This is a genomic window from Phycicoccus sp. M110.8 (assembly GCF_032464895.1).
Classification (GTDB): Bacteria; Actinomycetota; Actinomycetes; order Actinomycetales; family Dermatophilaceae; genus Pedococcus.
Genome location: NZ_JAWDIC010000001.1, coordinates 1,137,556 through 1,194,249 on the forward strand (window position 1 = coordinate 1,137,556; position 56,694 = coordinate 1,194,249).

The window sequence follows — 56,694 nt, forward strand, 5'->3', positions numbered from 1 at the left end:
ATCCTGAGCAGGGACGGCGGGTACCACGGCCTGCACGGCTACGGCACGAGCATCGCCGGCCTGGACTTCAACCGTGAGGGCTACGGCACCGAGTCCCTCGTCCCCGACACCCGACGCCTGCCTCGCGACGACCTGCAGAGGACCGCGGACCTGATCGACGAGATCGGTCCGGAGAACGTCGCCGCCGTCGTCGTGGAACCGGTCATCGGTACGGGCGGGGTGTTCCCGCCCCCGCCCGGCTACCTCCGCGGGCTGCGGGAGCTGACCGCCCGCCACGGCATCCTGTTGGTGGCCGACGAGGTGATCACCGGCTTCGGGCGCACCGGCTCGTGGTTCGCGTGCGAGCGGTGGGGCATCGAGCCCGACATCATCACCATGGCCAAGGGCATCACGTCGGGGTATCTCCCCCTCGGGGCGGTCGCCTTCGCCCCCCGGCTCGCAGAGCCGTTCTTCGTGGGAGCCGATGCGCCGACGTTCCGCCACGGACTCACCTACTCCGGTCACGCGACGGCCTGCGCGGTGGCGATGGCCAACCTCGACATCATCGAGGAGGAGCACCTGGTGGAGCGGGTCGAGCAGCTCGAGCCGGTCCTCGCGGACGCGGTGGCGGGCGTGGCCACGTCCCCCTTGGTCAAGGACGCGCGATCCGTCGGCCTGATGGCCGGGATCCAGCTGGACCCGACCGTCGACGGGGACGCACTCGTCCGCGCAGTCCGGGACGACGGCGTCCTCACCCGACTGATCACCGACAACACCCTGCACGTGTCGCCGCCGTTCGTGGTGACCGAGCAGGAGCTGCGCGACGCACTGGGGGCGGTCACGAACCGCCTGGCCGAGCTCGAGAGGAGTGCCTGACATGACCGAGCTGAGCGAACGTCCTAGGGTGTCGCCGCGTCTCGTGGGGAGTCTCCCCACGGGGTTCCTCGCAGCGACGTGGCAGCAACCGGCGGAGGGTCGGACCTTCGGCGTCACGGACCCGGCCACGGGCGAGGTCGTCGCGCAGGTCGCCGACTGCGACCCACAGGACGCGATGACGGCCCTCGACGCGGCCTGCGCGGTCGCGCCCTCCTGGACGAGGACATCTCCTCGACACCGGGCCGACGTCCTGCACCGCGTCTACTCGCTCATGCACGAGCGTCGTGAACACCTCGCAGGGCTGATCACCCTGGAGGTCGGCAAGACGCTGACCGAGGCGCGCGGCGAGGTCGACTACGCCGCGGACTACGTGCGCTGGTACGCCGAGGAGGCCGTGCGCCCGGCTGGTCGCTCCACCACCGCCCCCAACGGCGAGTACCAGATCCTCACCGTCGCCGAGCCCGTCGGGCCGTGCCTGCTGATCACACCCTGGAACGTCCCCCTCGCCATGGCCACGCGCAAGGCCGCGCCCGCCCTGGCCGCGGGGTGCACGGCCGTGTTGAAGCCGTCCGAGCTCACTCCCCTGTCCTCCATCGCCTTCGCCCAGCTCGTGCTGGACGCGGGTGCGCCTCCCGGGGCGCTCACCCTCGTCACCACGGTGTCGGCAGGGCCGTTGTGCGCCCAGGTCATGGCTGACGAGCGGCTGCGCAAGGTCTCCTTCACGGGCTCCACAGCCGTGGGCCGGACATTGCTGTCCCACGCGGGGGCGCGCGTGCTGCGGACCTCGATGGAGCTGGGAGGCAACGCCCCCTTCATCGTCTTCGACGACGCGGACCTCGAGGTCGCGGTGGAGCAGGCGGTCATCGCCAAGATGCGCCTGGGGGGACAGTCCTGCGTCGCGGCAAACCGCTTCCTCGTCCAGGACGGCATCGCTGGGCGGTTCGCCACCGCGCTCGGCGAGCGCCTGGCGGCATACCGGCTCGGACCCGGCGACGCCGACGGCGTGGGCTTGGGCCCTCTGGTGGACGACCGGGCCGTCGACAAGGCGACCAGGCTCCGGGATGACGCACTGGCCCGGGGCGCCACGCTCGTCGCGCAGGCGCAGATGCCTGAGCCCCAGGTGGCCTCCCGGGGCAGCTACTTCGCTCCCGTCGTCCTCGACCTGGTGCCCCCTGACGCTGCCATCACGCACGAGGAGGTGTTCGCCCCCGTCGCGGCGATCACCCGGTTCCGGACCGAAGATGAAGCCGTCGCCCTGGCCAACGACACGGAGCACGGCCTCGTCTCCTACCTGTTCACGCAGGACCTGACGCGCGCGAGCCGGGTGACCGGCCTGCTGCAGAGCGGCATGGTCGGCATCAACCGCGGTCTGGTCTCGGACGTCGCCGCGCCGTTCGGTGGCATCAAGCAGTCGGGTCTCGGCCGTGAAGGCGGACCCGAGGGGATCACCGAGTACCAGCAGCTCAAGTACGTGGCCGCTCCGGGACTGCGCACCTGAGGTCCCTGGCCCCTCCCCGCCGGCCCCCCTCGGGGAAAGGCATCTCTTCGCCGCGCTCGCGGGCCCGGGTTCCACCGCCCCTTCCACCACCATCGCCACGGCGCACGTCCGTGGCGCCCACCACCAGGAGAGCTCGATGACATCTGTCGCCGCGGAACGTCCGCACCACGTCGACCACCACCGCGACGTCACCGGAGGGTGGCTGCGCGCGGGTGTGTTCGGGGCCATGGACGGCCTCATCTCGAACTTCGCCCTCATCTCCGGCGTCGTGGGGGGCGGCGCACCATCCAAGGTGGTCGTGCTGACCGGCGTCGCCGGCCTGTCCGCCGGGGCCCTCTCCATGGCGGTCGGCGAGTTCATCTCCGTGGCGTCGCAGAGCGAGGCGACCATGGCCGAGATCGAGAAGGAGCGGCGGGAGCTGCACCGCCACCCCGGCCAGGAAGCAGCAGAGCTGGCCCAGGTGTACGAGTCGTACGGCGTGGAACCGGAACTGGCCCAGGCCGTCGCCACCCAGATCGCCAAGGACCCCGAGGTGGCCCTGCGCGTCCACGTGCGCGAGGAGATGGGCGTGGACGCGGACGACCTCCCGTCGCCCTGGACCGCCGCGCTCGCGTCCTTCATCTGCTTCTCGGTGGGCGCCCTCATCCCCCTCATCCCGTTCCTGTTGGGCGCAAGCACGATCGTCGTCGCGGCGATCCTGAGCGCGGTCGGCCTGTTCACATCCGGGGCCGTCGTCTCCCGCCTGACCGTGCGCTCCCCGTTCTACGGGGGCGTGCGGCAGCTGTTGCTCGGCATCTTCGCGGCCGCCGCGACCTACGGCATCGGAAGCCTCGTCGGCACCTCCTTGTGAGGGTCGTGGTCCCAGCACGACTGACCGGCGGCAGACGTAGGCGTCTGCCGCCGGTCAGTCATGTCGAGCGCTCCTCAGGGCCGACACAGCCGGCGGCGGCGCACCAGGCCAGCAGCCCACCGGGTCAGCTGCCCGCCACCTCCTGCGGCGGGCCGGGTCAGCGGGCCGGGGCGACAGCGGTCCTGGCGTCCTGTGGGAGCATGAAGGCGGCATCGCGGCGCGTCCGGCCGTCGATGACGTAGTCGGCGACGATGTCGCCCATCACCGGCGCGAACTTGAACCCAGAACCCGAGAAGCCGCACGCCGCATACACCCCGTCGTGACCGGGCACCGGGCCCACCAGCGGTGTCGAGTCGTGGGTGTAACCCTCGATGTGGATGGACAGGTTGACCGGCTCCGGGTGCAGGCCGGGAAGGAACCTCCTGACCTGCTCTCGGAGCTCGAGTGCCTTGGCGACGTCGACCACGTGGTCGACGGCCTCGACGTCGCCCACGACCGGGTGCTCCCCGGTCCAGAACCCGAGCTTCACGGTGGCGCCGTCGACCGTGGGGAACCCGTAGGCGCGCACGTCCCCGACGCGCTCGAACACCGGAAAGCGCTCCGCACGGTACAGGGCGATGTCCTGCGGCACGTACCACGCCTGGACCAGCCGACGCGGGACGACGTCCGCGCCGGCACCGGGGACCAGCTGGCTCGCCCAGGCGCCAGGCGCCACCACGACCGCGTCGTGGTGTGCCTCTCCCTCATCGGTCCGGACGACGACATGGTTCCCGCGGCCCTCGATGCCCAGAACCCTCGTGTACTGGGACACGGTTGCCCCTGCACCCATGGCGGCTTCGACGGCGGCGACGACGCTGAGCTCCGGCCGGATGTAGCCGGTCAGCTCGTCCGTGACGCCCGCATCCCCGATCCGGACGTGGTGTTGGGGGAACCTGGCCTTCAGGTCCTCGGACCCCAGCACCTCGTGCGCCAGGTCATTGGTGCGCGCCGACTCGATGGCGCTGGTCAGGGCGGGGGCGTCCTCGGGACCGAAGATCAGGCCGCCCGTGAGAGTCAGCACCTCGTGCTCGGTGGTCCGACGCAGCTCACGCCACAGCTCGAGCGCCTCCAGGGCCAGCGGCGTGTTCTGCTGGATGCGCTGGCTGAGCGTGGAGAAGCGCCGCGTCTGGCCTCCTGCGGCCCCACGGTGGTGGCCGACGCCGAAGCGTTCGTAGCCGTGGACCCGCACACCTCGTTCAGCGAGGCGCCACAACGCCATGCTGCCCATGGTTCCCAGCCCCACGACCCCCACGTTCACGCTGCTCGTCACCTGCGGACTCCTTTCGTATCCAGCGCGGCGACGACCGCATCGGTCACCTCGCCCGTGCTTGCCGTCCCACCGACGTCCGGTGTGCGCGTGGCGGGGTCGCGAAGGGACGACTCCACCGCTCCCATGAGCACCGCGCTCGCCTCCTTCATGCCGAGGTGGTCCAACATCATGACCACCGACCACAGCATGCCCACGGGGTTGGCCAGTCCCTGGCCGGCGATGTCCGGCGCCGAGCCGTGCACAGGCTCGAACATGGATGGGTTGGTACCAGTGGGGTCGAGGTTGGCGGACGGCGCGATGCCGATGCTCCCGCAGACCCCCGCTGCCAGGTCGCTGAGGATGTCCCCGAACAGGTTCGAGCCCAGCACCACGTCGAAGGAGCTGGGCACCATGACCAGCTTCGCGGCCAAGGCGTCGATGTGCTCCAGGCGCAGCTGGACCGGGAGCCCGGAGAGGGTCTCTGCGACCACCTCGTCCCAGAACGGCATGGTGTGCACGATGCCGTTGGACTTCGTCGCTGCCGTGACCAGTCCGCGTCGAGACATCGCCTCCTGCGCGGCGAAGCGCGCGATGCGTTCGACGCCCGTCCTCGTGAAGATCGCCTGTTGCACAGCCTGCTCGTGAGGGGTCCCTGCGCCGAACCGTCCGCCGACCTCGCTGTACTCGCCCTCACTGTTCTCGCGCACGATGAGCAGGTCGACGCCGGCGGCGAGGTCGGGGCGCAGCGGTCCGGTCACGCCGTCGAGGGCGCGGACCGGCCGCAGGTTGACGTACTGGCCGAAGGCGCGCCGGATGGGGATGAGCAGCCCCCACAGCGACACGTGGTCGGGGACACCCGGCCAGCCGACAGCGCCGAGCAGGATCGCGTCGTGACCTCGAAGAACCTCGAGGCCGTCCTCGGGCATCATCGAGCCGCGTTCGAGGTAGCGCTGGCACGACCAGTCGAGCTCGGTGAACTCGAACCGTTCACCCGCCACGCGTTCCAGGGACCGGAGCACGCTGCGTGCTGCAGCCATCACCTCCACCCCGATGCCGTCGCCCGGGATGAGCGCCACAGACGTCGTCATCCGACGCACCGATGCCGAGCGGTCCCAGCTGCGAACGACACCGTACCTCCAGGGAAGATCGAGAGCCACAATTGTCGACAACCGGGACCCGCATGTCAATCACCCTTTCGGAGTGCGAACGCGTCTGCGTTGAAGCGCAATCTCTTTCGTCGTCATCACAGCGCGTGCAAGACTGCGCCCATCCTGTCGACAATTGGGGAGAACGATGACGGATCTGGTCGCGCTGAGGCGGGCACTGCACGCCCGGCCGGAGCTCGCGTTCACCGAGATCGAGACCGCCGCCAAGGTCGTGACGGAGCTGACAGGCAGAGCCGACAGCATCCAGGCAGGTACCGCGGTGTGCGACCTCGACTGCGTGACCGGGCTCCCCGACCCCGATCAGCTCGAGGCCAGTCGGCGGCGCGCCCTTGCCTCCGGAGTACCCCAAGAGCTCGTGCGCACCCTCGGCGAGGGCGCCACGGGTGTCGTCGTCACGGTCCGAGGCCGGCGCCCGGGGCCGACGATCGGGATCCGCTTCGACATGGACGCGATCGCTGTCGGTGAGAGCACGAGCCCGGCCCACGCCCCGACGCGTGGGGGGTTCGCCTCGACGCGTCCCGGGATCATGCACGCGTGCGGACACGACGGGCACGTGGCCGTGGGCATCGAGCTCGGCCGGCGGCTGTGCGCGGACCGCGACTTCGCCGGCAGAGTCCTGCTCGTCTTCCAGCCCGGCGAGGAGGGGGTACGAGGTGCGCAGGCCATGGTCGCAGCCGGAGTGGTGGACGACGTGAGCGTCATGCTCGGACTCCACCTCGGCATCGACCTGCCTGTCGGCACCGTCGCGGCGGGCACGCAGGGCCTGCTCGCCACCCAGAAGCTGCGCGTCGAGTTCGAGGGCGAAGCCGCCCACGCCGCGCTGGCCCCGCACCAGGGTAGGAACGCGTTGCTCGGGGCGGCATCCGCGAGCCTGGCACTCCACACCCTCCCGCCGCACGGCGACCACACCACGCGAGTCAATGTCGGTCGACTCGTCGCAGGCACCGCCGCAGGCATCGTTCCCGAGCGAGCGGTGATGGACTGCGAGCTGCGGGCAGACGACGAGACCGTCCTGGAGTGGCTTCGCGGTCGCGCCGGCGACATCGTCCGCGGCGCGGCAAGAAGCTACGGCCTCGCCGCCTCCGTCACGCAGATGGGCGCCGCCACCGTGGCGCGGTGCGACGCGCGGCTGGTCCAGGACCTCATGACGGCAGCGTCCACCTTGGCCGCGGTCCAGACCTCGCTCGCGTCCGCGCCCATGCGGGCCAGCGACGACATGACCCTGTTCATGTCCCACGTGCAGGAGCGCGGGGGCGTGGCCACCTTCGCCCTCGTCGGGGCGTCGAGCCCTGCCCCACACCACCACCCGCTGTTCGACATCGATGAGCGCGCCCTCCCCATCGCGGCGGACTGGCTGGAGCGCCTGATTCGCGCCGGCTTGTGACCGAGTGGCGGACGAGGGTTGTCCGGGTCCACCGATCGTGCAACTATCTGCGCATGAACGCAGATAGCCAGACATTCGCGGGTGAGCGATCTCCCACCCCCGACGAGGTGGATCTCGCCACGGAGGTCTTCCGGATGCTGGCGGACAGCACCCGCTTCCGACTCCTCCTCGCACTCGTCGATCGCGAGCTGTCGGTCAACGACCTCGCCCAAGCCCTCGAGAAGCCGTCCACCGGCGTCTCGCAGCACCTCGCGAAGCTGCGGCTGGCCCGTCTCGTCGCCACCCGCCGACAGGGCACGCACGTCTACTACCGCCTGGAGAACGAGCATGTCCGGCAGCTCGTGGTGGATGTCCTCGACCACGCGGAACACCTCGGCCCATCCGTTCCGAGGCACCACCAACAGCAGTCGCACCCGATCACCCGACGAGCAGCAGGAGACCGATGATGAGCACGCCGATCCCGCCGTCCCACGGGAGGGCAACCGCAGAGACGGGCCACGCGCACCCCCACCCGCACCCGGCAACGGAGCACGGTCACGACCACGGGGAGCACGGTCACGGGGACCACGGTCACGACCACGGGGAGCACGGTCACGGGGACCACGGTCACGGGGACCACGGTCACGCCCACGCCGAGCACGACCACGGGGACCACGGCCACGGCCACGGCCACGGCCACGGCGACCACGACCACGACCACGAGCACCCGGGCGGCATCAAGGGCTTCTTCCTCGACATCTTCAAGCCGCACAGCCACGACTCTGCGGACTCCGTGGACCAGGCGCTGGAATCCAGCACCGAGGGCATCCGTGCGGTGAAGATCAGCCTCGTCGCCCTGGGCGTCACGGCCCTCCTGCAGGCACTCGTCGTGGTCATCACGGGCTCGGTGGCCCTCCTCGCCGACACGATCCACAACTTCTCGGACGCCCTCACCGCGGTTCCCCTCTGGATCGCCTTCGTCCTGGGCCGCCGGGCGGCCAACCGTCGGTTCACCTATGGCTACGGCCGCGCCGAGGACATCGCCGGAGTGTTCATCGTCCTCATGATCACCCTGTCCGCGGTCCTGGCCGGCTACGAGTCGGTGGTGCGCATCATCGATCCGCACCCCATCGAGAACGTCGGCGTCGTCCTCGCCGCAGGGTTCCTCGGCTTTGTCGGCAACGAGCTCGTCGCCCAGTACCGCATCCGCGTGGGCAACCGGATCGGCTCGGCGGCCCTCGTCGCCGACGGCCTGCACGCCCGAACCGACGGATTCACCTCCTTGGCGGTCGCGGTCGGGGCCGTCGGGGTCATGCTGGGATTCCCCCTTGCCGACCCCATCATCGGACTGCTCATCACCGTCGCCATTCTCGTGGTCCTGAAGGGCGCGATCGTCGACATCGGCCGCCGGCTGATGGATGCCGTTGACCCGGAGCTCGTCGACCGGGCCGAGGGCGTACTGCTCTCCGTCCCCGGCGTGCAGGCCGTCGACTCCCTCAAGGTCCGCTGGGTGGGCCACCGCCTGCGCGCGGAGACCGGCGTGGAGATCGCCGGCTCCCTCGACGTCTTCCAGGCCCACGACATCGCGCACGAAGCGGAGCGCCGGCTGGTTGCCGGAGTCCCCAAGCTGGTCGAGGCAACCGTCCACGTGAGCCCGGCGCCCGTCCCGGCGACGACCGAGATCCCGACGGGCGCCGCGGCCTTCCACTAGCTGGGGGCAGGATCCCCCTGACTGGCGTCGACGCCCCGCGGCCGTTCGTGAAGGCCGCGGGGCGTCGACGTGCGAGCCCCCGGGCGAGGAGCGGGTGGCCCGCAGAACCCCGCTACGTGTCGAGCGCGCTCGTGAAATGACGCGCCAGCTCCCACCCGAAGGCCTCCACGTCGTCCTCGAGCACCGCCTCTGCCAGGGGCTCGTGCTCAGCGGCGACGTCCTGCAGGGTCGGGTACGTGCCGTGGTCCACGGAGAGATAGAGACGGAGCCTGCTCTCCCAGCCGTCCCAGAGCTCCTGGAGGAGCCCGTGTCCGGACATGGCGTAGAACAACCGGTGGAACTGCAGGTGCGCGTCGATGCTGGCCGGCGCGTCCTGGGAGGCGGTCGCCGACCTCAGCGCCTCGAGGGCGGTCGCCACCGCCTCCCGGACGCTCACCCGCGCCCTTGCGAGGGCAAGCTGACCGGCATACGGCTCCACGAGCAGCCGGATCGACGCGATCTCAGCGATCTCCGCTTCACCCACCTCCACGACGAAGGCGCCCCGGAACGGGACCCTCGTGAGCAGACCCTCCTCTTCGAGCCTGCTCATGGCTTCGCGCAGCGGGGTCCTGCTCGTGCCCAGGTCCCGGGCGAGGTCCACCTCCCGCAGCGCCTCACCCTGTCGGATCCTGCCCGCGAGGATCGCCGATCGGAGCACCGCATGGATGCCCTCCCCGGTGGTGCTTCGCTGCAGGCCGACGAATCTGCGGTCCAACGGCGTTCTCCTTCAAGAGAGCGTGCCCTCAGGCCCTGTCAGGCCCCAAGGACCACGGGCAGGTCCGCAATGTCGGTGATCCGCTCGTAGCCCAGCCAGTTCTCGTCGTGCTCGAAGCCGCGATCCATGTAGACCTTGTGCGTGATCCCCATCGCCGCCGCCGGTCGAAGGTCGTAGGTGGGGCTCGCCGACACGTGGACGACCTCGTGCGGCGCCGCCCCGAGCCGTTCCAGCATGTACTCGAAGGCCCGGAGTCGAGGCTTGTAGACGCCCATCTCCTCCGCCGTGATCACGGTGTCGAAGGGAGCACGGAGGTTGTCGACCAGCTGGGCCGCGTGGGCGTTGTCGCTGTTCGTGACGATCACCAGGGGGTAGGACGCCGCCAGGCGATTGAGGGCGTCGGTGACGCCCGGATAGGGGCCCCACGTCGGGATCTGGTCGTAGACGGCCTTGGCGTCGCCCTCGTGCGCCTCGATCCCGAACCGGTGCGTGGCACGGGCGAGTGAGCTCCCGACGACGTCGAGGAAGGACTGGTACTCCCCCAGGCACTCATCGACGCGGTAGACCTTGCAGGCCCGGAGGAAGTCGTCCGCCACCTCGTCGGGGAGTCGACTGCCCAACGTCGCTCGAATGGCGTCGTTGATTCGGAAGCGGATCAACGTCCCGTTCATGTCGAACGTGACGAATCGGGGCTCGATGTCGAACTGCACGGGCTCTCCTCAACTCGTCCACCCCGGGACCTCCGTGGTGTCGATTGTCGACAATACGCTGTCGCTGATCATTGTCAACAATAGAAGGACGAGGATGCCATGACGCTGATCGTGCACGGCTCGCTCTGGATTGCTTGGCACGTCACGCTTTGCGGCACACACGAAACAGGTCGACCTGCTCGCGCCCTCGACCGTCGTGGGGTTCCGCGTACCTGTTGACAATGTGCCTGCCGCCTTCCTACCGTGGGTCGGGCCCCGGTTCGGACGGTCGTCACGCCGCCACGTGACCGCGGATCGCGACCCATGCGGGAGCTGCCCGCACCCACACCCCAGGAGCCGAACCATGGCGAAGTACGTCCACATCCCCGCCGACACGGTGCAGGGTTCGCTGGCCGCGCAGGGGCAGCGGCCGGGGGCGGACGCCGGCGACCCCCAGGTCTCCCTGGCACGCCTCGACGGCCCCGTCGACGTGCGCGCGGGCATCTGGCAGTGCACTCCTGGCGGATGGCCCGTGGAACCCCGCACTGACACCGAGACCTGCTACATCCTCAGCGGAAGCGCCAGGGTGACCGACGGCACGACCGGCACGGTGTACGAGGTGGGCGCCGGCGACGTCATCATCCAGCCGAAGGGGTGGTCCGGTCGCTGGGACGTCACCGAGACGATCCGCAAGGTCTACAGCATCGGCGTTCCCGGCGTGCCCGCGTGACCCCCCTGCGGCGGCCTTGCGGCGGCGTATGAGCGTTCGCCCGTGGCCTCGACGGCTGGCGGGCCCGCACGACAGGCAGTTGCTCTCACTCGCCGCACCAGCGTTGGGCGCCCTCTTCGCCGAACCCCTGTTCCTCGCCGTCGACAGCGCCACCGTCGGCCATCTGGGCACGGCCCAGATGGCCGGCCTGGGCGTGGCTTCCGCGGTTCTGCTCAACGTGGTGCTGCTCTGCGTCTTCCTCGCCTACGGCACCACAACCGTCGTCGCACGGGACATCGGGGCCGGACGGCCTCGCGCCGGCCTCGAGGGCGGCATCGACGGAATGTGGCTGGGCCTCCTGATGGGGGGCGCCTTCGCGTGCGTGGCCCTCCCCATGGCGCCCGAGCTCGTCCAGGTCTTCGGGTCCTCAGCCCGCGCCGCTCCGTATGCGACGACGTACCTGCAGATCAGCGCGACCGGCCTGCCCTCGATGCTGCTCGTCCTGGCGGCGACCGGCGTGATGCGGGGGCTCCAGCACGTCAACACCATCCTGACCGTGACCGTGACCGCGCTCGCGGCGAACGTCGCGCTGAACTTCGTGCTGGTCTACCCCGCCGGGATGGGCATAGCAGGGTCGGCACTCGGCACCGTCATCGCGCAGACGGGTGCTGCTGCCGTCCTGGCCGGTGCGGTGCTCCGCGAGGCACGCAGGCGGGGAGCCCGCACCCGCCCTACCGCCAAGGGGGTCCTGGCCGCGGCGATCACAGGAGTCCCCTTGTTGTTGCGAACTGCCCTGATGCGCGTCGCGGTCGTGGTCATGGCCTTCGTCGCGACCGCACAGGGGGACCGCGGACTCGCGGCCCACCAGATCGCCTTCACCCTGTGGTTCCTGCTGGCGATCCCCCCGGAAGCCTTCGGTATCGCGGCGCAGTCGATGGTGGCCCAGGCCGTGGGGGCCACAGCAGCCGGTCACCCGCGGGCGATCGGCCACCGGGCCGTCGCCTGGGGGTTGGCTTCTGGAGTCTGCCTGGCGCTCCTGGTCGTCGTCCTCCGACCAGCGTTCGTGCCGCTGTTCACCCGCGATCCCGCGGTTCGTGAGATCGCCTTGACCCTGGTCCTCGTGGTGGCTGCAACCCAGCCCGTCGGCGCTGTGCTGTACGTCATCGAGGACGTGCTGATCGGCGCAGGGGACGGGGGGTTTCTTGCCTGGTCGAGCCTCGTGGCTCTCGCTGGCTTCCTGCCGCTGGCGTGGCTGGTCCTGGCCAGGAGGGAAGGCGTTGTCGCCCTGTGGGGCGCCCTGTGTGCATGGCTCGTCGTCCGGTTCGCCTGTGCCGCCTGGCGGTTCGCGTCCGACGGGTGGATCGAGCGTGACCCTCGGGTGCGGGCTGGACGGGCAGGATGAGGCGGCCGACGTGGTGCCCAGCAGCGCGCGGCCCCGCGCAAAGCACCTGGGAGAGGAAGGCGTCGGACCGGGAGGTCAGCCCCCCTGCGCGGGCTGCGACGTCGGCCTGTCCGGAGCACTCAGCCGCAGGTGCTCAGCGTGGTAGACCGCCTGGTCGAGGAGCTCCGCGACGTGGTTGTCGTACAGCGAGTACACGATCGTGCGGCCCTTGCGCTCACCGTCGACCAGGCCCAGGTGACGCAGGAGGCGCAGCTGGTGCGAGACCGCCGACTGCTCCATCTGGACAGCCTGGGCCAGCTCGCCCACCGTGGCCGGGCCTTGGTGGAGCCGGCCGAGGATCATCAGGCGGCTCGGGGCCGCCAGCGCCTGGAGTGTCGCGGCGACCGCCTTGGCGGAGGACAGGTCGAGTCGGCTGGTTGGCGATGCCTGCTCGTCGAGCCCGTGTCCCACTCCTCGAGCATAACATCGACCCATGCTTGCATGAACGTATGTTCATCCTTTAATTTCTAGAGTACCCCTCCCCAGCCACCGGAGTCCCTCATGTCATCCAGCCTCACTGCCCCGCCGCGCGACGTCGCCGCCCACACGCTTTCCCAGCCCAGGCGGTCCGCCCAGGTCTGGTCGGTCCTGGCGATGGCGGAAGTCCGTTGGGCCGCCCTGGCCACGGCGCTCTTCCTCGGGGGGATGGTCGCCCAGGCCGCTGGTGCGCCGTCGGCGGTGTGGTGGACGTTGTACCTGGCGTGCTACGTGACCGGGGGCTGGGAGCCGGCGCTCTCGGGCCTCCAGGCACTGCGCGAGAGGACCTTGGACGTCGACATCCTCATGATCGTGGCAGCCATCCTGGCTGTGACGATCGGGCAGGTCTTCGACGGCGCCCTCCTCGTCGTCATCTTCTCGACCTCTGGGGCACTCGAGGCATTCGTCACCCGGCGCACGGCAGACTCGGTCCGGGCCCTGCTCGACCTCGCCCCCGAACGTGCCTGCAGGGTGGGCACCGACGGAGACGAGGAGGTTGTCGAGACCGCGGCGCTCGCTGTCGGGGACATCGTGGTCGTTCGCCCCGGCGAGCGAGTGGGTGCAGACGGCGAGGTGGTGGAAGGCCTCAGCGACGTCGACCAGGCCTCCATCACGGGTGAACCGCTCCCCGTCACCAAGGGCGTCGGCGACGAGGTCTTCGCAGGGAGCCTCAACGGCACCGGGGCGCTCAGGATCGCAGTCAACCGCGAGGCGACAGACTCGGTGGTGGCGCGCATCGTCGCCATGGTCGAGGAGGCTTCCGAGACCAAGGCCAAGACCCAGCTCTTCATCGAGAAGGTCGAACAGCGCTACTCCATCGGAGTGGTGGTGGCGACGCTCGCCCTGTTCTTCATCCCGCTTGCGCTCGGCCACGCGTTTGAACCCACGCTCCTGCGCGCCATGACGTTCATGATCGTCGCCTCCCCCTGCGCCGTGGTGCTGGCCACCATGCCGCCGCTGCTGTCGACGATTGCGAATGCCGGCCGTCATGGCGTCCTGGTCAAGTCCGCCGTGGCCCTGGAGCGCTTCCGGGAGGTCGACCTGGTCGCCTTCGACAAGACCGGCACGCTGACCCTGGGGACGCCCCGGGTCGCCGAGGTCGAGGTGCTCGACCTCGGCGCCATCAGCACCGAGACGCTCCTGTCCTTCGCCGCTGCGGCGGAACGGCCGAGCGAGCACCCCCTTGCCTCGGCAGTCGTCGCCGCCGCCCAGGAACGGGGTGTCGCCATCCCCCATGCGACCGACTTCTCCTCGACGCCGGGTCGTGGCGTCACAGCTACCGTCGAGGGTCGCCACGTGTGGGTGGGGTCCCCCGCCATCCTCGACGAGGTGGCAGGGAGGAGGGATGTCGGGGACGCCCGCCTTCTCGTGTCCGAGCTCGAGGAGGTCGGACGTACAGCAGTCGTCGTCGTCGTCGACCACAGCCCGGCAGGCGTCCTGGGACTGGCAGACCAGGTGCGACCGGGCGCCCGTGAGGCCGTTGCCGCGTTCACCGAGCTGACCGGCCGGACCCCGGTCCTGCTGACCGGCGACAACGAGCGGGCCGCGCGTCGGCTCGCCGAGGAGGTGGGCATCACCGACGTCCGAGCCGGGCTCCTGCCGGACGAGAAGGTCGAAGCCGTGCGCACGCTGCAGGAGCAGGGCCGGCGCGTCATGCTCGTGGGCGACGGAGTCAACGACGCGCCCGCCATGGCCGCGGCAGAGCTCGGCGTTGCCATGGGGCGGCACGGATCGGATCTGGCACTGGAGACCGCGGACGCCGTGGTCGTCAGGGACGAGCTCGGCACACTGCCCAAGGTCATCGGGCTCTCCCGGCGAGCACACGGGCTGGTGAAGGCAAACCTGGCCTTCGCCGCGACCGTCATCACGGTGCTGGTGCTGTGGGACATCCTCTGGGTCCTGCCCCTGCCGCTCGGAGTGGCGGGCCACGAGGGGTCCACCATGGTGGTCGGCCTCAACGGGCTGCGACTGCTGCGGCGAGCCGCCTGGGCCCGGGCCGACCGTGGCCTGCGGACATGACGCCCCCCGCGACCCGCTCCACGCCGAGGCTCCGCAACGTCGTCATAGTCGGGGCGTCGCTGGCCGGCCATCACGTGGCCGCCACCCTTCGGCGCCTGGGCTACCAGGGGACGGTCACGGTGGTGGGTGAGGAGGTGGAGGCGCCCTACGACCGGTACCCGCTGTCCAAGGCGTTTCTCGTCGGAACTGCCACCCGAGCGCAGCTCAGCCTGGACGACACGGTGCCCGACGTCGAGTGGCACCTGGGCCGCAGGGCCACCGGCCTGGACCTCACTCGACGACGGGTGACCGTCGACGAGGTGGGCGAGCTCCCCTTCGACGGTCTCGTCATCGCGTCGGGTGCACGCCCCCGCGACCGGGAGGCCGTTGCCGGGATCGACGGGGCGTTCGTGCTCCGCACCCTGGGTGACGCTGTCGCTCTCCGGAAAACCCTGCAGGGGCAACGACTACGAGTGGTCGTCGTGGGCGGCGGTCTCATCGGGGCCGAGATCGTCTCGGAGGCCGCGCGCGGCGGTCACCACACGACCTGGGCCCACAGCGGCTCACTTCCCACGTCGACGAGCCTCGGGACACTCGTGGCGAAGCACCTCGTGGAGCTGCATCGGGCTGCGGAGGTCCGGATCGAGGGCCGCCAGCGGGTGGAGAGCCTCGGGGTGGCAGGTGGTCGCGTCACGCACGTGAACCTCCACGACGGCCGACGGGTCGACGCCGACGTCGTCGTCATGGCGACCGGGACACTGCCCAACGTCGAGTGGCTCGGCGCCGTGGTGCCGACCGCGAACGGTGTCCTCTGCGGACCCACGATGCACGTGCGTGGCACCGACCGCGTCGTCGCCGTCGGAGACGTCGCTCGCGCACCCCACGCCGCCCTCGCCGGCCAGGCGGTACGTGTCGAGCACTGGGCCAGCGCCCGTCACCAGGCCGAGCTCGCGGCCCGCAACCTGGTGTCGCCGCCCACCGCCCGCCGAGGGTGGACAGAGCTCCCGACCTTCGGCACGACCATCCAGGGAACACGCATCCGGTGCGTCGGCTTTCCCGGACTGGCCGACAGGAGCGACCTGTCGTGGGGCTCCCTCGACAGCGGGTCCGCCGGTGTCTGCCTCAGCCGTCGGGGACAGGTCGTGGCCGCGATCGGGGTCAATGCGGAGGACTCGGTCGACCGCCTCCACCGCCTGGTGCGGGGACGTCCGACGGTCGACCACCTCGGGAACAGCCTTAGGCCCGCCGCGCCGCCCGGCGCGCCTCTTCACGGACAGGATGTCTGCACATGACCAGACGCAGGGACGGCAAACCCGACAAGGGGCGGGCAGCGACCGAGCCCACGAGCTCCGCCGTCACGGTCACCGTGTGCCGCGGTTGCTGCTGCGGCAGCCGGCGCAAGCACCCGGCGTTCGACCACGAGGGCCAGCTGGAGCTCATACGAGCCGGTGGTGGGGACGACGTGCGCGTGCGGGTCGCGGACTGTCTCGACGCGTGCGAGCGGTCCAACGTCATGGTGGTGACGCCATCGGCCGCGGGGCGCGCGGCCGGTGCCCGACCAGTCTGGCTCGGTGACCTCCTGGACGACGACGTGGCGACCGATGTCATCGAGTGGGCCGCGTCCGGTGGACCTGGCATCGCCGAGGTCCCGGCCGTCCTCGACCTGTACGAGTTCCGCCCGTCGCGCCGTGCCCGGGGCGGACTGGTCGGCTGATCCCGGCGGCGGCAGGACTCAGTAGGCGGGTGCGGACCCCGCCGGGTCCGCGGACCGGTGTCGAGTCGACAGCACCGATTCCCGCAGCTCCTCGCGAACCGTCGCGAGGCACGCATACACCGCGCCGCGCGCCACGGAGAGGCCCAGGACCTGCGTGGGCGTCGACACCTCTGGCGCCTTCGGGAGCCTCTCGCCCAGCCTTCGCCGAACCATGGGGAGCACCTCCTCGACGAGGGGTTGCAGCCGTCCCACAAAGTACACGCGGTCCGGCTCGAGCGTCACGGCGACGGCACTGACCGCGGTCACCAGGGCAGTGGTCAACGCATCCAGCACCTCGGGACGCGACGCCTGCGAGCCCGCGTCGAGCCACAGGTCCTCGACGCGCTGGACGTCCGGGTCCCGCAGACGAGCGAAGCGGAGCAGACCGCCCGTGCTCATCAAGCCCTCGAGGGACTCTCCCGGCACGCCGGACCACAGCACCCCCAGGTCGCCGAAGGTCGGCGTGCGGCCCCGGTCGAGTACGTGGTCAGCGCAGCTCGCGAAGTTCAGGATGCTGCTCAGGCTGAAGAGAGCAGCGTTGCCGATCGCCCGGCCCTCGGTGAGGATCCCCAGCAGGGAGGCGTTCGCGTCGCTGTCGAACTCCACGCGGGCACCGAGCCGAGCTGCAAGTGTCCGCTGCAGGTCCGGGCCGACGAGTGCCTTCATGGCCTCCGCCGGGCCCAGGATCTCCGCGCCGGACCGCACCCGCCCGGGCACCGCGACCACGACCTCACGGAGAGGGCCCTTCGCCCCCTTGGTGACGTCGCCGACCATGTCGACCAGCCACCGCGCCGCGGCGGCGGCGTCGTGGTGCTCCACGGTCGGGCGGAGGACGCGCCCGATGTCCCGGCCCCGGAGGTCGGCGGCGAGGACGCAGGTGTCCTGGGCGCCGAAGCTCACCCCGACGACGTGACCGGCGGTGTCAGGCACGTCCAGGTAGGTCGACCGCCGTCCACGACCGGTGGCGTCGTCGAGCCCTCCGTCGACGACGAACCCGTCCGCCCGGAGCTCCTCCACGGCTCGCGACACCGTGGCCTTGCTCAAGCCCGTCTGCTCCATGACCTCTGTGCGCGTCAGCGGCGCCCGCGAAAGGACCACGTCGAGGACAGCGGCCTTGTTGTGGTCGCGCGAGGTCGGGTTGCCGGTCACCGGGCGACCCTAGCGACGGCGGGTGCGTCACGTCTGGTCACCGAGGTGCCGTCCGCAGCTGGGAGAGGACCTCGTCCATGGGCACGGCGATGGAACGCTGCAATCTGACCCAGTCGTCCTTGGCGTGGGCGAGGACGTAGTCCCTGCGGCCCGGGACGCGGCTCGCGCGCCAGTTGGTGACCAGCGCCCGCAGGGTGAGACGTGCGAGGGCGGCAACCGGGAGCACTGCGAGCTCCCGGTCCACCATGGGGGAGACCTGTTCGTACCCGGCCACGAAGGCGCCGGCATCGCGCCAGGGCTCTTGCTCCCCCCGTCCGATCAGGTTCGCCAGCGCCACGGCGGGATCGAACACCTTCGCACTGCGCATGGTGTCCCCGAAGTCGATCACGCCGGTGACGTATGCGTCGCTCAGCTCGTCGACGACCACGTTGTAAGGGCTGTAGTCCCCGTGGATCACCTGCGTCTCGAGCTGCCCGAGGCCTGGCACGACGGTTGTCTCGAACAGTCGGAAGACAGCCTCTGCCAGTCTTCGGTGCTCCGTGCTGGACGTGTGCTCCAGGAGCTCGGTCATCTCGCGGAAGTGCCGGAGATCCCAGACCAGCGCTCGCGTGTCCGCCGGGTGGGCGAACGACTTCAGGGCTGCGTCGACCCGCGCGAGCATCCGCCCGAGCTTGGCCAGCTGGTCGACGTTCGGGACCGTCCCGGCCCAGAGCGTTCCCTCGACGAACCCGAGCACGCGCAGGACGCGCGTCCCACCCACGGCCGTGTCGATGGCCACGCTGTCCAGACCACCGCCGGTGAGTCGCACCCGCTGGGCGGGGACATCCGGCGCAGCCCGGTGCAGGAAGCGCATTGCAGCTGTCTGTAGATCCACGACTGTCCGCGGCTCGTCGCTCTGCGAGACCTTGACGAGCCAGCTGCCGGTCGACCCCGTGAGCAACCTGAAGGTGTCGTCCTTCTCCGTCGACACGGCTTGGAGACGTCCGGTGAGGCCGTAGTGGCGACGCAGCAGACTTCGCAACTGACGCACGTCGATGGGTTCGTGTGTCGCTGCGAGACCGCTGTCGGCAAAGAGTCCCTGTACGCGCGTCACGGGAGGTGATGCGTCCACCGTGTTCCTTCCATCCTCGGCGCTAGAGGTGCTTCCTGGAGATCTCGGCGAAAGTGTCCAGGAACCGGGTGACGTCAGCAGAGCTGAACGCCAAGGGAGGGCGGACCTTCAGCACGTTCGCCGCCCTGCCGGTTCCGCTGATGAGAACACGACGATCCCGCATCGCGTTGATGACGTCCTCGGCGCGAGCGCGGTCGGGGACACGGGCCTCCCGGTCGCGGACGACCTCGACGGCAACGTACAGGCCGCTGCCGCGGACCTCGCTGACGTGGGGCGACTCCCGCGTGAGCTCCTCCAGACCGGCACGCAGAGCATCGCCGTTACCGAGCACACGGGCCGGCACGCCCTCCTCCTCGAACACGTCCAGCACCGCGGTCGCCGCCGCGACCGGGATCGAGCTGCCGGCGAAGGTGTTGAAGTAGCGGACGCTGCGCCCGAACTCCTCACAGACCTCGGGTCGGAAGACCACGCCTGAGATGGGCAGGCCGTTGCCCATCGGCTTGCCCATCGTGACGATGTCAGGGAGGACCTGATGACGGCTGAAGCCCCACATCGACTCTCCCAGCCGGGCGAAACCTGCCTGCACCTCGTCCGCGATGTACACGCCGCCCGCGGAGTGGACCGCGTCGACGACGTCCGGCAGATACCCCACGGGATGGGTGAAGATGCCGTCGCTGCTGTACGCGGAGTCACTGATGAACGCCGCGAGGCGATGACCGTGACGCTCGAGGTCCACGATCGCCGCACGGACCTCGGCAACCATGTGGTCGGCCAGAGTGACGCCCGGGGGAATCGCCCGTGGGTCGGGTGCATCGACGACCCTGACGGCGGGGCCCAGTGGCGAGCCGTCGCCGAGGGAGGGTGAGAAGCTGGCGACCTCGCGCGTGATGCCGTGGTACGCCCAGCGGGTGACGATGACGCCCTCGTTGCCGGTGTGGAACTTCGCCACGCGCATGGCGAGGTCGTTGGCCTCGGAGCCACTGCAGGCGAAGCTCACTCGCGACAGCTCCGCGGGGAACGTGGCGAGAAGCCGCTCCGCATAGTCGACCAGGGCCTCTTCGACGTACCTGGTGTTGGTGTTCACCATCGCGATCTGCTGGGACACCGCCTCGACCACGCGAGGATGCGCGTGCCCGACGCAGGGAACGTTGTTGTACGCGTCGAGGTAGTCGTTTCCGTCGCGGTCGAACAGGTGCGCCCCGCGGCCGGAGACGAACTCCACCGGCTCTCGATAGATCAGCGTGTAGCCCGGACCCAGGACATCGCTGCGCCGTCGGATGGTCCTCTGGAGCCGGTCGGGCAACGCATCGAGGGCAGCAGGGTCGAAGCGGTTGGGGTAGTTGTCGATCGCGCGACTGAGCGTTGAGGTCATCGCGAGGTCCTCCGTGCGGGTGTCGTCGAGTGCGCCGCGCCAACCAGAGGGCCGGCCCCCGGGCGGGCGCCGTGGCCGGCGCCCATCACAGTCCGAGCATGGTGTTGAGCTCGTCGAGCGACTTCACCACGGTGAGGCCGTAGCCCGGCGGCACGGGGTCGTAGCCGCGGTCGAGCAGCACCAGGTTGCGGAACCCCATGTCGTGCATGGGAAGCGGGTCGTAGCGGGTGTGTGAGGAGACGTGCACGAAGTCGTCGGGTACCGCATCGAGCTGCTCGAGCATGTACTCGAAGGCGGCATACCGCGGCTTGTAGTACCCAGCCTGGTCAGCCGTGAACACGGCGTGGAAGTTCGCGCCCAGCCGCGGCACGCTCTCCTCCAGGAAGGAGCCCTCGGCGTTGGAGAGGATCACCAGCTTGTAGTGCTCGCCCATCGTCTTCAGCGGTGCCGGGACGTCGGGGTGGGGTCCCCAGCTGCGCACCCCGTCGGCGAACCGCTTGCCTGCGGTGGGGTCGGACCTGATGCCCCACTTTCGGCACACCCTGTCGAACGAGTCCTGTAGGACCTGCTCGTAGGGGTAGTACTCCCCGCACACCTGGTCGTACCGGTAGCCCCGGAACTCCGCCACGAAGCGGTCCCAGTCCGCGGGTGGCACCTGGTCACCCACGAGCTCCTTGGTGATGGGCGTCATCGGCCAGCTGATCAGTGTGCCGTAGCAGTCGAACGAGACGTACTTCGGACGGAACGAAGGGGTGCTCATCAGGGTGCCTCTCCAATCGCAGGGTTGCGGAGGTGTCGACGCATCCAACGGCGGTTAGGCGCAGGCTCGGCACCATCGATCGAACCGTCCGGAGCCTCCTGGCTGGGCGGCGCCACCGACATCACAACGGTACCATTATTATTCTCTGTTTGAAACAGAAACTTATATCTACACGGCCGCGCCCCGGATCGTCGATCATCAAGGAAGATGACGCCATGAGGCTTCTCGGGGTACTCGGCGGCATGAGCTGGACGAGCACCGCGGAGTACTACCGGCTGCTCAACCACGGTGTCGCTTCCCGGCTCGGCGGGCTGCACTCCGCCCGAATCGTGCTGCACAGCGTCGACTTCGAACCGGTCGCCGCCATGCAGCACGACGGGAACTGGAACGGCACCGCCCACGTGCTGGTGGAGGCCGCCCGCGGGCTCGAACGCGCTGGCGCCGAAGGGCTCGTCCTCGCGACCAACACCATGCACAAGGTCGCCGACCAGATCCAGGCAGCGACGGACATCCCCCTCCTGCACATCGCCGACGCCACGGCGGCGCGCATCCGCGCCGACGGTGTCAGCTCGGTCGCCCTGCTCGCGACGGCCTTCACCATGGAGGAAGACTTCTACATCGGCCGGCTGCGTGCTCGAGGTCTCGAGGTCATCACCCCCGGCGCAGCTGAGCGTGCCGACGTCCACCGCATCATCTACGAGGAGCTGTGCCAGGACGTCGTCCTCGACTCCTCCCGTGCTCGATTTCGCACGGTGATGGATCGCCTGGTCCGACACGGCGCGCAAGGCATCATCCTGGGCTGCACGGAGATCGGCCTCCTGGTGAAGTCGGGCGATGCCTCCGTCCCGCTGTACGACACCGCCGCGATCCACGCCGAGGAGGCCGTCAGCTGGATGCTCGCCCCCTAGTCGGGTGACGGAGGGCTCTCCGTGCGACCCGAGAGGACGAACAGCCGGGTCAGCCGGCTCGGCGCGCGCGGAGCACTCGGTCGTCGGCGTGGTGGGATGCGCTCGCCGATCCTGCCGGGCGCGGGCGCTTGTCGTTGACCTCGATGGTCCAGCCCGGCGCGGCGGTGAGCGCGGCGGCGAAGTCGTCGAGGTGGAGGTAAGCCTCGGGGTCGAACGGGCGATGCTGGTGCTCGGGGTGACGCATCGCCTCGAGGTCGTGGCTGAGGACGACGAGGGTGCCACCGGGGGCGACCGCGTCGAGGATGTTGTGCACGCCGCGCAGGTCGGGCGTGCGCGGGATCGACGCGTATGCCGCCGTGACCAGGTCGAAGGCACCCCGCGGGAAGGGCTCCCGCGCATTGGCGTCGGCCAGGAGGCACGTGACCGCCAGGCCGCGCCGTTCTGCCTCGGCCCGGATGGTCTCGAGCGCGCGCGAGGACACGTCGCTGGCCGTCACTTCCCAGTCCTTCTCGGCCAACCAGATCGCGTCGCCACCCTCACCGGCGCCGACGTCCAGCGCGCGGCCGGTGGGCAGGTCGGCCACTTCCGCGACAAGCGAGCCGTTCGGGTTGCCGCTCCACACCGGGGCGCCGGAGTAGCGGTGGTCCCAGTCGGCGACCGAGGCGGACGGGCGGGCAGAGAGTCCCATGTCCTCGGCAGCGAGGCTGACGGCGACCGCTCCCCCGACGCGGCTGCCGTGTGCGGCGGCCGAGAGCACCTGCTGGCTCGGGTCCGTGACGTTGCCGGCGGCGAAGACCCCGGCGACGGACGTCGCACCGGTCGCGTCGACCTCGACGACCTCCCCCAGGCCGGTGGGGTGGGGTGCACGCGCCACTCCGAGCCCGGCGCAGGGCTCCACCCGCGGACGGAATCGCGGTCCGATGAGCACGGCGTCGGCGTCGATTCGCGAGCCGTCGGCCAGCTCCACACCGGTCAACCGAGCCTCCCCATCCGCGAGCACCCGTGTTGCCGTCGCCGCGACTCGGACGTCGACACCTGCAGCGGCCATGGTCGCGAGCTCGGCATCGTCGACCTCCACCCCGGCGGCGACCAGCACCGTCAGGCGGTCGGTGAGCTGGCGCAGCATCGCGACGACGTGCAGCCCCATCGGGTGGGTGACCAACTGGACCAACCGCTGGTCCCGCACCTCGTACCCGTGGCAGAACGGGCAGTGGATCACATCACGACCCCAGTGGGCGGCCAGTCCCTCGACGTCGGGCAGGTCGTCGACCAGTCCTGTCGCGATGACGACCCGGCGCGCAGCGACGCTGTCCCCGGTGGCGAGCTGGACGACGAACCGCCCTTCCTCCCGGGTGACGGCCAGCGCCTCGCCGGCCAGTACCTCACCGCCGTAGCTGCGCACCTCGGCTCGCCCCGCCTCCAGCAGCTCCGCCGGGTCGGTGCCGTCACGGCCGAGGAAGCTGTGCATGTGCGCGGCCGGCGCGTTGCGCGGCTCGCCGGAGTCCACGACGATCACCGACCTCCGCTGACGGCCCAGCTGCAGGGCGGCGGCGAGACCCGCGGCCGACCCGCCGATGACCGCGACGTCACAGTGGCGGACGAGCGCAGGGATGGCGGAGCCATGGGCTTCCTCGTGGGAGTTCTCGTCGATCATGCTGCAACCGTACGAGGCGCCTGGCGGCATACGCTAGAGTCCTTGCACTATCTGCAAGGAGGAACGGTGGCCGCCCTCTCCGACATCGAGCACGTCGTCCGGACGCGCCTGCGCAGTCTGCGCTCCACGCTTGGGCTGTCCCTCGACGAGCTGGCGGCGCGCACGAACCTCAGCCCGTCGACGATCAGCCGGGTGGAGACCGGCAAGCGCAGTCTCAGTCTCGACGTCCTGTTGCCGCTGGCCGCCGGCCTCCAGGTCGGCCTGGAGGCGCTTCTCGACGTGAGCAGCGACGAGGACGTGGTCATCCGCCCCACGCCGAGCCGGTCCGACGGCCGCACGACCTGGGCGTTGAGCCGGCCTGACAGCAGCACGGTCGCGGTGAAGACGCGGGTCGAGCCCAGCAGGGCACGACCGCAACAGCGCGTCCACCCCGGCCACGACTGGCTCTTCGTACTCAGCGGTCGCCTTCTCCTGCTCCTCGGCGACCGCGAGATCACCGTCGAGGCAGGCGAGGCGGCCGAGTTCGCGACCATGACCCCGCACGCGTTCGTCGCGGTCGACGGACCGGCCGAGCTGTTGATGATCTTCGACCGCGATGGCCAGCGCGCCCATGTGCACCGCGGCGGGGAGTGAGCAGTCGCCGCTCGCCCCCGGCAACGGGGCGCTACTCGCCGCGGGCACCCCGCTGGACGGGCTCCGCCTCGAGGGTGGCCTTCAGGTTGGCGAGGTTCTTCCGGTACCCGGACCGGACGAACGCCGGCATCACGGGCTGGAACAGCCGGAAGACGCCCTTCAGCCGGATCTCGTCGGTGAGCACCACCAGGGTTCCGCCCTGCTGGCTCTCGAACGTGTAGAGGTTGTTCGTCCTCAGGGGTCCCCTCGTGGGCCGGTACCCGAACGCCGATCCGGGCTGCAGCACGGTCACCTCGACGTCGATGGGGACCGTCCGTCCGAGGACGAGGGCGAGTCCTCGCGCCTGTGACCCCACCCTCATGGGGCCCTCGGTGAGCAGCTCGCCCCCCACGACGTCACTGCGCCACTGCGGCCAGCGGTCCAGGTCGACGGTGTAGGCGTACACCTCCTCGACCGGGCGGTCGATCCAGACCCGGACCTCCACCGTCCTCATGTCGCCTCCATCTCGTGTCGCCCGTGGCCGGGTCGCGACTGGCCGGCCGGCCGCCGTATGCCGCGTGCCCGCGTCCGATCACGCGGGTCCACGGCCCCTCGCGACCACTCGCCGCTCGTGGCGCCGAGGTTTGCGCGAACTCACGCTCCATGGTGACCGGCAACGGGTAGGTGGTCGTCACTCGATCGAGCGATGTCACGGGATTCGCGGCCCTCCCACACTGGTGCCACAGACGCCACGAGAAGGAGACACACGGTGACTGAGCACCCAGACGCGGCGGTGGTTCGCTCCGCCTACGAGGCACTGGCACGCGGTGACATGGCCGGCTTCGCCGACCTCCTGCACGAGGACATCGTGTGGCACGAGTCCGCCGCCGGAATGGAGGGGGACTACCGCGGGCGCGAGGAGACCCTGGCGTTCCTGGCACGGGTCTTCCAGGAGTCGGGTCTCGAGATGACGTCGATGGAGATCCACGACGTCCTGGCGAGCGACGACCACGTCGTGATCCTGCACGAGGACGCCATGACCATGGGCGGTCGCAGCCTCTCCGCCAAGTACGTGGACGTCTACCACGTACGTGACCGCAAGCTCGCCGAACACTGGCACCTCGCTGTCGATCCGACGGCGGACGCGGCCTTCATGACCGGCTGACGCGTACGCCCCGGGCCGGGCGAGACGCAACAGGACAGTCGGGCTCCACCAAGGCCCCTCGCTCGAACGAGTGATGTCCGGCGGGCGGGCTGCGTCGAGCATCGATGTCATCACCAGGCCGGCACACCGCACCGGCCGGAACAGCAACGGAGGTCGCCATGCCCAGAGTCATCATCAGCCACGACATCCGCGAGGTCGACCGCTGGCTGGCCGGCAAGAGCGAACGGGCGGCAGCGATGCCGGGGGCGGTCGGCGTCACCGACCTCGTGGCGATGGACGGCAGCAACCGGGCGGCCGTGACCTTCGAGACCGACGACCTCGATGCGCTCAGGGCCCTGCTCGAGTCGATGCCACCGGAGGTCGCCGCCCAGGCGGAGTCGCACGGAGTCGTGCCGCCGTTCACCGTCTACGTGGAGCGCTAGGCCCTCCACGGGACTCGAGCCGAGTCTGCGAGCATCGAGCGGAGAGGGCTTCCCCGCGACGAATGCCGGATCCGCCCCACTTGCCCGCGGGGCGGGTGCCCCCGGGCTCTGGACGGCCCCTTCGCGTTGCGGGACCCTTGAGCGTGGCCGCTGCTCACGGGCTGGTCGGGCGCCTGGACGAGCTGGCGACCGCAGAGACCGCGATCCGGAGCCTCGTCGCCAGGAGGGCCTCGGCGCTCGTCGTCGAGGGGGAGGCCGGCATCGGCAAGACCCGCCTGGTGGAGGCCATGGTCGAGGCGGCGCAGCCACACGGCCTGACGGTTCTCCGCGGTCAGGCGCACCCCTTCGAGCGCAGCCGCCCCTTCGGTCTGGTCTCGGCGGCGCTGGGCCTGAGACGCCGCGCGGTCGACCCCCGCCGGGCAGCGATCGCGGCGCTGCTGTCCGGCGGGGCCGGCCCCGGTTCGGGCGAGCTGCACTACCGGGTCGTCGAGGAGGTCGTCGACCTGGTCGAGTCGTCCTGCGCGGACCGTCCGGTGCTGCTGGTGGCCGAGGACGTCCACTGGGCCGACCCGGCGAGCCTGCTGACCATCTCCTCACTCGTGCGGCGGCTGCCGCTTTCCGCCTTGTCCGTCGTTGTGACCGTGCGCCCGGCGCCCCGGTCCGCCGACGTCGTTCGGCTCCTCGAGGACCTCTCGGAGGCAGGCGGCGCCGTCCTGCGCCTGGGGCCCCTCTCGTCCGCGGAGATCCTGGACCTGGCTGCACAACGACTGGGAGGGCTGCCCGGGCCGGGCCTCGCCGCCATGCTCGAAGGCGCAAGGGGAAACCCCCTGTGGGCATTGGCGCTGCTGCGCTCCCTCGTCGACGACGGGATGCTGTCGCGAACCGGTGTGGGCGTGGAGGCGGCCTCCCCCGGCGTTCCCACCTCGCTGAGCGAGCTGGTCGTTCGTCGCCTGGGCGACCTCCCGGAGGAGACGTTGGAGATGCTCCGAGTCGCAGCGGCCCTCGGGGACGCCGTGCAGCTCCGCGACCTCGGTGCCGTTGCCCAGCGGTCGGAGGCCGACGTCGCCCGGCACCTGCGCCCGGCGTACGACGCACGACTTCTCGACGAGGCACAGGACCAGGTGGTGTTCAGGCACCAGCTGGTGCACGACGCCATCCACCAGGACATCCCGGGGCCGGTCCGACGGGCGCTGCACCGCGAGGCGGCAGTAGCCCTCATGGCCGCGGGAGCCTCGCCGCTCGGCGTGGCCGACCACCTGATGCTCGGCTCGCAGACCGGCGACCACGAGGCGGTCGCCTGGCTCCGGGCCGCCGCCCGGGACGCGGCGGCACAGTCGGGGTCCGTCGCCGTCGAGCTCCTCCGACGAGCCGAGGCCCTCTTGCCCGACGGCCACCCCGACGCCGACCTCCTGGCGCTCGAGGTGGTCCAGGCGATGATCCGTGCCGGGCTCGTGACCGAGGGGACGGCCCGCGCGGAGGCCGTCCTCGCCCGACGCCACGCGCCGGAGACGGACACGCCCCTGCGCCTCGCGCTCGTCGGCGGCCTCGCCCTGCTGAACCGGGCCGACGAGCTCATGGCTCTGGTCCGCGACAGCCTCGATGAGCTCGGGCCGGCAGAGCAGGTGCCGGTGTTGGCCCAGCTGAGCTGGGTGCTCACCTACCGTGGTGACCCACGCGCCGGAGAGGAGTCCGCGCGCCGCGCCCTGCGCCTCGCCGAGGCGACGGGCCACGCCGGGCTGACGGTGTGGGCGCTCACCGCGCTGCTCGTGGCCGTAGGACGTCAGGGCCGCTTCGACGAGGCACTGGGTCAGGCCCGGCGCGCGGCCGACCTCGCCGAGGGCGGCTCAGACGTCTCGTCGTTGCCCCTGCAACCAAGCCTCTTCCTCGGCCTCGCCCTCTTCGACGCCGACCTCGTCGCGGAGGCACGCGCCGCCTACCGGGCTGCCCTCGACGACGAGTTCGGGTCCGGCTGGTGGCTGGCCGAGACGCTGATGGCGGACGCCGAGGCCTGCTTCGCCGTGGGCGACTGGGACGACGCGGTACCTCGGCTCGTCGCGGGAGGTGAGGCCGCACGGGAGAAGGGCAAGCCGATGCTGCTGGCGCAGTCGCTGGCCCACCGTACCGTCATCGCCACCGCGACCGGCGACCTGGAGGCGGCCGGGCAGCTGGCGCGCGAGCTGGCAGCGTGGGTCGCGGAAGAGGACCTGCCGTACAACGCCGGCGCTGTGGCCGTCGCCCTGTCAGGGGTCTGGGAGGCCGAAGGCGACCGTCAGGCTGCCTACGACCTCCTGCTGCGGTGCTGGCGCTCCGACACGGCAGGAGGGAGCCGGTACTACCACCGCCGCCTCGGCCCCGACCTGGTGCGCCTCGCACTCGCGCTGGGTCATCCCGACGTCGCGGCGGAAGTGGCGGCCGACCTCGCCGCGGACGCTGCGCTCGCGCCGGGCGTCGGCTCCGTCCGCAGCGTCGCGCTCCGGTGCCGGGGCCTGGTGGACGCCGATGCCGACACGGCCCTGGAGGCGGTGGACCTGGCCCGACAGGCGCCGTTCCTCCTCGACCGCACCGGGGCCTGTGAGGACGCCGCGACACTACTGGTCCGGTCCCGGCGAAGCGACGAGGCTGTCGCCCTGCTCCTCGAGGCACTGGCCTGCTACGAGGACGCCGGCGCCAGCGCCCGGGCCGCACGGGTGCGGGCGCAGCTGCGGGAACTCGGGGCGCACCCCCGGGCCCGCGGACACCGCAACGGGTCACGGGCGGGGTGGGACGGCCTGACCAGGACCGAGCGCGCCGTGTCGCTCCTCGTGGCCGAGGGGCTCACCAACGGCGCGGTCGCCAAGCGGCTGTACGTGTCCCCGCACACCGTGAACACCCATCTCCGGCATGTCTTCGCCAAGCTCGGGGTGTCGAACCGCGTCGAGCTCGCACGCGTGGTGCATCGCTCGATCGGGTGATGTCCCTCAGCCGCCCAGGACGCACGCTCGACCAGGGGCACCCGACGCGCGGCCACGGACTGCCAGCACGTGGCCCGAGCCGGAGCCTGCCCGCGGAGTGCGGGCGTCATCGCAAGGGAGGAGTGTGCACATGCCCATCACCGTGGTCATCGAGTTCCGGGCCAGGCCCGGGAGGCGCGAGGAGCTGCGAAGCGTGCTCGCCGGGATCTCGGCCACGCACGGGCCGAGCGCACCCGGGTACCTCGGGAGCAGCATCCACGACACGCTCGACGACGAGGCCGGCCTGGTCGAGATCGCCACGTGGGAGTCCGCGGCGGCCCAGGCCGAGGCGGTGCAGAGGGCGATGACGACGGGCATCTACGCACCCGTCATCGAGCTCGTCGCCGAGCCCTTCCGCGCCCTCAGGCTCGGCTGAACGGCTGCGGACGCCGACCTCGAGACGCAGCACGGATCTGTCCCGTCTCGACGACATCCGCCGGGAGCAGTGTTGCCAGGTCCTATGCCTCCGATGCTTCGGCGTGGGAAGCGAGGTCACGGACGCCGCCCGGCCGTCCGGCGCGTACCCACGCGCGGTGGAGGACCGCGGCGATGATGAGTGCAGCGGCGAGGCTGACCAACGGCAGTCCGCGGGCCAGGTTGATGACCAGCGTGAAGGTGACGACCGCGGCGCCGGCGACGTTCAGGAGAACGTGGCCCGTCCGACCTTCCTGGTGCGCGAACTTGGCCATGGCCAGGAGACCGGCGAGGAAGCTCAGGAAGACCGAGACCGCGTAGAACAGCACGAGCTCTTGGTCGTGACCTCCGGCTGCCGCAACGACCGCGGCGGACACTGCGGTGAACAGGGCGACTCCCCAGAACGGCGTGTGATGGACGTTGGTGCGGCCGACAAGGCTCGGCAGGATGCCAGTGTGTCCGCCGCCCGGTGCGGGGCGACGGGCCAGCGCCTTCAGCAGTCCGGGTCCGGCTTGGAAGGACGAGCTGGCGGCCGAGAGCAGCAGCAGTGCGGTGACGAGCTGGAAGGCAGCGAACAGCCCACCGGGTGCGGCGACGCGGGCGAGCTCGGCGATCTGCGTGCTGTCGTGGTGCGGTATGCCGATGCGCAGCCGGTGGGCTTCCAGGGCCAGTCCGAGGGTGATCGTGCCGACGATGCCAAGGGTGAGCCAAAGGGTGACTCGCCCGAACTGTCGTCGGCCGTCGTCGTCGAGGTGGCCGAGCTGGGCGATCGCCGAGGAGGGGGCCTCGACCCCGGTGGCGAGTGCCATCGCGACCGGGAAGGCGAGCGCGACCGCGAGCACCGAGGCGTGGCCGGGAGTGCTGGTGAGGGTGCCGCCGGGGTGCGGCGCAGCAGCGATGCCGAAGACCAGCACCGCGGCCGCGACGGCAATGAACGCCAGCGTCATCAGCGCGAAGAACAACCGGCCCAGGTGCCCGAACCAGGTGATGCCCCCGACGACCAGCACCAGCACCAGGGCTAGGACCAGGCGCCACGGCGCCAACGCCGGGAAGTAGGCGATCACCGCTGAGGCGCCAGCCGAGACGCTGATGGCGATAGTGAGGACGAAGTCGACGACCAGGGCGCCGATCGGTATGAACGCCCACCCGTCACCAAAAGCGTCTCCGGCGGCCGCGGATGCCCCTCCTCCCGTGGGGTACCGGGCCACCAGCTGCTGGTAGTTGACGATGACGAGCGCGATGATGCACAGCACCAGCGCCATGGTCGGGACGAGCAGGGCCAAGTCGCCGTGCAGGGCGCGCAGGGCGGCCTCCACGGCATACGCGACGGATGACACGGGGTCTGCCATCACCGCGAAGGCGAACGCGAGGAGCAGGATCGGACGCCGGTGGAGGAGTCCGGACACTCCTGAGGAACCCTGTCGTCCGCCGCCGGGACGGCCGATCGGCGCGTCCAGGCTCGCCATTGAGTTCTGCGTGGTGTCCTGCGGCGTTGTGCCTGCCATCAGTGCTCCTGGAGTCGACGACATGTCCTCGCCGACCAGACTTCCCGGCACACCGCGTGGAACAGTACACCGCACTTGAGGCACGGACACGGCAACCCGCGCATGGTGCAGCGCCTGGACAGGACGTCTGTACCTGTAGGTGCTGGGGTCGTCTGCGACGGGTAGGAAGGTGGGGTGGTTTCTCACTGGCTTGTTGTCGTCTCCTGGGTGTTCATCCTCGGTGCAGTCGTGTGTGCGCTCGACATAGGCGTCGACATCTGGGTGCGCAGGTATCGCCAGCCGATGCGGGTGATGGAGGCGGTGTGGCCGGTCACCGCCTTGTACTTCGGGCCGCTCGCGTCGTGGGCGTACCGCCGCTTCGGCAGGCCGATGTCCCGCCGATGGCAACAGGAGGAGGGTGTGGACGGACCGCCTGACAAGCCCGGGTGGGCGACAACCGCCATCGGGGTGAGTCACTGCGGGGCGGGTTGCACGCTTGGGGACATCGTCGCGGAGTTCGCGGTGTTCGCCGCAGCCATCACCATCGCCTCCCACGCCGTCTTTGCGGAGATGGTCGCCGACTACGTCCTCGCGGTCCTGCTGGGGGTGGTCTTCCAGTACTTCGCCATCGCACCAATGCGGGGCCTGGGCCTGCGCAAGGGCCTGGCCGCCGCCGTGAAGGCGGACATCCTCAGCCTGACGGCGTTCGAGGTGGGCTTGTTCGGGTGGATGCTGCTGATGGCGTTCGTGTTCTTTCCCGGGCCCCACCTGCACCCAGATCAGGTCACGTACTGGTTCCTGATGCAGATCGGGATGGTGATCGGCTTCTTCACCGCGTGGCCGGCGAACGTCTGGCTCATTCGCCGTGGCATCAAGGAGGCCATGTGATCCTGGGGTCTCTGCCCGGCCGGGCAAGCCCTTCAGCGCAGGTCCAGCCGGTCGAAACCCCAGAAGGCGACGGCCCCGAGCACGGCGGTGGTTGCGATGAGCGCGACCAGTGCGGGCAGAGGCAGCCCTCTTTCGACCTGGTTCTGGCCGACCGACCAGTAGAGGGGAGACAGCAGTCGCAGGTGGTGCACCCAGTCGACGCTGCCGGCCAAGGAGCTGATGACGTACGAGGCGGCCGCGAACGTCGAGGCGACGCCGATGGCGACTCCGCGACTGTTGGTCAGGCATCCCACGGCCAGCGCCAGGCAGCCGAACAACATGGCCGTCAACGCCACCCCGACGGTGACACCCACCAGACCGGCCCATGGGGGTCGCAGCTCGTAGAACCGGCCAACCACATCAGCTGCCAGGGTCGCGATCGCTACCGGCAGGGACAGCACCGCCAGAGTGAGCAGCTTCTGCGCCAGCACGGCGTGCCTGCTGACGGGTAAGGCAGCAAACAGGCCGAGTCGTTCGTCGCTGTTGTCACCGGCGACAGCGGTCGCCCCGTAGCCGATGGTCAGCAGCAGCGCGAACAGCGGGACGATGTTGGCGTAGAGGTTCGCGTTCAACCATCCCGCTGGCGAGATCAGGGATCCCGAGATGCCAAACAAGGCGGCGACGGTCGGGTTACCGCGCATGAGCTGGTCCAGAGACGAGTCGTGCTTGAAGGCGGGGTAGAGGACGACGATCAGCAGGGCGTAGGCGGCGACACCGAGGGAGTAGGCCCAGGATCCCCGACGCCTCAGTCTCAGGTCCAACCGCGCGAGGTCAGTGCGCATGGATCTCCTCCCTTCCGGGAGTGTCCTCGTAGAACGACCGGAAGATCGCATCCAACGAGGCCGGCCGAGCGGTCAGGTCGGCGACGCCCAACGGCTCGACCACGTGCAGCAGGTCCCCCAACGGGCCGGTCACCTCGAGCCGCACCTCCGTGGCGTTCGCGTCCAGCGCCCGAACACCGGGCACCGCCAGGAGCCGGGTCGGGTCGGTGGGTCCGACGAAGCGCACCTCCACCTGTCGCGGCGCGCGTTGCCGGAGGTGGTCCAGGGTGTCCACCCCGACAAGTCGGCCGTTTCGGATGATCGCCACGCGGTCCACGACCCGGTCGACCTCCTCCAGGTCGTGCGAGGAGAGGAAGACCGTCGCGCCGTCACGCACGCGTTCGTGGACCAGACGCTCGAACTCCTCCTGCAGCAACGGATCCAGGCCGGAGCCGGGCTCGTCGAGCATGAGCAGGTCCGGCTGGTGCATGAAGGCCAGGACCAGTCCGACCTTCTGGCGGTTTCCCTTCGACAGGGCACGAACCGGGCGGTCGAGCTCTACCCGCAGCCGGTCGACCAGCCGGTCGACCTGCGTGGCGTCGACACCCCCGCGGATCCCCGCGACGCGGCCGATCAGCTCGCGCCCACTGAGCGAGGGGAACAGGGCCAGCTCGCCGGGCAGGTAGCCGACCCTTCGTCGCACCGAGACGTCGCGGCGAGGATCCGAGCCGAAGACCCGGACGGAGCCGGCGTTGGGAAGCAGCAGCCCCATCACCAACCGGATCGTGGTGGACTTACCGGCGCCGTTCGGCCCGAGGAAGCCGAGCACCTCCCCCTCGCGGACCTCAAGGCACACCTCCTCGACCCCCCGCCGCGCGCCGAACCTCTTCGTGAGCCGGTCCAGCTCCACGGCGACCCCCGGATGCACTGCCTGTCGTGTCGACACCGCCCCTCCTCGATCCGTTGCTTACTTCAATGATTGCACTAAGCAATCAATTGGGAAAGGGGTTACCGCAGTCGATCGACACACAACTGCAAAGTGATCGACACCGGGATCGTCATCCGCGGCCAGCACGGTGATGAGGAGGGCGCAGCCCAGTGTCGTGTCTGCGCCCTCGCCAACCGTCCACGACAGCGACTGGAGGTCGACCGGAATGTCCGAGCGAAGCGTCGTCAAGCTCGAGCCCCACCACCGACTGGGATCCGAGAGTGCGCACGCCGTGGTTGCTGCCCAGCTGCGCGGAGAGTCCAGGGCCCAGGACGAGGAGCCGGGCGCGGTGGTGGCCGCTGTCGCCCGCGAGATCGAGGACCTCGGTCTCGTGCCGGACCGGGAGGAGCTGCGTGACCGCTACGACGTCCCGGCCGAGCTGCCGGAGGGATTCACCGACCGCCCAACGGCGGGGTGAGGCGCGCCCGAGGGTCGACAGCCTGTGCGCACCCCGCCCGAGGGTCTCGGATCACCAGCCCCAGACGGTGGCCGCGTCCAGTGCGGCGGTCGGCTCGTCCGCGGCGGCCGCGAAAGCGGTGAGGGCCCGGACGAGCTGCTCGGCCTCCGGTCGCGGCATCGCCTCGGCGATGGTCCGGATCGCCGACCGCCTCTGTGCCGTCACCTCGTCGACGACCTGCACCCCTCGCGCGGTGAGGTCGATGACCACCTCACGACGGTCCTGGTCGTTCTCCCGCCGCGTCACCAGGTCGGCACCGATCAGCCGGTCCACCGTTCGCAGCGCCGTCGAAGGGCTCACACCGAGACGCTCGGCAAGCAGGTTCAAGCGGGTCTCGCCGTGCCCACGCAGGACGACCAGCACACGGAACTGCGTCACCGTGACCGACTCGTCGAGGTGGGCCAGGGAACGGGCAGAGACGCCGACCAGCACCCGGGACGCCGTCAGCAGGGCCGTCACCAGGTCGTCGACATCGGGTTCGTCACCACGCACGCGCCATTCTCCCCAGGTCGTGGGCCCCACTGCGGTCGCGAGGCACCCTTGCGCTGATCATCCCGATTCTTTCACGATGCAATTCATCGAGGGGGTCGGGCCCGGGGAAGGAACGAGCAGCCACCGCCACCGTCCCGCTGACACCGGACGCGTCAGGGGTTGCCCATGGTCCCGGTGGGCAGCGGCGCCGGTCTGCGAGTGAGCGGCAGGTAGTCGCGCGCACCCACGGGTGACCCGGTCAGAGCTCCTCCCGGCAGGGGAAGCTCCACCGGCTGCCCGTCCCGGGTCATCCGCACCCGGTCGACTCCGGGGACGGACGTCACCGTGAGGACCACCTGCGCGACCGCCAGCGGCACCCTCGACGCCGCCGGCGCCTGGTCCCCGGACGTCAGGTCGACAGTGGCCACGTTCTCGGCGAGGACGCGCAGTCGGAGTGCGGTCCCGGGGCCGAGGGCAGTCGAGAGGCCCGCCGCCCGTTCGCGCTCCGACGGACCCTCGGCGAGCTGGGCCAGGACGTCGGTGACGGCCGCTGACGGCAGGGTGGCCCGGTCGGTCTGCGCCTTGACCGGGACGACGACGTCGTCCCGGACGAGGTACACGTACGGACGTGCGGTGCCGGCCGGGTCCGGGGTGCCCGTCGACCCCGGGGAAGGACTGGTGAGGTCGTACGGCACGCGCGTGATCGTGACGGGTGGGCCGTGGTCCGGCGCCCCGCAACCGGCAAGGAGGAACACGGCCGCGGCCGTCGCCCAACGCCGCCGAGCGGTACGGCTGCTCACGTCACCACCTCCTGGGACTCGGGGGTCGTCGTCTCCTCGCCGCCGCGGGCGCGCGGGAGTCGCAGCACGAAGCGCGCGCCGCCACCAGGAGCCTCCGCGCACAGGACGTCACCGGAGTGTGCTCGCATCGTCTCTGCGACGAGGCTGAGCCCGAGTCCGGAGCCGGGGCGCGAGGCCCTCGAGCCGGACCGCGCGAAGCGTTCGAAGATGCGTCGCCTCTCCTCCTGCGGGACGCCGGGGCCCGCGTCGTCGATCGCCACGAAGCCCCACCTCCCCTGGCGGCCGACGACGACGCGTACGACTCCCCCGCCGTGGATGTCCGCGTTGTCCAGCAGGTTCGTCACGCTGCGCAGCAGCGCGGCCTTGTCCGCCTGCACCAGGAGCCCATCACTGGCGTCCTGCATCAGTGAGACCGGTCGGTGCGTCACGGTCAGCGTGTTGGCCACGAGCTCGGCCAGGGCGACGCGTCCGCGGGGGGCGTCGTCCACGCCCGCCTCGAGACGCCCCAGCGCGAGCAGCTGCTCGAGGACGTGCCCCAGCCGGTCGACCTCGCGCCGGAGCAGCCGCACCGACTCAGCACGGTGCCGATCGTCCGGGGTCTGCTCCAGGAGGCCGACCGTCGTCGTGAGGGCAGTGACCGGGGACCTCAGCTCGTGCGCGACGTCGGCGGCGAAACGCGCGTCCCGGTCCAGTCGCTCCTGTAACGCCTCCACCATCGCGTTGAACGACCCGACGATGACGCTGAGGTCGGGATCGCGGGTCGGGCCGAGCCGCGCGTGGATGTCCCCGCCCGCGATGCGGGCAGTGGCGGTGGCGATGCCGTCCAGGGGCGCGACCACACCACCTGCAGCACGGCGTCCCAAGGCTGCACCGCCGGCAGTGGTCAACAGCGCGAAGGTGAGCAGCGCGAGGCGCAGCGTGTCGAGGGTGGAGGAGAGCTCCTTGGCCGGCGAGACCTCGAAGAGCTCGGCTCCGACCGCGGTCAACGGCGTGCCGACGACGATGGCGGGCGCGCCGTCCACCCGGGTCCACGAGCTCGCAGCAGCTCCACCGATCACGGTCTCGCGCAACGCGGACGGCACGACCGCCCGGTCGGCGCCGAGGGACGAGGAGTACCACCTGCCCCGCCGGTGCAGCAGGACGACGGCACCGGAGGGTGGGGACGTGGAGGCAAGGACGTCGTCGACCTGGGCACCCGAGGTCAGCAGTCCCTGCCGGACGAACGACGCGTCGACGAAGGCCTGCCGCGCAGCCGTGTGCTCACGCTGCGCCACGAGGTAGTGGCGTGCGGTCAGGTAGGTCCCCAGGGCGAGGGTCACGGAGACGGTCAGGGCCAGGGCCGCGAAGACCAGGGTGATGCGCGTCCGCAGACCTGGCGGCTGCCAAGGCATCCCGAGCCGCTGCCACGCCATCAGGGGCGCCGGTCGAACCGATACCCCAGACCACGCACCGTCACGAGGAGCTCGGGTCGGCCGGGGTCACGCTCGATCTTCGTTCGCAGGCGACGGATGTGGACGTCGACGATCCTCTCGTCGCCGAAGTAGTCGCGCTCCCACACCCTGTCGAGCAGGGCTTGCCGGCTCAGGACGCGGCCGGACGGCTGGTTCAGCTCACAGAGCAGGCGGAACTCCGTGCTCGTGAGGTGGATCTCCTGGTCCCCCCGCCGGACGGTCCCGGCTCCCCACTCCAGGACCAGGGGACCGTCGGCGCCATCGAGGACGACGGCCTCTGCCTCGGACCGGGCGAGGGCAGGAGGCCGTCTGCGCAGGGCACGCACGCGGGCGGAGACCTCCTTGACCTGGAAGGGCTTGGTCACGTAGTCGTCGGCGCCCGACTCCAGCGCCGCGACGATGTCATGGGTGTCGGCGCGAGCGCTGACGACGATGATCGGGACGTCGCTGCGCTGCCGTACCTCGCGCACGAAGGTGAACCCGTCCATCTCGCCGAGCATGAGGTCGACGAGCATGAGGTCGACCGACAGCCCGGGAAGCTCGGCCAGGGCGTGCTCGGCCAGACCGAAGGGGATCGTCTCGTAGCCCTCTGCCTGCAGGGCCAGGCACAACGAGCTCCGGATCCCCTCGTCGTCCTCGAGAACGAGCAGGGTGGCAGCCATCGGGCGCCATTCTGCCAGCGGGACACCGTGAGGTCCGGCGCACCGGCGCGCGCCCGGCATTCGTCACGGAAACGCAAAGAAACGACCGGCGCCATCGTCACACTCGTCCGGCAGCCTCCTGTGCTGTGACCGAGGAGGTGCCATGACCACCATCGAGGAGCCCAGCACGGGGACCCGCTCAGCGGCGCTGCACGAGTCGTCGCTGACCCAGGACCTGCTCGTCCTGCGCTCGACCGTCGCGGACGTCCTGCTCACGCGCAGCCACCGCGTCGTCGTGGATGTCTCCTGCCTCGACCGGCCCTCGTCGACGGCGGTCGCGGCACTGCTCTGGGCCAAGCGCAGCTGCGCCCGCGCGGGGGTGGACTTTCAGGTCCACGGTGCGCGGCCGGCAAACCGCGACGTCTTGAGGCGATGCGGCCTGGTCGTCAGGGGCGGTGGCGCCGGGTGAGCGCGCCTGCCCTGGTGTTCACCCCATCGGGGTGCCGCACCGCGCCGACGCGACCAGGTGGGCGTGAGCTCGTCTCCTTGGGCGGGGACGAGGCCTTCCTCCTTCCCGTCTCGTCGGTTCTCGAGGCATTTCCCACCCGCACCCACAGCCCAACCGATCCCGAGGAGTGACGTCGATGAACGCCTTCAACTCAGCACTTGCCGACGAGGTGGCACAGGCCTGGGCGACGCTCGCTCGCGCCCGGCGCGAGCAGGACGAGGCAGCGGTGACCGACGCGGTGGACCGCCTGCACGACCTCGACGAGATCCGCCAGCGCGTCAGCGAAGGGCTCGTGCTGGCGGCGATCCACCCCTGAGGCGCAGCTCGCGGGGGCTCGACCGACGGCGTCGTTGCCATGCCGGAGCCGGGGCCGCCCGACACGTGGACGAATTTGTGTTGACCGTGGCAAGTATTGCATCATGCAATTCATGTCCGATGCCACCATCAGTCCTCTTCCGGCGCCCACCGCGAGCTCGGGTCGTCGTCGACTGGCAGGCATGTCGGGCAGCCGACTGGGCGCCGCCGCCCGCACCTCGAACGCGGGTCTCCTGGCACTGTCTCTGGCCGTCGGGGCAGCTGCTGCCGCCTTCGCGGTGCTCTTCCGGTGGCTGATCCGGACGTTCACGCTGCTGTTCTCGGGACACGCGGACTATGCCGGCGCTGCCGGCGCCGCCCACCCGTCACTGCCAGGGCTGGGTCGCTGGTTCGTCATCGGCGCACCGGTCGTGGCCGGTCTGCTCTACGGCCCCCTGGTGCACTTCTTCGCCCGGGAGGCACGCGGGCACGGCGTGCCCGAGGTCATGTATGCCGTGTCGCACCGTGGGGGCCGGATCGCACCCCAGGTGGCGGCGGTCAAGGCACTGGCGTCGGCACTGTGCATCGGCGGCGGCGGGTCCGTGGGACGCGAGGGCCCGATCGTGCAGATCGGCTCCGCCCTGGGCTCAACCCTCGGCCGCGTGCTGCGCGTCCCGGAGGTGCGGCTGCGCGTCCTCGTCGCCTGTGGGGCAGCGGCGGGGATCGCGGCAACCTTCAACGCACCTCTGGCCGGGGTGTTCTTCGCGATGGAGCTGATCCTGGCCGACTTCACCGCCCAGGCGTTCGGCATGGTCGTGCTCTCCTCCGTCGCCGCCAGCGTCATCGGGCGCGCAGTGCTGGGCGACACGCCCTTCCTCCGCCTGCCGTCCTTCACGGTCCAGCACCCGTCCGAGTACCTCCTCTTCGCACTGCTCGGCCTGCTCGCGGGCGGGGTGGGCGTGGTGTTCACGAAGGTGCTCTACGCGATCGAGGACCTGTGCGACACCGTGTGGCGCGGCCCCGAGTGGCTGCGCCCGGCAGTCGGCGGAATCGTGCTCGGGCTGCTCCTGCTCGTGCTCCCCCAGATGTACGGCGTCGGCTACCCCGTCCTGGGCAACGCCGTGGACGGCCGCTACACGGTCGCCTTCCTCCTGCTGCTCCTGCTCGGCAAGATGGTGGCGACCAGCCTCACGATCGGCATCGGGGGCTCCGGCGGCGTCTTCGCCCCCAGCCTGTTCATCGGCGCCATGCTCGGGGCCGGGTTCGGCGAGGCCGCCCACACGCTCGCGCCGGGCATCGCAGGTCCGGTCGGCGCCTACGGCCTCATCGGGATGGGCGCGGTGTTCGCGGGTGCGGCGCGCGCACCCATCACGGCCGTGATCATCCTCTTCGAGCTGACCGGCGAGTACACGATCATCCTGCCCCTCATGGCCGCGATCGTGCTGGCCACCGGCATCAGCCACCGCCTCTCGCCGGACACCATCTACACGTTGAAGTTGCGGCGCCGCGGAGTCTCCCTGGCCCGCCCCGAGACCCTGCCGGTCCACCACGGGCCCGTCCAGGTGCGCGAGGTCATGACTCCGGTACCGCAGCCGGTCTCCGAGGACGCCACCCTCGCCGACGTCGCGACCGCCCTCGCCGGCAGCCGGTTCGGCATCCTGCCCGTCCTTGCCGCGAGTGGCGACTACCTCGGGGTGGTCACCGCCCGCGGCGTCTCCGCCGCCCTCGCGGACGGACGACACGACGCAGCAGCCGCGTCGATGGCCACCGAGGTCCCGACCGTCATCCGGGGCAACGACAGCCTCGACGCCGCCGCCGAGGCCCTGTCGCGCGACGACACCAGCGCCCTGCCCGTCGTCGACGACGACGACACCGTCATCGGCTGGCTCGACTACCGCGCCCTCTTCACCGCCCGACGTACCGCCGCCGCGGGGTCACCGACGACGAACGGGTCGGCCACTCCAGAGCAGGTGTGACCGTGGGACCCACCACCGCCGCCCTGATGTGGATGCCGTTGCACCCGCCGGTGCTGCGGACCCTGGTGGCTTGGCACCCTCAGCCGCTTCCGCTGCTGCCGACGCTGTGCGTGGTGGCTTTCCTCGTCTACAGCTGGGGTGTCCTGCGCCTGCGCCGGCGCGGCCACACCTGGCCCGTCGGCAGGTGGATCAGCTTCACCGGCGGCCTCGTCACGGTCGTCGCCGTCACCGGCACCGCCCTCAACGGGTATGCGATGCGGCTCTTCAGCGTCCACATGGTCCAGCACATGGTGCTGAGCATGGTCTCGCCGCTCCTGCTGCTCATGGGCGCGCCGGTCATGCTGTGCCTGCGGGCGACACCGGCACGGGGCGCCGGTTCGTTCCTCAGGCGCACCGTCGTGCGGTGCCTGCACAGCCGGGTCCTGTCGGTGATCACGAAGCCTGCGGTCACGTTGCCGCTGTTCATCGCCAGCCTCTACGGGCTCTACTTCACGCCGGTGTTCGACGCCGCCATGCGGACCTGGTGGGGCCACGACCTGATGCTGCTGCACTTCCTCCTCGTAGGCCTCCTGCTGTTCTGGCCGATCATGGCCATCGACCCCAGCCCACGGGCCACAAGTCCCGTCCTGCGGATGCTCGAGCTGTTCGTGGCGATGCCGTTCCACGCCTTCTTCGGCGTCATCGTGATGACCAGCACGACGCTCCTCGTCCAGACCTTCAGGACAACGCCGGCAGGATGGGGCATCACTCCGGTGGGCGACCAGCAGCTCGGCGGAGGGATCGCGTGGGCGTTCAGCGAGATCCCCACGCTGCTGGTGGTGGCGGTGCTCTTCGTGCAGTGGGCCCGCTCCAGTGACCGCGAGGCACGGAGGTCCGACCGGGCGGCAGACCGGCACGACGACGCCCTGGACGCCTACAACGCCTGGCTCGGCCGGCTGGCACGAGAGGGCAGCACCCCTCCACGTGGACGGGGACTGCGGTGACCACGAGCACGGCGGGCAGTCGTGGCGGCAGCGGGAGGATCGGCGCGCGAGGCCGACTCGCGCCGGCCCTGGGTCTCGTGCCCGCCGCACTGCTCCTCGCGGGCTGCAGCGGTGTCGACGCCGCACCACCGCGCACGCCACCCACGCCGACCTCGGGAACGGTGCTCGACGAGCCGCTCCCGGCCCGGATCGCGAACCTCCCGCTGGTCGACCAGCACGGTCGGCACTTCACCCTCGCCTCCCTGCGTGGCAAGACGGTCGTGCTCGGCGACTTCCTGACCCTGTGCCAGGAGGTCTGCCCCATGACCAGCGTCAACCTCCGCGACGTCGCCAAGGCGGTCCATCGCGACGGCCGGTCCGACGACATCGAGGTCGTGGAAGCGACCGTCGACCCGCACAGGGACACCCCGGCCAGGCTCGCGGCATACGAGAAGCTCTTCGGGGCACAGCAGGACTGGACCCTCGCCACCGGTGGGCAACGCCCCCTCGACGCACTGTGGGCATATCTCGGCGTGTACCACCAGAAGGCCCGGGAGGACGTGTCCCCCGCACCGCGGGACTGGTGGACGGGCGCCCCCCTCACGTACGACGTCCACCACCAGGACGTCGTCTACGTCATCGACGCACGCGGTCACGCCCGCTGGCTCGACGACGGCACGCCGAACACGCTGGGAGAGAAGCCGTCGGGACCGATGCTCCGGTTCCTCAACAACGAGGGCAGGCACAACCTGGCCTCTCCCACTGATCCCTCGTGGACGGTCCGCGACGTCGAGCAGGCCGTCACCTACGTGACCGGGGTACCGCTGACCTGAGACGTCTCCACGCTCCCCGACGGCTGGGCCCTGTCCGTGTCGGCTCACATGGTCGCGACCATGCCACCGTCGACGAGGACGTCGGCTCCGGTCAGGTTGCCGACCGCGTCTGATGCGAGGAAGTTTCATTGCGAAGGCCTCAGTGGCGCACCGCATCGCCTGCCCTTGTGCTCGGGAGACACCCCGCCGGTGCATCCAATGCACCGCGTGAACCTCCGGGAGCACAAAGGGGGCACAAGCAGCCGGCTCGCCGGGAGGGTCGAACTGGACCGTCCTGCGGTCCGCAGAGGCGACGGATCTACAGCCCGCCGTATGCCGCCGCCCACCAGCGGAGACGAAGCTCGCGAGGGAACATCGCCGCGAAATTCGCCATGGATTCTCGACGCCAGTCCGTGTTCCCGCACCACTCCGGACACCGCGTCACCTCTCCTGTCGCGCCCAACGCTCGCGTCGCAACCGCTCTCGAGGCACTGCGTTCGCCCACTATGGGTGACCCACTTCGTTGAAAAAGACGCAGTCCCACCACTTTCCGGGGCCCCGCCTAGAGAGTCTGCGTCACTTTCGAGAGTCCGCGCGGGGAATCTGGGTTATGCCCGCGTGCGACGGCCATTGAGAGGGCGAGGCGTTGGAACGGGATGATCTCGATCAGGGGTGACAGCTCTGGGATCGTGAAGGGCACCTCGACATCTGGGCTTGGCAAGCCGGGGATACGAGCGCCGATGACGTGCACGTCGCCGCCCCGCTCCTTCACCCGGTCCAGGACCGGACCCATCGCCTCCCCTCCCGCACCCGGCGAGAGGGCCGCCAGGACAGGCTGCCCGGGGTCGACCATGGCGAGTGGCCCGTGCAGGAGGTCAGCACCGGAGAACGCCTGCGCACCGAGATAGGAGGTCTCCATGAGCTTCAGTGCCGCCTCACGCGCGGTCGGGTAAGAGAACCCGCGCCCCGTGACAAGCATCCGTTCGGCGAAGCGGAACCGGTTGGCCAATTCCACAACTGCCTCGTCGCCTACCGCCTTCTCCGCCAGCGGCGGCAGTTCGCGAGCCGCCTGCCCGTCGCCACCACGCCAAGCGTCGACGAGCAGCCACAGCGTCAGAAGGGTCGCGGTGTAGGTCTTGGTCGCCGCGACCGCCCGCTCGACCCCCGCCCGCAGGTCCAGGCCGAGCTCCGAGGCGTCCCGGAGGGCCGAGGCGGGATTGTTGGTCACGGCGAGGGTCAACGCCCCACCAGTGCGTGCGGCACGGGTGGAGGCGATGAGGTCCGGCGACCCACCGGACTGGCTCACGGCGACCCACAGCACGTCCTTGGCATGGGGGCTGACCCGGAAGGTGGTCACGGTCGAGGGTGATGCCAGCCCAGCGGGTAGTCCCAGACCGACTTCCACGAGGTACTTGAGGTAGAGCGCGGCATGGTCACTCGTCCCCCGGGCGGCGATCACCACGAACCGCGGTCGGGCGCGCTCGATCTTCTCCGCAACACGCCGGATCTGCGCGGCACTCTCGAGCAGGATGCGGTCGAAGACGGCAGGCTGCTCGGCGATCTCGGCCGCCATGATGGCGCCCAGAGTTGCTGGCTCGTTCACTGGTGCGGCTCCTCGGGGTGGGCCTGCGTCACGGCTTCGGCGAACCAGCCAGTGACGGTGGTGGGGTGGGTGATGGCGGTGCCGACGACCACGCTCCAGGCGCCAGCGCGGACTGCGTCCGCTGCCTGGTTCGGCGTGTGGATGCGCCCTTCGGCCACCACCGGGATCGGCGTGCGCGCCGCAAGCGCGCGCACCATCTCGAGGTCCGGGCCGGCGCCTTTGGCGGTGTATGCCGTGTAGCCGGCAAGCGTGGTGCCCACCAGGTCGGCGCCCGCCGCAGCAGCCCGCATGCCTTCCTCGACGGTCGAGCAGTCAGCCATGACGAGAGCGCTCGTCCGCTCGTGGAGCGCCGCGATCGTGGCGGCGAGAGTGAGTCCATCCGGACGCGGACGTCTCGTCCCGTCTATGGCGACGACGTGCGCCCCCGCCCTGGCCACCGCCAGCGCGTGGTCGAGGGTGGGGGTGATGAAGACGTCGTCGTCACCGTCCTTCCAGAGCCCGATGAGGGGAAGGTCGACCGACCCTCGGATGGCTGTGATGTCGGAGAGTCCCTGCGCCCGAATGCCGGCAGCGCCACCATGTGCGACGGCCTGCGCGACGCGCCGCATCGTCTCCGGGTCACGCATCGGCTCCCCGGGGTAGGCCTGGCAGGAGACCACCAGCCGGCCACGAATGTGCTGGATGACAGCCTTCACGGTGCTTCCACCGGAGCGATCGAGGCGGCCCCCAGCAAGGCGCCGTCGCCACCCAGGGAGGTCGGGCGCACTGTGGTGCCGCGCAGAACCGGCAAGACTTCTGCAGTGAACGCGGCGCGCAGGGCTTGCCACCACGCTCTGCCGAGGCCGGTCACTCCCCCGCCGACGACCACGCTGTGCGGATCCAGCAGATTGGCCATGCCACCTAAGGCGGCGCCCACCGCGCGCCCACCGAGCTCGGCCACGCCGAGGGCCACCTCATCGCCCCGCTCCGCGAGGGCTGCCACCTGGTGCAAGACGACGTCGGTCGCGCCGGCGCGCCGGCCGTACTCGGCTGCAAGGGCCGGACCGGCCGCGACCGCCTCGAGGTGACCACGCCCGCCGCACGTGCAGGCGCGGTCCGCGGCATACACCGAAGGAAGGTGACCGGCATGGCCGGCGACACCATGGGCCCCGGTGAGCACCTCGCCCCTGAACACGAACGACGCACCAACCCCTGTGCCGACGGCAAGGAACAGCAGGCTCGGCTGCCCGGCCCCCACCCCGAACCGGGCCTCCCCCAGGGCGTGGGCGTGCACGTCGTTGACCACCGCTGTGGGCAGGCCCGTGCGGCGGGACAGCTCACCCCGCAGGTCGGTGCCCATCCAGTCACGCAGCACGTCGGTGGACCCGGTCACGCGCCCGGAGGCACTGTCGACGACTCCTGCGCTGCCCACCCCGAGGGCGGCGGGGGTGGTGGCGGCCGACCTCGCGGCGAGGGACTTCACGAGGTCGGCCGCGGTCTGGAGGATGGCGGCAGGGCCGGCCCGGCCTGGTGTGGGGGCGGTTGCGCGGGCCACGACCGCGCCTGAGCCGTCGACGAGGGCTGCGGCTGTCTTGGTGCCACCGATGTCCAGGGCGGCGACGGTGCGGTCGGTCATGGTCAGAGCAGGCCGGCCTCTGCAAGCCCGAGCCGGACACGGTCGGTCTCGTCCTCGTCCAGGGGTCGCATCGGCAGGGAGACGCTGTTGGATTCGATGACCCCCAGCAGTGCCAAGGCCGTCTTGAAGGCGCCCACGCCGCGGGTCGCCCCGGCGGTGGTCGCCGGGTCTGCGGCGTCGACGATGCGGAACAGTCGGGTGAGGCGGTCCTGTTCGTTACGGGCGGCCTTCCAGTCACCGCCGACGCAGGCACGATGCAGGCGGACGTAGCCGTCCGGGTCGACGTTCGCCAGCCCGGGTACCGAGCCGGACGCGCCGGCGAGCATCATGGCGTCGACGACCACCTCGTGACCGGTGAGAAGGCTGAAGTCTGCCGCGGGCGCCTGCTCGCGCACTGCGAGGGCCAGCTGCCGGAACGCGACGTCGTCGCCGCTGGAGTCCTTGACCCCGGCCAGCACGCCCTCGGCAGCGAGTCGGGTGAGCAGCCCGACCGACAGCTTGGTGTGCACGCACTGGGGGAGGTCGTAGGCGAACAGTGGCAAAGCGGTGGACGCGCCCACCGCCCGCAGGTGCCGCTCGACCTCGTGCGGTCCCACGATGGCGTAGAACGGTGCGGTAACGACAACGGCGTCCGCGCCCAGGGTCTCAGCCGCTGCCACTCGCGCCCGCACCCGGGGGGTCGTGGGCTCGATGCACCCTGCCAGAACGGGTACCTGGCCTCCGACTGTCTTGATGGTGACCTCGAGCACCTTGTCGCGCGCCTCGTCCGTGAGGAACACCGTCTCGCCCGAGCTGCCCAGGGCGAACACGCCGTCGACGCCCGCCGCGAGCTGCCGCTCCACCAGCCGCTCGAGGGAGGGGACGTCGACCGCGCCATCGGGGGTGAGCGGAGTGACTGTGGGTGGCACGACGCCGGTGAAAGTGGGTGGTGTGGTCATGGGATTCGTCCTTCTACGAAGTGGGTGGAGGCGGGGACACCTCGGCCGGTTGGCCGGTCGTCACGGAGCGGTACGCCGCCTCGGTGACTGCCAGGGCCGCACGGGCATCGGCCAGGGTGTAGTCAGGTGTGTCACCGGCTGCCAGCTGGATGAGGGTGGGTGCGAGCAGACGGCGCAGGATCGCGTCAGAGCTGGGCCCGTCCACGGGCCGGCACTCGACGCCACCGTCGCCCCGGTGGACGCGGACGGCGGGAAGGTCGTCGTCGGAACTGGCCTGGCCGTGGGAGCCCAGGACCCGCATGGTGGATGTCACCGGGCCGAGGCCAGGAGCGGCGGGGACGCGAGCGAGCGTCACCGTGGCGGTGACCCCGTGGTCCAACCGAAGGGAGCAGACCGCCGCATCCTCGGCGCCGTGGGCGCGGTGCAGTTCGCTGAACAGCGTCGCCGCCTCACAGTGGACTTCGAGGACGTCCAGCCCTGTGACGGTCCGGATGTAGTCGACGGGATAGAGCAGGAAGTTGAGCAACTCCCCACCCCCGGCGAGCGCCGGGTCGACCACGAGTTCGGGACGCTCGACAGACGTCGCGAAGTGGGCCCCACTGGCGTACCACTCGACGTCGACGTGCAGCGGCAAACCGAGGTGGCCGGCGTCGACCCACCGGCGCACGCGTTGTACGGCCGGGCTGAGTGACCGGTTGACCACGCCGACCGGCGTTCCTGTTTCTCGCGCCACCGCCGCGAGCCGGTCGACCTCTGCGACCGAGACGGCGACGGGCTTGTCGACGAGCGCAGGTATGCCTGCGCGGACGGCCTGAATCGCGAGTTCGGCATGCCGAGTCGGTTCGCTGCAGACGACGACGACGTCGACAGCTCCGGAGCCGAGCAGGTCATCCACCTGGTCGTGGAGAGGGACCCCCATGGCGGCGGCGGCACGCTCGCTGTCGCTGCGTACCCAGCTGGGGGAATGTGCCGGCTCCGCCACACCCACGACCTCGATGTCCGGCTCCGCCGCCAGGATCGCGGCATACGGACCTGCGTGGCGAACGGCGGAGAGGAAGCCGACCCGCACGGGCGGGCGCTCGCTCATCGGCCCTCCCCCGTCGTCTGGGCGGGCTGTCCCGCATCTGCTGGGGCAGTCAGGTCCGCAGGGTGGTCGACCGCTTCCGCCCGGCCGGTCTCGAGCGAGCGTTGTGCGGCGAGGGCGGTGGCGAGCGCCATGCGTACCTCAGGCAGGCGGACCACCGGTTGGGCGCCGCGGACGACGTCGATCCAGTGCGTCAGCTGGGCGCCCATGGCGCCCTCGACCGAGCTCGGCGCGGGGCGCACCCCGTCGCTGATCAGCCCGGGGTCCTGATCGGTGGAGTGGCTCAGGGTGCCCGTTGTCCCGGCAACCACGAGCCGGCGCATCATGTCGGCGTGCTTGCGCAGGGCATAGGAGATCTCGAGCAGGGCCAGGGAGTCGTCGTCGAACCGCACGGTGAGGTGGAAGCTGTCGTGCACGGGCATCTGCGCCGCGTAGCTGGGGAAGCTGCGCGCGAATACCTTCACCGGTGCGCGCTGGAACAGCCACACGGCGAGGTCGAGGCAGTGCGTGCCGTTGTGCACGGGGTGACCGCCAGACCGAGCCGGGTCCAGCTGCCACCCGCGCCAGCCACCTGGCCAGACGTAGCCGGTGTACCAACTGACGTGCACGAGCCGCGGACGGCCGACCTCTCCCGCGTGCAGGGACCGGGCCAGCGTCGCAACAGCAGGCTGGAACCGCACGGTCTGGCCCACCATGAGCGAGGTCGAGCGGGTGGCCGCCACCATGGCGTCGAAGTCCGCAAGGGACAGCGCCACCGGCTTCTCGACGTGGACGTGCTTGCCGGCGCGGCCGGCGCGCAGGGTGAACGGTGCGTGGTCGGGGGTGGCGTTGACGACGTCGACACCTGTGACGCTCTCGTCCTCGAGCACCCGGTCCAGCTCGGTCGTCGCCATCGCACCGGGCGCCAACGCCGCGACCGACTCGGCTCTTGCCAGGTCAGACCCGTAGACGTAGGCCACCCGCACGCCCGGCACCGCGGCCAGGGCCTTGACGTGGTCGCGGGCGATGCTGCCGCTGCCGACCACGGCAACGTTCACGGTCATGCGTGCACCGTGGACCGGGCGGCGTCCCCGAGTGCCACCCGGCCCGCCGCGAAAGCGTCCAGGGCCGCCAGGACCGCCGAATCGGGAAATTGCGTCAGCACACCGTCGCCGGTGGTGAGGGTGTGGACGACCTGATCCATCTCGTGCCGCACGGCCCGCGTCATCCACGACGGGGGCACCGAGGCGCCGTCGTTGTGTCGGTGGTAGGCCTGCTTCGACCTCGCGGACTCCCGCAGCGATTCGTTCGCCGTCGGGTCGTCGAAGACACCCCAGGCGTCGACCTCGTGCCCATCGACCACGTGCCGCACGGTGGCCGTCTTGAAGTCCACCTCGAGCGCCGCCTCCGTGCCGGTCACACGGAACGACCAGGCCGAGGCGTGCGCGGAGGTGGACAGGTCGTGGAACCCCACAGCGCGGTTGGGGAAGAGCATGGTGGTCCGGGTCACGGTGTCGAGCTGGTGTTCCGCGACCCTCACCGGCGCACCGGAGAGGGACACGACCCGCTCCGGCCTGCCGCCGAGGAACCAGCAGACCAGATCGAGTTCGTGCAGCTCGTGCAGCAGTTCACCGCCGCTGCGGGAGGGGTCGAGCTTCCACCAGTCCCCCGCGCCGTCGGGCACGTGTACCACTCGGGTGCGGGTGCCGGTCGCCTCGAGCAGCTCTCCTAGCTCACCGGAGGTAGCCATCCGGTGCATGCGCAGCACGCCGGGCAGGGTGCGAAGCACGTGGCCGACCATGAGCAGGCGCCCGGTACGGGCAGCCGCGGTGGTCAGGGCCATCGCGTCATCGGCGGTGATGGTGAGGGGCTTCTCGACGAAGACGTGTTTGCCGGCCTCCAGCGCCGCGAGCACATGGGCCGCATGCAGGTGGTTGGGTGTCGCCACGAAGACCAGGTCGACATCGGAGGACGTCACCTGTGCCAGGTCGTCGACGGCCTGCGCGTCCAGCCTCGCGGCCAGCGACGTCGCCGAGGAGAGGTCGCGGTCGGCCACCAGCTCCACCTGGATGTCTGGGTGGCGTGCTGCTTCGTGCGCCAGGATCGATCCGAAGAAGCCTGCGCCCAGGGCGGCAGCGCGGATCTGCGGGACGGGCATGGGCGGGTCCTCCTGGAGTTGCGAGTACGGGGTCGTCGAGGTCATGAGGGACGGATGCTTTCTTCAGGTACGTCTCCGGCTCCGGCGAGCTGGTGGTGGCACCGGACCATGTGCCGGGGGCTCATGGCGAGCACGTCCACTGGTGGCATCTCCTCCGCGCACGCGGCGGTGGCTTTCCAGCAGCGAGGATGGAAGGGGCAGCCCGACGGTGGGGTGACTGCCGACGGGACGGGTCCGGACAGCGAGATGGGGTGGATCTCGTCCAACAGGCTGGGCGTGGCTGAGAACAGCGCTTGGGTGTAGGGGTGCCTGATGTCCTCGGGGCCGTTGTCCCCCGGCAGCTCCTCCACGATCCGGCCGAGATACATGGTCACCACGCGGTCGCTCATCCGCCGGACGGTCTGGATGTCGTGGGAGATGAAGACCATCGAGAGGCCGAGCTGGTCCTTGAGCTCCAACAGCAGGTTCAGCACCTGGGCGCGCACCGAGACGTCGAGCGCCGAGGTCGGCTCGTCGGCCACGAGCAGGGTCGGGTCGAGGGCCAACGCGCGGGCGATCGCCACGCGCTGGCGCTGTCCGCCGGACAGCTGTGCGGGCAGGGCGTCGGCAGCGCTGTCCGGCAGACCGACGAGCTGCATGAGCCCGCGCACGCGCTCGACCCGGCTCCGGGGCGTGCCCACGCGGTGCACGGTGAGGGGGTCCTCGAGGATCTTGCGTACCGGCAGGCGCCGGTTCAGAGCGGTCGACGGGTCCTGGAAGATCATCCCCACCGCGCGCCCGAAGTGACTCCGCCGCTCGGCCGCCGGCATGCTCCACAACGACCGACCATGGAACAGCACCTCACCCTCAGCGGGTCGCTGCAGGCCGACGATGGTGCGGGCCAGAGTGGACTTGCCGCAGCCGGACTCACCGACGACGCCGACGGTCTCTCCCGCCTCGACCTGGAGGTCCGCGCCGGTGAGGGCGTAGACCGTGTCCTTGGCGAAGAGGCGTGCGCCGGGCACGAGGTGCCGCACGTGGACGTCGCGCAGGTCGAGCACTGGGGCGCCGGGGCGAGTCTGGGGCTCGTTGGCCCGGTGCTGGGTCAGCGAGCTCATGCGTTCGCCTTCTCTCGGGTCGGGGTGTCCAGGTCGGCCACCGGGTGGTGGCACGCCACGAGGTGGGACGCGACGGTCACGACCGGCGGGGCCACGTCGTGGCACTGTTGGGTGGCTGCTGGACAACGGTCGGAGAACCTGCAGCCGCGCGGGAAGTGAGCGGGTGACGGGACCACGCCGGCGATCTGCTCGAGTTCGACCGAGCCCACCTCGAGGGACAGCACCGAGGAGAGCAGTCCGCGTGTGTAGTGGTGTTGGGGCGCCCCGACGATCCGGTCCACCGCTCCGCTCTCGACGACGCGTCCGCCGTACATCACGACGACGCGATCAGCCACGTCCGAGACGAGGGCCAGGTCGTGGGAAACGAGGAGCAGGGCGAAGCCGAGCTCGTCCTTCAGCGACAACAGGAGCTTGATGACCTGCGCCTGGACGGTCACGTCGAGGGCGGTGGTGGGCTCGTCGGCGATGACGAGTCCGGGGTTGCGCGACAACGCCATGGCGATGAGCACGCGCTGCCGCTGACCTCCGGACAGCTCGTGGGGGTAGGCCTTGAGGGTACGTGCGGGGTCGAGGTGGACCAGCTGGAGAAGCTCAGTCTCGGTCCTGGTGCCGCCACGGCGCACGAACTGGTGGAGCTGCTGGCGGATGGTCATGGCCGGGTTGAGGGAGGACAGCGCGTCCTGGTAGATCATGGCGATCCCACGCCCCATGACGCCCCGGCGCTCCTTGGCTGACATGCGCTGGAGGTCCTGGTCGCGGAACCAGATTTCGCCGCCCACCACGGCACCACGGGGCTCGAGCCCGAGGATTGCCAGCGACGTCAGTGACTTGCCGCAGCCGGATTCACCGATCAGGCTGACAACCTCTCCCGGCCGCACGTCGAAGCTCACGCCGTCGACGACGTTGACGCCGTCATGCCTCCCCGGGAAGGAGATGGTGAGGTCGCGCACCTGCAGCACCGGTGCAAGGTTGCTGCGGTCAACGAGCCGCTGCCGGATGCGTGCCGCGGTGGCGGTCGTGTCGGGTAGGACGAAGCTCGAGCGGGCTGCGGGCGTCGTCTGCGCGCCGCTCATCGTCCTGTGGACGGCCTTGGCGGCCTTGGAGGCCTTGGCCGAGGGTGCGGCGAGCGCGTCGGAGATGCCCTCGGACAGCACGTTGAGGGCTACCACGGTGAGGAAGATCAACAGGCCGGGGAAGGCGGTGGCCCACCACCCGCCGAGTAGCAGCAGCTGCTTGCCGTCCGCGATGACGTTGCCCCACGAGGGATCGGGTTGTTGCACTCCGGCCCCGATGAAGGACAAAGAAGCCTCGAAGACGATGGCATCCGCCACGAGGACGGTGCAGAAGACGAGGACGGGAGCCGCACAGTTGACGGCCACGTGACGAGCGAGGATGTATGGCGTGCGAGCACCGATGATCTGCTCGGCCGCCACATAGTCCTCGCCGTACTGGGCCATGACGTTGGCCCGGACGATTCGCGCCACCATGGGCATGTAGAGGAAGCCGATGGCGGCGACCAGGACGGGCAGCGCCCGCCCGAACACAGCGACGAGCACTGCCGCAAGGGCGATGCCGGGGAACGCCATGACGACGTCCAGCACCCGCATCATGACCTCGTCGGCGGCTCGGGGGGCGGTTGCCGCGATGGCGCCCACCACGGCACCGACCGCGAGCGCCAAGGCGGTGGCGCCGAGGCCGATGGCGAGTGACCAGCGGGCACCGTGCACCAGCCTGGAAAGGATGTCGCGGCCCTGGATGTCGAGGCCGAGCAAATGAGCCGCGCTCGGCGCCTTGTCGGCCGTCACGGACTGGGCGTTCGGGCTGGCTGAGAGGAGCATCGGTCCGAAGACCGCCGCCAAGACGATGAGCGCCACGATCGCGAGTGACACCCAGCCGGCCGGCGTCAGCCTGCCCAGACGCAGGCCCGGCGTCTCCAGTCGTTTGGTCAGTTGGGCTCTCATGGCCGGGCACTCCTCAACCGCGGGTTGGCCAGCAAGGACAGGATGTCGACGCCTAGGTTGACGACGACGAAGCCGAGGGCGATGGTCAGGACGGCACCTTGGACCACGGCCGGTTCGTTGTTCTTGACTGCTTCGATCATCAGCTGGCCCATGCCCGGCAGGTTGAACATCTGCTCGATGACGACCGCGCCGCCCATGAGGTAACCGATGCGCAGGCCCAGCACGTTGAGCGGGTTGATGAGGGCGTTGCGCAACACGTTTCGGCCGACCACCACGATCGGGGGCAGGCCACCACCCCGGGCGGTGCGGACGTAGTCACGGTCCAGCTCCTCCACCATCGACGTACGGATGATGCGGGTCATCTGGGCAGCGATCGGCATGGCAAGGGAGACGGCTGGGAGCGTCATGGTTCTCAGCCACCCAGTGAACGAGTCCGCTGGATTGACGTATTGGCTCGAAGGGAAGATGGGGTGGTCGATCGCGAACCACTGGACCAGCAGGAGCGCAACCCAGAAGGAGGGTGCCGCCACCCCGACGAGCGTCACGACTCGAACCACCTGGTCGACCCACCGGTCCCGGTGGATTGCGGAGAGGGTGCCCAGCACGAGCGCGAGGACCAGCGCGATCAGCAGGCCGAGGAAGGTCAGTTGAAGGGTGAGGGGCAGCGCGGTCGAGATCATCGAAAGCACGCTCTGGCCGGTGGCGAGGCTGCTACCCAGGTGGCCATGAGCGAGGAGCCCGAGGAACGAGATGTAACGGACCACGAACGGGCGGTCCAGGCCGTGCTCGTGGCGGAACTGGTCAAGCTGGTCGGCGGACACCGGTGCGTCGGCGAATACGGCCACGGCCGGGTCGGTCTTGGAGAACTGCATCACCGTGAAGACGAACAGGGTGATACCGAGAACCAGCGGGACCAGGGACAGCAGCCGCCGGCCGAGAAGACGCAGGACGAGGGTCACGGCGCCCCTCCTTTCCGGGGATCAGGGTCTTGCTCACGGGGATGGCGCCCCTGGGTGAGGGGCGCCATCCCCTGTTGTTCAGACCGCGGACGTGGTCTTCAGCAGGTTGACGCCCGGAATATCGAGCGGCGTGACCGACGTGAGCTTCTTGGGGTCCCACGAGGTGAAGAGCTGCATGTGCATCACCGGGTAGATCACACCCTCGTCCGCGATGGTGTCCATCGCCTGGTCGAGCAACGCCTTGTGCTTGGCCTGGTCGGGCTCGCGCTGGGCGGCGGCGAGCTGGGCGTCGAGCTTCTTGTACTCCGGCGTCTGGCCCCACTTGTTCCACGGGAGGAACGGGGTGGACGGGGAGTAGAACCAGCGGATGTTGAGGTCGGCGTCCGCCCCGAACTGGTTCGGGTTGCCCGAGAAGGTCAACACGTCCGCGGGCTCACCCGCCGCGACGGCGGTGTTGAACGCGGCAGTCTCCCGTACGTCCAGCGTCGTCGCGACGCCGATGGCCTCCCACGACTCCTTGATCGTGTTGACCGCGATGGCGGTCCAGGAGATGTTCGTGGACAGCAGCCTGAGCTTGAGGTTGGTGACACCGGCCTCCTTGAGCAGGGCCTTGGCCTTCTCAGGGTCGTAGGTGTACTGCGTCGCGGCCCGGTGGAACTCGGGGCTGGCCTCATGCAGGAAGCCGGTGGCAGGCGTGCCCTTGCCAGCGATCGCCACGTCGATGAGCTTCTTGGTGTCGATGGCCATGCGCAGTGCCTGCCGGACGCGCTTGTCCCCGAACGGCTTCTTGCTCGTATTGAAGGCCAGGCCCAGCAGGTTCATGCTGTCGACGCCCTGCACGGTCAGCCCACGGCCCTTGATGGCGTCGATGTTGGCTTGCGGGATGTTGTCCGAGATCTGCACGCCCCCAGAGGTCAACAAGGCGATCCGGGCCGCCGCGTCCACCGAGACGTTCCATTGCATGGTCTCGAAGGACGGCTTCAGCGACCCGTTGTACTTGTCATGGCGAGCGAACTTGGTGAATGAGGTGTCCTGGTGGCCGGCGACCTTGTACGGCCCGGAGCCCAGAGCGTTGGCCCCCGACTTGAAGAAGTCGTCGGGCTTGGACTCGAAGTGGTGCTTGGGCACGATCTTGAGGATGGAGAACCGCTGAAGGGCTGCCGCGAAGGGGAAGGCGAGGGTGAGCTTTACCGTGCGGTCGTCCACCTTGGTGGCGCCGGTCAGCCAGCTGGCGAAGAACGCATTGGTGAGGACCTTGGCGTCCTTGGACAGGATGCGGTTGACGGAGTAGATGACGTCGTCGGCAGTGACCGGCTTGCCGTCGTGCCACGTTGCGCCATCACGAAGTGTGACGGTCCATTCGGTGGCCTGGGTGTCCTTGGGCAGTTCGGAGGCCAGCGCGGCGAACGGTTCGCGGGTTCGGGGGGCGGCGTCCCAGAGCGGCTCGTACACGTGCTGGTGGGCTGCCATGGCGAAGGCTGAACCGGTGTTGTGCGGGTCCCAACTGCTGTTGTTGTTGTAGCCGATGGCCACGTCCACGTGGCTGCCCTTTGCGCCCTTGCCGATGCTTCCGCTCGACGCAGGTCCGCTGCAGGCCGCGATCGAGGCGCTGAGCACCGCGCCCAGCGAAAGTCCCCCAGTGACCTGGAGGAAACTACGGCGACTGAAACCGGTGCTGGCCCAGGTGACGTCGCCCGACGGCGACTGCGTGTTCATGCTTCAGAACCTCCAAAGACAGGCGGAACGATGGTGGGCGGCGAAATCAGACATCTGACGTCCTATCCCGGGCGACTCTTCCATAAGGAGGGGACCGGAGACAAGGGGTGCCACGAACTTGCTCTCGCATCCACTGGTCTTCCGGCAATGGGCGGCCTGATATGAAGCGGTCGGTTCCTCGGCAGCCTCCTGGTCCTCGCCCGTGACCCACTACCGTCGGATGCGTACTACCAGTATTGTCATCTGATGTCTGACCAACGGCTACCACCTTCAGGGGAACCATGACGACCGACCAAACTCCGCTGACGCCGATCGTCCCCGTGGCATTCGGGCAGCGACGTCAGGAGGTGGTCGCCCGGATCAAGGACTACATCGTCGCCAACAGCCTGAAGCCGGGTGACCCGCTGCCGACCGAGACGGAGCTGTGCGAGGCCATTGGGGCCAGTCGCTCCAGCGTTCGGGAGGCCGTCAAAACCCTGGCCGCCCTCGACATCGTCGAAGTCCGCCATGGCCACGGCACCTTCGTCGGCAGCCTGTCGCTCGCTGCGCTGGTGGAGAGCCTGGCATTTCGTGGCCTGCTGAGCGGCGAGGACGACCACCGAGTGCTCGGTCAAGTGGTCGAGGTCCGCCAGACCTTGGAACAGGGGCTGAGCAGCCAGATCATCAACAACACGACCAGGGCCGACCACGCGCGACTGCTCGACCTGGCGCAGGAGATGGTGGAGCGCGCTGACCGTGGAGAGGACTTCCTCGAAGTCGACCGCCAGTTCCACCTCAAGCTGATGGAGCCGCTGGGCAGCGACCTGCTCCTCCAGCTGACGGAGGCCTTCTGGCAGGTGCAGGCGATCGTCGCCCCGACCCTGCGCCCCGAACCGCCAGCGCACATCCTCACAGCAAGACTGCACGTGGCAATCGCGGAGGCCATCGCTCAGGGCGACGAGTCAGACTTGCGGACCGCGATAGCCGACCACTACGCGCCCGTGCGAAGCGCTATCGCACAAGCCCACCGGCGCGGGTAACGGCGCCCCCGTGGGCCGGGATGCAGCAGGGCGCTGGCGGGACGGCCGCTACCGCCCACCTCTTTGCCTCAACAAGGCATCTCGCAGCGCGACGCGGCACCGCCTGAAGGCAGGTGCCGCCTCGCGGTCTTGCAGGGACTGCCGCCGGGCCGCCCGGGAGGAACCGCACGAAGATCAGAACGTGGGCTTGCTCCTCAGCATCTGCTCGAGCAGCACGTGATCCCAAGCGGTCTCACACTCGATTCGGTAGGCACCTGCACGGAAGCCACGAGCGCCGACGAGTCGGGTCCACAGCCGGGAAGCCTTGTACCGCGCGGTGGACCGGATCCGCCGGCGCGAGGCGTCAGGCGACAAGGCTCACCCCCGCGAAGGCGACCGATGCGACGACGACAGTGGACGCGGTCGCCAGCGCGAACGGACGCCATCCCAGCGAGCGGAACGCGGCCAGCCTGACCCCGGTTCCGAGCGCGAACATGGCCGTGGCCAGCAGGAAGTCCTGAGCCTGGTGCGCCAGTCCCAGCGCCGTCGTGGGCAGGATCCGGTGGACCGAAACGCGACCATGGCCAGGAACCCAAGGACGAACAGCGGGATCAGCGGCGGACGTTTGGTGATCACCTCTCCACGTGTCGGCCCGGACAGACGCCGCACCACGCTGATGGCCATGAGGGTGGGAGCCAACATCAGCACGCGACCGAGCTTGACGACGACGGCGACAGTCAACGCTGCGGACGATACGGCGCCGCCCGCCGCAACGACCTGCGCCACCTCGTGGATGGGAGCACCGGCCCACAGACCAGCGTCCGTGTCCGAGAGCCCAGCGGCCCGTCCGAGCAGTGGCACGACCGGAATCATCAGTGACCCGAACAGGACCACAAGCCCGATGGCCGTGGCGACTTCTTCTTCCTCGGCCTCGACGACGCCGTC

The 56,694-nt window shown here is 70.2% G+C and carries 55 protein-coding genes (2 of these 55 cut by a window edge); 25 read left to right on the plus strand and 30 right to left on the minus strand.

What is annotated here, in order from left to right; genetic code table 11:
* From RKE38_RS05305 to RKE38_RS05315, 3 genes are all read left to right on the plus strand, one after another.
* Positions 1–855: the 3' portion of an aspartate aminotransferase family protein gene (locus RKE38_RS05305; protein WP_316006401.1), read on the plus strand. The gene continues 399 nt to the left of window position 1, outside the view; only the last 855 of its 1,254 coding nucleotides appear in the window; its start codon lies beyond the left edge, outside the window; it ends in the stop codon at positions 853–855.
* 1 nt (position 856) lies between these two features.
* On the plus strand, positions 857–2,353 hold the full coding sequence (locus RKE38_RS05310; protein ID WP_316006402.1) for an NAD-dependent succinate-semialdehyde dehydrogenase: 1,497 nt from the start codon (positions 857–859) through the stop codon (positions 2,351–2,353).
* A 136-nt stretch (positions 2,354–2,489) separates the two neighbouring features.
* Positions 2,490–3,203 (plus strand): VIT1/CCC1 transporter family protein, encoded by a 714-nt coding sequence (locus tag RKE38_RS05315; protein ID WP_316006403.1) that lies wholly within the window; start codon positions 2,490–2,492, stop codon positions 3,201–3,203.
* A 157-nt stretch (positions 3,204–3,360) separates the two neighbouring features.
* On the opposite strand, the gene solA is transcribed toward RKE38_RS05315, so the two are convergent.
* Together solA and RKE38_RS05325 are read right to left on the minus strand one after the other, a co-directional pair.
* Positions 3,361–4,512 (minus strand): N-methyl-L-tryptophan oxidase, encoded by a 1,152-nt coding sequence (gene solA, locus RKE38_RS05320; RefSeq protein ID WP_316006404.1) that lies wholly within the window; start codon positions 4,510–4,512, stop codon positions 3,361–3,363.
* On the minus strand, positions 4,509–5,579 hold the full coding sequence (locus RKE38_RS05325; protein WP_316006405.1) for a tartrate dehydrogenase: 1,071 nt from the start codon (positions 5,577–5,579) through the stop codon (positions 4,509–4,511). Before RKE38_RS05325 ends, solA begins: the two co-directional genes overlap by 4 nt.
* Positions 5,580–5,784: 205 nt before the next feature.
* On the opposite strand from RKE38_RS05325, the gene RKE38_RS05330 reads away from it, so the two are divergent.
* From RKE38_RS05330 to RKE38_RS05340, 3 genes are read left to right on the plus strand one after another with little or no spacing between them, the layout of a single operon-like run.
* A complete protein-coding gene (locus RKE38_RS05330; RefSeq protein WP_316006406.1) occupies positions 5,785–7,041 on the plus strand; it encodes an amidohydrolase in 1,257 nt (418 codons plus the stop codon).
* Between the two features lie 53 nt (positions 7,042–7,094).
* Complete coding sequence (locus RKE38_RS05335; RefSeq protein ID WP_316006407.1) at positions 7,095–7,487, plus strand: metalloregulator ArsR/SmtB family transcription factor; 393 nt, start codon at positions 7,095–7,097, stop codon at positions 7,485–7,487.
* Positions 7,487–8,731: a cation diffusion facilitator family transporter gene (locus RKE38_RS05340; RefSeq protein WP_316006408.1), complete on the plus strand. Its 1,245-nt coding sequence runs from the start codon at positions 7,487–7,489 to the stop codon at positions 8,729–8,731. Before RKE38_RS05335 ends, RKE38_RS05340 begins: the two co-directional genes overlap by 1 nt.
* A 112-nt stretch (positions 8,732–8,843) precedes the next feature.
* Here the strand turns inward: RKE38_RS05340 and RKE38_RS05345 are convergent, their stop codons facing one another.
* Together RKE38_RS05345 and RKE38_RS05350 are read right to left on the minus strand one after the other, a co-directional pair.
* On the minus strand, positions 8,844–9,485 hold the full coding sequence (locus RKE38_RS05345) for a GntR family transcriptional regulator (protein WP_316006409.1): 642 nt from the start codon (positions 9,483–9,485) through the stop codon (positions 8,844–8,846).
* A 38-nt stretch (positions 9,486–9,523) separates the two neighbouring features.
* Complete coding sequence (locus RKE38_RS05350; protein ID WP_316006410.1) at positions 9,524–10,195, minus strand: haloacid dehalogenase type II; 672 nt, start codon at positions 10,193–10,195, stop codon at positions 9,524–9,526.
* A gap of 343 nt (positions 10,196–10,538) precedes the next feature.
* On the opposite strand from RKE38_RS05350, the gene RKE38_RS05355 reads away from it, so the two are divergent.
* Complete coding sequence (locus tag RKE38_RS05355; protein ID WP_316006411.1) at positions 10,539–10,904, plus strand: cupin domain-containing protein; 366 nt, start codon at positions 10,539–10,541, stop codon at positions 10,902–10,904.
* A 79-nt stretch (positions 10,905–10,983) separates the two neighbouring features.
* On the plus strand, positions 10,984–12,285 hold the full coding sequence (locus RKE38_RS05360; RefSeq protein ID WP_316006412.1) for an MATE family efflux transporter: 1,302 nt from the start codon (positions 10,984–10,986) through the stop codon (positions 12,283–12,285).
* 75 nt (positions 12,286–12,360) lie between these two features.
* Here the strand turns inward: RKE38_RS05360 and RKE38_RS05365 are convergent, their stop codons facing one another.
* Positions 12,361–12,735 (minus strand): metalloregulator ArsR/SmtB family transcription factor, encoded by a 375-nt coding sequence (locus RKE38_RS05365; RefSeq protein WP_316006413.1) that lies wholly within the window; start codon positions 12,733–12,735, stop codon positions 12,361–12,363.
* 90 nt (positions 12,736–12,825) lie between these two features.
* Between RKE38_RS05365 and RKE38_RS05370 the strand changes: the two genes are divergently transcribed.
* The 3 genes from RKE38_RS05370 to RKE38_RS05380 are packed head-to-tail and all read left to right on the plus strand — an operon-like array spanning position 12,826 to position 16,513.
* Complete coding sequence (locus RKE38_RS05370; RefSeq protein ID WP_316006414.1) at positions 12,826–14,820, plus strand: heavy metal translocating P-type ATPase; 1,995 nt, start codon at positions 12,826–12,828, stop codon at positions 14,818–14,820.
* Positions 14,817–16,091 carry an FAD/NAD(P)-binding oxidoreductase gene (locus RKE38_RS05375; protein ID WP_316006415.1) on the plus strand — a complete coding sequence of 425 codons (1,275 nt, stop codon included), beginning with the start codon at positions 14,817–14,819 and terminating at the stop codon, positions 16,089–16,091. The genes RKE38_RS05370 and RKE38_RS05375 overlap by 4 nt, the downstream gene beginning before the upstream one ends.
* The gene (locus RKE38_RS05380) at positions 16,088–16,513 is read left to right on the plus strand and encodes a (2Fe-2S) ferredoxin domain-containing protein (protein WP_316006416.1); all 426 of its coding nucleotides are present in this window, start codon (positions 16,088–16,090) and stop codon (positions 16,511–16,513) included. The genes RKE38_RS05375 and RKE38_RS05380 overlap by 4 nt, the downstream gene beginning before the upstream one ends.
* Positions 16,514–16,531: 18 nt before the next feature.
* Here RKE38_RS05380 and RKE38_RS05385 read toward each other — a convergent pair whose 3' ends face one another.
* From RKE38_RS05385 to RKE38_RS05400, 4 genes are all read right to left on the minus strand, one after another.
* Entirely contained in the window at positions 16,532–17,701 is a 1,170-nt protein-coding gene (locus RKE38_RS05385; RefSeq protein WP_316006417.1) for an ROK family transcriptional regulator, read from the minus strand.
* Positions 17,702–17,738: 37 nt separating this feature from the next.
* Positions 17,739–18,671 carry a phosphotransferase gene (locus RKE38_RS05390; protein WP_316006418.1) on the minus strand — a complete coding sequence of 311 codons (933 nt, stop codon included), beginning with the start codon at positions 18,669–18,671 and terminating at the stop codon, positions 17,739–17,741.
* A 163-nt stretch (positions 18,672–18,834) separates the two neighbouring features.
* Positions 18,835–20,184, minus strand: a complete 1,350-nt coding sequence (locus RKE38_RS05395; RefSeq protein ID WP_316006419.1) for an aspartate aminotransferase family protein — start codon at positions 20,182–20,184, stop codon at positions 18,835–18,837.
* Positions 20,185–20,269: 85 nt separating this feature from the next.
* Positions 20,270–20,944, minus strand: coding sequence for a haloacid dehalogenase type II (locus RKE38_RS05400; RefSeq protein WP_316006420.1), 675 nt, complete (start codon positions 20,942–20,944; stop codon positions 20,270–20,272).
* Between the two features lie 215 nt (positions 20,945–21,159).
* On the opposite strand from RKE38_RS05400, the gene RKE38_RS05405 reads away from it, so the two are divergent.
* Entirely contained in the window at positions 21,160–21,852 is a 693-nt protein-coding gene (locus RKE38_RS05405) for an aspartate/glutamate racemase family protein (RefSeq protein WP_316006421.1), read from the plus strand.
* 49 nt (positions 21,853–21,901) lie between these two features.
* On the opposite strand, the gene RKE38_RS05410 is transcribed toward RKE38_RS05405, so the two are convergent.
* Positions 21,902–23,506, minus strand: a complete 1,605-nt coding sequence (locus tag RKE38_RS05410) for a bifunctional NAD(P)/FAD-dependent oxidoreductase/class I SAM-dependent methyltransferase (RefSeq protein ID WP_316006422.1) — start codon at positions 23,504–23,506, stop codon at positions 21,902–21,904.
* 66 nt (positions 23,507–23,572) lie between these two features.
* Here RKE38_RS05410 and RKE38_RS05415 point away from each other — a divergent pair, with 66 nt between their 5' ends.
* A complete protein-coding gene (locus RKE38_RS05415; protein ID WP_316006423.1) occupies positions 23,573–24,139 on the plus strand; it encodes a helix-turn-helix domain-containing protein in 567 nt (188 codons plus the stop codon).
* Between the two features lie 31 nt (positions 24,140–24,170).
* Here RKE38_RS05415 and RKE38_RS05420 read toward each other — a convergent pair whose 3' ends face one another.
* The gene (locus RKE38_RS05420) at positions 24,171–24,632 is read right to left on the minus strand and encodes an SRPBCC family protein (protein WP_316006424.1); all 462 of its coding nucleotides are present in this window, start codon (positions 24,630–24,632) and stop codon (positions 24,171–24,173) included.
* A 255-nt stretch (positions 24,633–24,887) separates the two neighbouring features.
* Between RKE38_RS05420 and RKE38_RS05425 the strand changes: the two genes are divergently transcribed.
* The 4 genes from RKE38_RS05425 (at position 24,888) to RKE38_RS05440 (ending at position 29,071) form a co-directional block, all read left to right on the plus strand.
* Positions 24,888–25,283 carry a nuclear transport factor 2 family protein gene (locus RKE38_RS05425; protein ID WP_316006425.1) on the plus strand — a complete coding sequence of 132 codons (396 nt, stop codon included), beginning with the start codon at positions 24,888–24,890 and terminating at the stop codon, positions 25,281–25,283.
* 158 nt (positions 25,284–25,441) lie between these two features.
* Positions 25,442–25,705: a hypothetical protein gene (locus RKE38_RS05430; RefSeq protein ID WP_316006426.1), complete on the plus strand. Its 264-nt coding sequence runs from the start codon at positions 25,442–25,444 to the stop codon at positions 25,703–25,705.
* 143 nt (positions 25,706–25,848) lie between these two features.
* Positions 25,849–28,656 carry a helix-turn-helix transcriptional regulator gene (locus RKE38_RS05435; protein ID WP_316006427.1) on the plus strand — a complete coding sequence of 936 codons (2,808 nt, stop codon included), beginning with the start codon at positions 25,849–25,851 and terminating at the stop codon, positions 28,654–28,656.
* Positions 28,657–28,786: 130 nt separating this feature from the next.
* Complete coding sequence (locus RKE38_RS05440) at positions 28,787–29,071, plus strand: antibiotic biosynthesis monooxygenase (protein WP_316006428.1); 285 nt, start codon at positions 28,787–28,789, stop codon at positions 29,069–29,071.
* An 82-nt stretch (positions 29,072–29,153) separates the two neighbouring features.
* Here the strand turns inward: RKE38_RS05440 and RKE38_RS05445 are convergent, their stop codons facing one another.
* Entirely contained in the window at positions 29,154–30,614 is a 1,461-nt protein-coding gene (locus RKE38_RS05445) for an amino acid permease (protein ID WP_316006429.1), read from the minus strand.
* Between the two features lie 207 nt (positions 30,615–30,821).
* Between RKE38_RS05445 and RKE38_RS05450 the strand changes: the two genes are divergently transcribed.
* Entirely contained in the window at positions 30,822–31,481 is a 660-nt protein-coding gene (locus tag RKE38_RS05450) for a DUF4396 domain-containing protein (RefSeq protein WP_316006430.1), read from the plus strand.
* 32 nt (positions 31,482–31,513) lie between these two features.
* Here the strand turns inward: RKE38_RS05450 and RKE38_RS05455 are convergent, their stop codons facing one another.
* The gene (locus RKE38_RS05455; protein WP_316006431.1) at positions 31,514–32,302 is read right to left on the minus strand and encodes an ABC transporter permease subunit; all 789 of its coding nucleotides are present in this window, start codon (positions 32,300–32,302) and stop codon (positions 31,514–31,516) included.
* Positions 32,292–33,227: an ABC transporter ATP-binding protein gene (locus RKE38_RS05460; RefSeq protein WP_316006432.1), complete on the minus strand. Its 936-nt coding sequence runs from the start codon at positions 33,225–33,227 to the stop codon at positions 32,292–32,294. Before RKE38_RS05460 ends, RKE38_RS05455 begins: the two co-directional genes overlap by 11 nt.
* 208 nt (positions 33,228–33,435) lie before the next feature.
* Here RKE38_RS05460 and RKE38_RS05465 point away from each other — a divergent pair, with 208 nt between their 5' ends.
* Positions 33,436–33,687, plus strand: a complete 252-nt coding sequence (locus RKE38_RS05465; RefSeq protein WP_316006433.1) for a hypothetical protein — start codon at positions 33,436–33,438, stop codon at positions 33,685–33,687.
* A 51-nt stretch (positions 33,688–33,738) separates the two neighbouring features.
* Here RKE38_RS05465 and RKE38_RS05470 read toward each other — a convergent pair whose 3' ends face one another.
* The 4 genes from RKE38_RS05470 to RKE38_RS05485 all read right to left on the minus strand — a co-directional run bounded on the left by RKE38_RS05470 (position 33,739) and on the right by RKE38_RS05485 (position 37,110).
* A complete protein-coding gene (locus tag RKE38_RS05470; RefSeq protein WP_316006434.1) occupies positions 33,739–34,218 on the minus strand; it encodes a MarR family winged helix-turn-helix transcriptional regulator in 480 nt (159 codons plus the stop codon).
* A 152-nt stretch (positions 34,219–34,370) separates the two neighbouring features.
* Entirely contained in the window at positions 34,371–34,892 is a 522-nt protein-coding gene (locus RKE38_RS05475; protein ID WP_316006435.1) for a GerMN domain-containing protein, read from the minus strand.
* Positions 34,893–34,993: 101 nt separating this feature from the next.
* Positions 34,994–36,388: a HAMP domain-containing sensor histidine kinase gene (locus RKE38_RS05480; protein ID WP_316006436.1), complete on the minus strand. Its 1,395-nt coding sequence runs from the start codon at positions 36,386–36,388 to the stop codon at positions 34,994–34,996.
* 20 nt (positions 36,389–36,408) lie between these two features.
* Positions 36,409–37,110, minus strand: a complete 702-nt coding sequence (locus RKE38_RS05485; RefSeq protein ID WP_316006437.1) for a response regulator transcription factor — start codon at positions 37,108–37,110, stop codon at positions 36,409–36,411.
* Positions 37,111–37,252: 142 nt separating this feature from the next.
* Between RKE38_RS05485 and RKE38_RS05490 the strand changes: the two genes are divergently transcribed.
* From RKE38_RS05490 to RKE38_RS05510, 5 genes are all read left to right on the plus strand, one after another.
* Positions 37,253–37,558: an STAS domain-containing protein gene (locus tag RKE38_RS05490; RefSeq protein WP_316006438.1), complete on the plus strand. Its 306-nt coding sequence runs from the start codon at positions 37,253–37,255 to the stop codon at positions 37,556–37,558.
* Positions 37,559–37,733: 175 nt separating this feature from the next.
* Positions 37,734–37,913, plus strand: a complete 180-nt coding sequence (locus RKE38_RS05495; RefSeq protein WP_316006439.1) for a hypothetical protein — start codon at positions 37,734–37,736, stop codon at positions 37,911–37,913.
* A 181-nt stretch (positions 37,914–38,094) separates the two neighbouring features.
* Positions 38,095–39,867: a chloride channel protein gene (locus RKE38_RS05500; RefSeq protein WP_316006440.1), complete on the plus strand. Its 1,773-nt coding sequence runs from the start codon at positions 38,095–38,097 to the stop codon at positions 39,865–39,867.
* A gap of 2 nt (positions 39,868–39,869) precedes the next feature.
* A complete protein-coding gene (locus RKE38_RS05505) occupies positions 39,870–40,850 on the plus strand; it encodes a cytochrome c oxidase assembly protein (RefSeq protein WP_316006441.1) in 981 nt (326 codons plus the stop codon).
* Complete coding sequence (locus RKE38_RS05510; protein WP_316006442.1) at positions 40,847–41,662, plus strand: SCO family protein; 816 nt, start codon at positions 40,847–40,849, stop codon at positions 41,660–41,662. Before RKE38_RS05505 ends, RKE38_RS05510 begins: the two co-directional genes overlap by 4 nt.
* 541 nt (positions 41,663–42,203) lie before the next feature.
* Here RKE38_RS05510 and RKE38_RS05515 read toward each other — a convergent pair.
* The 11 genes from RKE38_RS05515 to RKE38_RS05565 all read right to left on the minus strand — a co-directional run bounded on the left by RKE38_RS05515 (position 42,204) and on the right by RKE38_RS05565 (position 54,751).
* Complete coding sequence (locus tag RKE38_RS05515; RefSeq protein ID WP_316006443.1) at positions 42,204–43,244, minus strand: SIS domain-containing protein; 1,041 nt, start codon at positions 43,242–43,244, stop codon at positions 42,204–42,206.
* Complete coding sequence (locus RKE38_RS05520) at positions 43,241–43,939, minus strand: N-acetylmannosamine-6-phosphate 2-epimerase (protein ID WP_316006444.1); 699 nt, start codon at positions 43,937–43,939, stop codon at positions 43,241–43,243. The genes RKE38_RS05515 and RKE38_RS05520 overlap by 4 nt, the downstream gene beginning before the upstream one ends.
* Positions 43,936–44,859, minus strand: a complete 924-nt coding sequence (locus RKE38_RS05525) for an ROK family protein (RefSeq protein ID WP_316006445.1) — start codon at positions 44,857–44,859, stop codon at positions 43,936–43,938. The genes RKE38_RS05520 and RKE38_RS05525 overlap by 4 nt, the downstream gene beginning before the upstream one ends.
* A gap of 2 nt (positions 44,860–44,861) precedes the next feature.
* On the minus strand, positions 44,862–45,797 hold the full coding sequence (locus tag RKE38_RS05530) for a dihydrodipicolinate synthase family protein (protein ID WP_316006446.1): 936 nt from the start codon (positions 45,795–45,797) through the stop codon (positions 44,862–44,864).
* A 13-nt stretch (positions 45,798–45,810) separates the two neighbouring features.
* A complete protein-coding gene (locus tag RKE38_RS05535; protein WP_316006447.1) occupies positions 45,811–46,884 on the minus strand; it encodes a Gfo/Idh/MocA family oxidoreductase in 1,074 nt (357 codons plus the stop codon).
* The gene (locus tag RKE38_RS05540) at positions 46,881–47,924 is read right to left on the minus strand and encodes a Gfo/Idh/MocA family oxidoreductase (protein ID WP_316006448.1); all 1,044 of its coding nucleotides are present in this window, start codon (positions 47,922–47,924) and stop codon (positions 46,881–46,883) included. Before RKE38_RS05540 ends, RKE38_RS05535 begins: the two co-directional genes overlap by 4 nt.
* Positions 47,921–49,063 (minus strand): Gfo/Idh/MocA family oxidoreductase, encoded by a 1,143-nt coding sequence (locus RKE38_RS05545; protein ID WP_316006449.1) that lies wholly within the window; start codon positions 49,061–49,063, stop codon positions 47,921–47,923. The genes RKE38_RS05540 and RKE38_RS05545 overlap by 4 nt, the downstream gene beginning before the upstream one ends.
* The gene (locus RKE38_RS05550) at positions 49,060–50,115 is read right to left on the minus strand and encodes an ABC transporter ATP-binding protein (protein WP_316006450.1); all 1,056 of its coding nucleotides are present in this window, start codon (positions 50,113–50,115) and stop codon (positions 49,060–49,062) included. Before RKE38_RS05550 ends, RKE38_RS05545 begins: the two co-directional genes overlap by 4 nt.
* On the minus strand, positions 50,112–52,076 hold the full coding sequence (locus RKE38_RS05555) for a dipeptide/oligopeptide/nickel ABC transporter permease/ATP-binding protein (RefSeq protein ID WP_316006451.1): 1,965 nt from the start codon (positions 52,074–52,076) through the stop codon (positions 50,112–50,114). Before RKE38_RS05555 ends, RKE38_RS05550 begins: the two co-directional genes overlap by 4 nt.
* Positions 52,073–53,035, minus strand: a complete 963-nt coding sequence (locus RKE38_RS05560; protein WP_316006452.1) for an ABC transporter permease — start codon at positions 53,033–53,035, stop codon at positions 52,073–52,075. The genes RKE38_RS05555 and RKE38_RS05560 overlap by 4 nt, the downstream gene beginning before the upstream one ends.
* 78 nt (positions 53,036–53,113) lie before the next feature.
* A complete protein-coding gene (locus RKE38_RS05565) occupies positions 53,114–54,751 on the minus strand; it encodes an ABC transporter substrate-binding protein (protein ID WP_316006453.1) in 1,638 nt (545 codons plus the stop codon).
* Between the two features lie 281 nt (positions 54,752–55,032).
* Between RKE38_RS05565 and RKE38_RS05570 the strand changes: the two genes are divergently transcribed.
* A complete protein-coding gene (locus tag RKE38_RS05570) occupies positions 55,033–55,770 on the plus strand; it encodes a FadR/GntR family transcriptional regulator (protein ID WP_316006454.1) in 738 nt (245 codons plus the stop codon).
* A gap of 357 nt (positions 55,771–56,127) precedes the next feature.
* Here RKE38_RS05570 and RKE38_RS05575 read toward each other — a convergent pair whose 3' ends face one another.
* Positions 56,128–56,694, minus strand: partial view of a YeiH family protein gene (locus RKE38_RS05575; protein WP_316006455.1) — the 3' portion only. Its footprint extends 390 nt past the window's final position; 567 of the gene's 957 nt are visible here — the last part of the coding sequence; its start codon lies off the right edge, out of view — the gene reads right to left on this strand; it ends in the stop codon at positions 56,128–56,130.

Coding starts and splice junctions, on each gene's coding strand:
- RKE38_RS05310 (WP_316006402.1), top strand. CDS start 857: ATGACCGAGCTGAGCGAACGTCCTAGGGTGTCGCCGCGTCTCGTGGGG.
- RKE38_RS05315 (WP_316006403.1), top strand. CDS start 2,490: ATGACATCTGTCGCCGCGGAACGTCCGCACCACGTCGACCACCACCGC.
- RKE38_RS05325 (WP_316006405.1), bottom strand. CDS start 5,579: ATGACGACGTCTGTGGCGCTCATCCCGGGCGACGGCATCGGGGTGGAG.
- RKE38_RS05330 (WP_316006406.1), top strand. CDS start 5,785: ATGACGGATCTGGTCGCGCTGAGGCGGGCACTGCACGCCCGGCCGGAG.
- RKE38_RS05335 (WP_316006407.1), top strand. CDS start 7,095: ATGAACGCAGATAGCCAGACATTCGCGGGTGAGCGATCTCCCACCCCC.
- RKE38_RS05340 (WP_316006408.1), top strand. CDS start 7,487: ATGAGCACGCCGATCCCGCCGTCCCACGGGAGGGCAACCGCAGAGACG.
- RKE38_RS05355 (WP_316006411.1), top strand. CDS start 10,539: ATGGCGAAGTACGTCCACATCCCCGCCGACACGGTGCAGGGTTCGCTG.
- RKE38_RS05370 (WP_316006414.1), top strand. CDS start 12,826: ATGTCATCCAGCCTCACTGCCCCGCCGCGCGACGTCGCCGCCCACACG.
- RKE38_RS05375 (WP_316006415.1), top strand. CDS start 14,817: ATGACGCCCCCCGCGACCCGCTCCACGCCGAGGCTCCGCAACGTCGTC.
- RKE38_RS05380 (WP_316006416.1), top strand. CDS start 16,088: ATGACCAGACGCAGGGACGGCAAACCCGACAAGGGGCGGGCAGCGACC.
- RKE38_RS05395 (WP_316006419.1), bottom strand. CDS start 20,184: ATGACCTCAACGCTCAGTCGCGCGATCGACAACTACCCCAACCGCTTC.
- RKE38_RS05400 (WP_316006420.1), bottom strand. CDS start 20,944: ATGAGCACCCCTTCGTTCCGTCCGAAGTACGTCTCGTTCGACTGCTAC.
- RKE38_RS05405 (WP_316006421.1), top strand. CDS start 21,160: ATGAGGCTTCTCGGGGTACTCGGCGGCATGAGCTGGACGAGCACCGCG.
- RKE38_RS05410 (WP_316006422.1), bottom strand. CDS start 23,506: ATGATCGACGAGAACTCCCACGAGGAAGCCCATGGCTCCGCCATCCCT.
- RKE38_RS05420 (WP_316006424.1), bottom strand. CDS start 24,632: ATGAGGACGGTGGAGGTCCGGGTCTGGATCGACCGCCCGGTCGAGGAG.
- RKE38_RS05430 (WP_316006426.1), top strand. CDS start 25,442: ATGCCCAGAGTCATCATCAGCCACGACATCCGCGAGGTCGACCGCTGG.
- RKE38_RS05440 (WP_316006428.1), top strand. CDS start 28,787: ATGCCCATCACCGTGGTCATCGAGTTCCGGGCCAGGCCCGGGAGGCGC.
- RKE38_RS05445 (WP_316006429.1), bottom strand. CDS start 30,614: ATGGCAGGCACAACGCCGCAGGACACCACGCAGAACTCAATGGCGAGC.
- RKE38_RS05455 (WP_316006431.1), bottom strand. CDS start 32,302: ATGCGCACTGACCTCGCGCGGTTGGACCTGAGACTGAGGCGTCGGGGA.
- RKE38_RS05465 (WP_316006433.1), top strand. CDS start 33,436: ATGTCCGAGCGAAGCGTCGTCAAGCTCGAGCCCCACCACCGACTGGGA.
- RKE38_RS05480 (WP_316006436.1), bottom strand. CDS start 36,388: ATGCCTTGGCAGCCGCCAGGTCTGCGGACGCGCATCACCCTGGTCTTC.
- RKE38_RS05485 (WP_316006437.1), bottom strand. CDS start 37,110: ATGGCTGCCACCCTGCTCGTTCTCGAGGACGACGAGGGGATCCGGAGC.
- RKE38_RS05490 (WP_316006438.1), top strand. CDS start 37,253: ATGACCACCATCGAGGAGCCCAGCACGGGGACCCGCTCAGCGGCGCTG.
- RKE38_RS05495 (WP_316006439.1), top strand. CDS start 37,734: ATGAACGCCTTCAACTCAGCACTTGCCGACGAGGTGGCACAGGCCTGG.
- RKE38_RS05500 (WP_316006440.1), top strand. CDS start 38,095: ATGTCGGGCAGCCGACTGGGCGCCGCCGCCCGCACCTCGAACGCGGGT.
- RKE38_RS05525 (WP_316006445.1), bottom strand. CDS start 44,859: ATGACCGACCGCACCGTCGCCGCCCTGGACATCGGTGGCACCAAGACA.
- RKE38_RS05530 (WP_316006446.1), bottom strand. CDS start 45,797: ATGACCACACCACCCACTTTCACCGGCGTCGTGCCACCCACAGTCACT.
- RKE38_RS05535 (WP_316006447.1), bottom strand. CDS start 46,884: ATGAGCGAGCGCCCGCCCGTGCGGGTCGGCTTCCTCTCCGCCGTTCGC.
- RKE38_RS05540 (WP_316006448.1), bottom strand. CDS start 47,924: ATGACCGTGAACGTTGCCGTGGTCGGCAGCGGCAGCATCGCCCGCGAC.
- RKE38_RS05545 (WP_316006449.1), bottom strand. CDS start 49,063: ATGACCTCGACGACCCCGTACTCGCAACTCCAGGAGGACCCGCCCATG.
- RKE38_RS05550 (WP_316006450.1), bottom strand. CDS start 50,115: ATGAGCTCGCTGACCCAGCACCGGGCCAACGAGCCCCAGACTCGCCCC.
- RKE38_RS05555 (WP_316006451.1), bottom strand. CDS start 52,076: ATGAGAGCCCAACTGACCAAACGACTGGAGACGCCGGGCCTGCGTCTG.
- RKE38_RS05565 (WP_316006453.1), bottom strand. CDS start 54,751: ATGAACACGCAGTCGCCGTCGGGCGACGTCACCTGGGCCAGCACCGGT.
- RKE38_RS05570 (WP_316006454.1), top strand. CDS start 55,033: ATGACGACCGACCAAACTCCGCTGACGCCGATCGTCCCCGTGGCATTC.